Genomic DNA, 55,040 nt, shown 5'->3' on the forward strand with positions numbered 1-55,040 from the left:
CGGTGATGCCGCGCATGATGCCGGGGGTGGCGAACAGCAGCCCGACCGCAGCCAGCGCCAGGCTTTCGGGCAGCGACCAGTGCAGATAATCCTGGGCGAAGAAAAACGCGCCGACGACGACAAAGGCGTTGAACCCGCCAGCCGCTGACAGCACCAGCGCCACCAGCGCCCAGGGCCAGCCGAAGCGATCGGCCCAGCCGGTCCAGGCCACCAGCATCAGCGCCACACCGACGCTGGCCAGCGCGATCAGCAACACGAAGCCGGGCAGGCGGCGCAGCATGTTCATGACCATCAGGGTTACCACAAAGCCGGGACGGTTCAAATTCGCCGCCGTCGCGCATATTGGCATTGAAGCCTTGCATTTCGCTTTCTATGCCGAAGCGTGTTCACGCTCCCCGCTCCGCTGCAAATCCGTGATTATCGCGCCTTCTGGGTGTCGCGGTTTCTGGCGACCGTGGCCGGTATGATGCTGGTGATCGTGATCGGCTGGCAGGTATATGATCTCGCCCGCGCCACGATGAGCCGGGATGATGCGGCGTTCCTGCTCGGCATGATCGGGCTGGCGCAGTTTCTGCCCTTGTTTTGCCTGGCGCTGGTGGTCGGCGTGATCGCGGACCGGATGGACCGGCGGTACATCGCGCGCGCGGCGGTGGCGCTGGAGATCATGTGCGCCGCCGTGTTGGGCGGGCTGGCGCTGCGAGGGGACGTGCCGTTGGTGGCGCTGTTCGTGGTAGCGGCGCTGCTGGGGGTGGCGCGCGCCTTTCAGGGGCCATCGATGGCAGCGCTGGCGCCCAATCTGGTGCCGCGGCCGCTGCTGCCGCAGGCCATCGCACTGAACAGCATCAGTTGGCAGAGCGGCGCGGTGATCGGTCCGCCGTTGGGCGCGTATCTTTATGCCGTATCGCCGGCGACGCCCTATCTGGTGGCGGCGGTGCTGTTTTCCGCGACCTTTGTGTGCCTGATGATCATCCGGCCGGTGCCGCTGCCGCCGCCCTCCGTGCTGACGCCGTGGCGCAGCCTGAAGGAGGGGATTAGCTATGTGCGCCACAACCGGGTGGTGCTCGGCGCGATCAGCCTCGATCTGTTTGCGGTGCTGCTCGGCGGGGCAACGGCGATGCTGCCGGTCTATGCGCGCGATGTGCTGATGGTGGGCGTGGAGGGGCTTGGCCCCTTGCGCGCCGCGCCAGCGGTGGGGGCGGCGATCACCGCGCTGATCCTGGCCACACGGCCATTGCGGCGCCATGTCGGCCCGGTGATGTTTGCCTGCGTGGCGGTGTTCGGCGTGGCCACCGTGGTGTTTGGCCTTTCCACCAGTTTCCCGCTGTCGATCGCGGCGCTGGTGGTGCTCGGTGCCGCCGACATGATGAGCGTGTTCGTGCGCGGCAGCCTGATCCAGCTCCACACGCCCGACGACATGCGCGGGCGGGTGTCGAGCGTGTCGGGGCTGTTCATTTCGGCGAGCAACGAATTGGGCGAACTCGAATCCGGGCTGGCGGCACGCTATATCGGGGCGGTGCCGGCGGTGGTGGCCGGCGGCATCGGCGCGGTGATCGTGACCTTGCTGTGGGCATGGCGCTTTCCGGAACTGCGCAAAGCCGACCGGTTCGATGTGCCGGTGCCCAAGCCGGCCTGAACAAGCCCCAAGATTTGCAGCGTTGGCGCGGCGGGTGTCGCGGCTTAGGGTATTGCGACAACAAGCAAGAAGGTGCCCGCGATGAAGGCCAATTCGATCCTGGATACCATCGGCAACACGCCGCATGTGCGCATGGCGCGGCTGTTCCCGGATGCGGACGTGTGGATCAAATCCGAACGCAGCAACCCCGGCGGCTCCATCAAGGATCGCATCGGCCTGGCGATGATCGAGGCGGCCGAAGCCGATGGCCAGTTGCGGCCCGGCGGCATCATCGTGGAGCCGACCAGCGGCAACACCGGCATTGGCCTGGCCATGGCGGCAGCCGTGAAAGGCTATAAGCTGATCCTGGTGATGCCCGAATCGATGTCGATCGAGCGGCGGCGGCTGATGCTGGCCTATGGCGCGACCTTCGATCTGACCCCGCGCGAAAAGGGCATGAACGGCGCGATTGCCCGCGCTGCCGAGATCGTGGCGACCACGCCGGGCGCCTGGATGCCGCAACAGTTTGAAAACCCCGCCAATATCGACGTGCATGTGCGCACCACCGCCGAGGAAATCTTTGCCGATTTCGCCGACACGCCGATCGATGCGATCATCACCGGCGTCGGCACCGGCGGCCATATCAGCGGCGTGGCGCGCGTGTTGAAGCCGCGTTGGCCGGGGCTGAAGATCTTTGGCGTGGAACCGGCGGCCAGCCCGGTGATCAGCGGCGGCAGCCCGGCGCCGCACCCCATTCAAGGCATCGGCGCGGGCTTCATTCCGAAGAATCTGGATGTGCCGTTGCTCGATGGCGTTGTGCAGGTGGAAGCCGCCGCCGCCAAGGCCTGGGCGCTGCGTTCGGCGGCGGAGGAAGGCTTGCTGGTGGGGATTTCGTCCGGCGCGACGCTGGCCGCCATCGCCATCAAGCTGAAGGAATTGCCGGCGGGCAGCCGCGTGCTCGGCTTCAATTACGATACCGGCGAACGTTATTTGTCGGTGCCGGAGTTCCTGCCGGGCGGTTGAACTACACCCGCGCCTTGTTTTCGCGCTGCTCGGCCTGAAAGGCTTTCCACGGGTTGAGCTTCACGGCAGCGCCGTCTGCGGCGACGCGCCGGAGTTGCTGATAATACCAGGCCTGGGCGGCGAAGCCGTTGAGGGTGCGGATAAGCTTTATGGGTGATTTCGGGCCGAGCCAGCCCGGCCCGATGCGCAGATTTTCTTCAAAGCGCGGCAGTTCCTCGGTGGCGCCGGCCAGAAGATCGGCGACACAGGCCGGTTCGGCACAAAGCGGCCGGCCGACGCCGATCAGGCTGATGCCGCTGGCCACCGCATCCTCCATGGCGGCCAGGGTGCGGAAGCCGCCCGTCACCATCAGTGGCGGCGATTTTGCCGCCAGCAGCGCTTTTGCGAGTTGGACGAAATAGGCTTCGCGTGCCCGGGTGGAGCTTTGTTTGGGTTCCTCGCGTGGGGTGAGGCCGTCCATGTCCATCATCGCCGGCTGTTCATAGGTGCCGCCCGACAGTTCCAGGCAATCGACGCCAAGGTCTGCCAGCCAGCCGGTGACGGTCAGGCAATCGTCGAAGGCGAAACCGCCCTTCTGGAAATCGGCGCTGTTGAGTTTGACGGCGACGGTGAAATCATTGCCCACCGCGGCGCGCACGGCCTTCACGGTCTCCAGCAGGAACCGCGCACGATTTTCCAGGCTGCCGCCCCAGGCATCGGTACGCACATTGGCGAGCGGCGACAGGAACTGGCTGAGCAGATAGCCGTGCGCGGCGTGGATCTGCACGCCGCCGAAGCCGGCCTCACGCGCGACGGTGGCGGTGTGGGCGAAGCGGTCGATCAGGTCGAGGGTCTCGCGTTCCGTCAGCGGCACCGGCGTGCCGAACTGGCCACCGGGCAGCGCCAGCGCAACGGCGCTGGGGGCTTTCGGGTGCGGATTGACCTGCTTCTGCGTCTGGCGGCCGGCGTGGCTGATCTGCACCCAGGCCTGGGTGCCATTCTCGGTGGCAGCGGCGGCCCAGCGCGCCCAGGCGGCCTTTGCGTCGGGCGACAGCGGGCCATCGACGATGACATTGCCGGGCCGTTCAAGATGCTGGCGGTCGATCTGGACATTGCCGGTGAGCAGCAGACCGCAGCCGCCGTGCGACCAGCGGCGGTAGAGGGCTTCGTGGGCGGCGCATGGCAGGCCGTCCTTGCTGGCCAGCCCTTCGGTCATCGCCGCCTTGGCGATGCGGTTGGCAAGGCGCTGGCCATTTGGGAGGGTGAAGGGGGTGGCGACTGAGGGTGCGGGGGACATGGCAGCAGGGTGCCGTGGTGGGGCGGTGGGCGCAAGCGACCTTAGCTCCCCTCCCCTTTAGGGGAGGGGTTGGGGGTGGGGAATGTACATCGAAGGACTGCGCTTGGTGGCACGGGGGGGGGGCCCCCCCCCCCCCCCCCCCCCCGGGGGGGGGGGGGGGGGGGGGGGCCCCAAGAGTGGTTGCGGAAACGAGCAACGGCAATCAACAGGCGAAATTACGTCCTCGTGCCGTGGCCCCACCCCCAGCCCCTCCCCTGAAGGGGAGGGGAGCAGAAGGGTCAAACCCAACCTTCCAGCACAATATCCGGCGGTCGATGCCCATCCATCCACACGCGGATGTTGGTGATCACTTTCTCGCCCATCGCCTGGCGGCCTTCGAACGTCGCGCTGCCCATGTGCGGCAGCAGCACCACGCCGGGCAGATCCAGCAGGCGCGGATCGACCGATGGTTCATGTTCGAACACGTCCAGCCCGGCGCCGGCGATCGTGCCGCGTTCCAGCGCCTCGCACAGGGCATTTTCATCGACGATCTCGCCGCGCGCCGCGTTGATCAGATAGGCGCTTTTCTGCATCAGCGCGAAACGGCGCGCGTCGATCAGGTGATGCGTGTCGGGCGTGTGCGGGCAGTTGATGGTGATGATGTCCACCCGCGCCAGCATGGCATCGAGATCGGCCCACCAGGTCGCTTCCATCTCGGCCTCCGCACTGGCCGGCAGGCGGGTGCGGTTGTGATAATGCACGGTCAGGCCAAAGGCCCGCGCGCGGCGTGCCACCGCGCTGCCGATGCGGCCCATGCCGATGATGCCCAGCCGCTTGCCGGTGATGCGGTGGCCGAGCATGCCGGTGGGCGCCCAGCCCTGCCATTCGCCGCCGCGCACCAGCTTCTCGCCCTCGCCCAGCCGGCGCGGGACGGACAGGATCAGCGCCATCACCATGTCGGCGGTGTCGTCGGTCAGCACGCCCGGCGTGTTGGTCACCGTCACCTTGGCGCCGCGCGCCGCGTGCAGATCGAGATGATCGACGCCGACGCCGAAATTGGCGCAGAGTTTCAGGCGGCCACCCTCGCTGCCAGCCGCAAACACCGCAGCATCCAGCGTGTCGGTGACGGTCGGCACCAGCACATCGCAGCGCCGCGCGGCCTCGGCCATCTGTTCCTGGCTGAACGGCGTATCGGTGAGGTTCAGTTCGACATCGAACAATTCGGCCATGCGGGTTTCCACGGCCTGCGGCAGGCGGCGGGTGACGATGACCTTGGGGCGCGGCGTATTCGGCATGGTTCCGGTCCGAAATCTGAAGGCTCTGGATGCGTGCGAAGGCTTGCGCGGCAACGGCCGAACGGTCAAGAGGAAGCCATGCTGCGCCTCTTGCTTGTGGCCGCTTTGCTGGCCCCCATCCTGTTGATGAACGCCACCGCTCCGGCCGTTGCCACCGAATTCGCCGATGGCACCACCGATCTGCCGAAACCGCGCTTTGTGTCGATCAAGCGCGGCCAGGCAATGATGCGCACCGGCCCCGGCGAGCGTTTCCCGATCAAATGGGAATATCGCCGCGCCGGCCTGCCACTGGAAATCCTGAAGGAATATGAAATCTGGCGCCAGGTGCGCGATCCCGATGGCGAGATCGGCTGGATGAACAAGGCGCTGCTGACCGGGCAGCGCACCGGCATGATCAAGGAACAGGTGCGGCTGCTGTATGTGGCGCCGGACGTGAACAGCCGCATCGCCTGGCGCATCGCACCGGGCGCGGTGGTGACGATCACCCTGTGCGAAGACATGTGGTGCCGGATCAGCAAGGACGGCAAATCCGGCTATATATTGCGCGGCCAGATGTGGGGCACCTATGCCCGCGAGAAGATCGAAGGCTAGTTTTTCAGGTCAGCCCACCGGCAGCCGCCCGCCGCCGCGCACGAACAGCAGCAGGACCAGGCCGACGACGAACAGCCCGATCACCGGGACAAAACCGGCCGCCTGGCTGCCGCCGATGCGCGTCGCCTGCTCGACCAGCAGCGGCCCCAGCCACATGGTGGCGGAGCCGGACAGCGCGTAGAGGCCGAAATAGGTGCCAAGCTGATCGCTGGGCACCACCCGGGTGAGCAAGGTGCGCGATGAGGAATAGGCCGCGGTGATGGTGATGGCGAGGCCGCAGCCCAGGCCCAGGAACACCAGTTCCGGCAGCGTGGTGAACATCGGCCCATCCCACACCGGCGTCGCCGCCACCGTCTGATACAGGATGCGCGTCTCGCCGCTGCCCAGCACCATGGTTTCGATGCAGATCAGCAGCAGCAGCTCGGCAATCAGCGCCGGGCGCGGGCCGATGGCGGTATCAAGCTGCCCGCCCAGCAAGCCGCCAGCGACTGCTGCCACCGACAAGATGATGCCATAGGCCAGCATTTCCAGCGTTTCCCAGCCCATCACGCCGGCCGCGAAAATCCCGCCAAACAACAGGATCGCCGACAGGCCATCGGTGAAGATCATCCGCGCCAGCAGATAGAGCAACGGATTGGCATTGCCGCCCTCTCCGCCACGCACGGCGGTGAACAGGCGCACCAGATCGCTGGCGCCGCCCGCAAATGCCCGGCGCAGGCTGGCGCTGCTGCGCGGTTGATCGGGCACGCTGCGGAACAGCGGCACGCTGCCCAGCAGCAGCAATATGCCGACAATCGGCCCGGTGATGCGCGCCGGTTCGCCCAGCGCCGGATCAAGGCCCAGCAGCGGCGCCGCCGGCAGCCACGCCGCGTCCACCGTGCCCGGCAAGGCAAAGGCGAGCAGCACCAGCAGCAGCAGGCCGACGCTCATCGCGTTGCCCCCGGCCAGCCCGAGCCCGCTGGCGCGCGCTGCGCCCGCCATGCCGGCCGCCGGCACCAGGAGCGCGTTGTGCAGCATTTCATGCGCGGCAAACAGCCAGGTCATGATCGCGCCGGCCACCACCACCCACAATATGCCCAAGGCAAAATCAGTTTCGGCACGCCCCGGCGGCATCACCCACCACAGGCTGATGCAGACGGCGGCCATCGCCGCAACCACCAGCGCCAGCAGCGGCTTGCGCGGGCCGACCCGGTCCACCATGGCGCCCAGCAGCGGCATGGTGAGCATCACCGCCCAGCCGCCCCACTTGCTGCCCTGCGCCACCAGCGCCTGGCCGACAACCGGATCGCCCACCACCACGCGCACAAACCAGGGCGCGAAAATATAGATGGCAATCAGGATGATATAGGGATCGCGCACGGCCTGCGCGAGCGCCCAGGCGTTGGTGGCAGCAACGGACGGCAGTCGGGCGATGGCGCTGCCGGGCTGCGCCGCCATCAACGATCCTTGCGCGTGATTGGGCGCGTGATGGGAGGCGCCGCAGTGCTTGTTGGCGCGATGGCGGGCAAGGGCGGGGAGGTTGGCGCCGTTACCAGGGCCGCGCCTTCCAGTTCGGCCAGCGCGGCTTCGGCCGCCCGCAGCCGTTGCGCCGCCGCCAGCCAATCGCGCACGGCCGGATCGGCGCTTGTGGCGGGGCTGGCGCGCAGCACGGTTACCGCCGCATCCAGATCGCTGCGTGCCACCGCAGCCCGCGCCTGCACGACCGGGCTGCTGCCGGCGTTGTCGCCGGAGAACAGCGTCTGCACCCGGTTCATCAGGGCCTGCCACCAGTTCGGCCGATTGTCGGCCTGCGCCTGTTCGGCGAGGCCGCCGAGGTCGCTTGCCAGCCCGGCCCGGGTCACGGGCGCCGCCGACAGCGCCGCCAGCGCGGCCACGGCATCGCCATGGCGCGGCTCGAACAGGCGGCGGATCACCGGCAACAGCGCATCAAGCGGCCGGCCACCCTCCACCGCGCGGCGCAGCAGCAACACGCTCAGCATGGCCTCGGCGCGGTCGGCGGTGCCCTGGATGGCAGTGATCAGATTGGCTTCGCGCGCTTCTTCCACCGCCAGCCGCGCTGCAAGCTGGCTGACCTGGCCAGTCAGGCTGTCGATGCGCTGGGCATCGCGCTCGATCTGGCCAGAGCTGCTGTCGACGCGCGCTTCGGTGCGGGCCAGCCGTTCCGCCGCTTCGACCGGCGCCTCTGCCGATGCGGCTGGCGCGCGGGCCTCCAGCGCGTTCAGACGGGCGGCAAGCGCTGCGGTGGCTGGATCGACCACGGCATTCTGGGCCGGCACGAACGGCAGGCGGCCGCGCACGGCTTCTTCGAACCAGGGGTTGGCGATGATGCCGGCGGCAAAGGCAAACAGCGCTGCGGCCAGCGCCCACGGCAGCACACTGCGGGGTGCCGGCTGCGGCCCGACTGGCTGCGACATCAGCCGGGCGCGCAAACGCTCGGTGGCGGCCAGGCTGGCCTCGTTGATGTCACCCCGGTCGAACGGCTCGTTCATGTGCCGACCCTAGCCGGCTTTGGGCAGCGTCGCCAGCAGGGCGTCATCGTTCGGTGAAGCTGCAACGTGGCTGGCGCGCCAGCTGGTCCCGGCGGCGGCCAGTGTGGCGGCGCTGATGGCGTGCAGATTGATCTGTTCGCGCCGGCCGCCCAGCCGATCCCACTGCGCGGCGAAGTGGCGGGCCGTGCGCGGGGAATGCAGCAACACGCAATCCGCAGCGGGCAATTCCGGCAGCGCTTGCAGCACGGCACGGTACACGATGGCGATTTCGATGGTCAGGCCGGGCGGCACCTGCACCGCCGTACGATCCTCACCGGCCAGATGCAGCAATTGGCGGTGCGGCCCATCCGCAGCAGCATCCAGCAGCCCCTGCAGCGTGCCCGGCCCCGCCTGAACGTGTGCCCAGCCGGCATCATGCGCCGCTGCGGCCGTTGCAGCGCCAACACACAGGGCTGGCAGCGATTTCAGTTCGTCCGCCTTGCCGCCGGCGTAGCGCACGGCGGCCGCGCTGGTCAGGATCACCGCGTCGGGCAATATGGCGGGCAAGGCCCACTCCACCGCTTCGGTTGCCAGCAGCGGATGCACAATCACGTGATGGCCCAGCGCCGCCACCCGCGCTGCGGTCGCTGCCGCGCCGGGTTGCGGGCGAACCACCAGGATGTTCATCACATGCCGGGCGGCGTGAACAACCCGCGCATTGCCGGCCCGGCCCGGCCGAGCAATTCCGCAGCCAGCGCCTGAATCCGGGGCAGCGCGTCGGTCAATTGCGCCGATACTGCGCCGCCATGGGCTTCGCTGCCGTCTTCGGCCAGGATCTGGGCGCGGAAATTGACCGTGTCGCCTTCCAGTTGCGCCAGCGCCGCCACCGGCGAATGGCAGGTGCCGCCCAGCGCCGCCAGAAACGCGCGTTCCAGCGTCACGCAATCAAATGTCGGCGGGTGGTTGATCGGCGCCAGGATCGCCAGCGTTTCTGTGTCGCCGTCGCGCGCCGTGATGCCGACGGCACCCTGTGCGCTGGCCGGGAGCATGTCATCCAGTTCGATCAGGCTGCCCACCACCTGCCCCAACCGGTCCAGCCCGGCCGCGGCCAGCAACGTGGCATCGATGGCGCCGGATTCGACCTTGGCCAGCCGGGTCGCGACATTGCCGCGCAAAATCTCGGTGCGGATATCCGGCCGCTGCGCCTTCAACTGCGCGGCGCGGCGCGGGGACGATGTGCCCACGCGCGCGCCCGGCGGCAGTGCAGCGATGCTGGTGGCGCCGATCAGGCGTTCACGCACATCGGCGCGCGGCAGCATCGCCGCCAGCGCAATGCCGTCACGCAACTGGGTTTCGACATCCTTCATCGAATGCACGCCGATATCGATGCGGCCATCCAGCAAAGCGGCGTCAAGCTCCTTGGTCCACAGCGCCTTGCCGCCGATTTCGGCCAGCGCGCGGTCCTGCACCTTGTCGCCAGTGGTCTGGATGATGACGATTTCGATGTCGGTTTCGCCCCAGCCATGCGCGTCGCGCAATGCCGCCGCAGTCATGTGCGCTTGCGCCAGGGCCAGGGGTGAACCGCGCGTTCCGATCTTGAAGCTCATGGCTGCGTGCATGGCGCGGGCATTGCCGATTGGCAAGACCGGGCCTACCTGTGGAGGATGGCGTTTCCTCTTGTTCTCGGCCCCCTGGTTCTTGGAATCGAATCCAGTTGCGATGAAACAGCGGTCGCCCTGGTGCGTGGCGACCGGACCATCCTGGCGCAGCGCATCGCCAGCCAGGATGAGGCGCATCGCCCGTTCGGCGGCGTGGTGCCGGAACTGGCGGCGCGCGCGCATGCCGATCGGCTGGCGCCGATGATCGCGGCGGTACTGGCCGAGGCCGGGGTCACCTTGAACGACGTCGACGCCATCGCCGGCACCGCCGGGCCGGGCCTGATCGGCGGCGTGATGGTCGGGCTGGTGACGGCCAAGGCGCTGGCCTACGCCGCCGACAAGCCGTTGATCGCCGTCAATCATCTCGAAGGTCACGCGCTCAGCCCGCGCCTGGCCGATGCATCGCTGCAATTCCCCTATCTGCTGCTGCTGGTGTCGGGTGGGCATTGCCAGTTGCTGGGGGTGGAGGGCGTCGGCCGCTATCGCCGGCTGGCCACCACCATCGACGATGCAGTGGGCGAAGCCTTCGACAAATCCGCAAAGCTTTTGGGCCTGGGCTTTCCCGGCGGGCCGGCGCTGGAGCGGGCGGCACGCGATGGTGATCCGCGGCGCTTTGCCTTGCCGCGGCCGCTGGTGGGATCGAACGATCCGCATTTCTCCTTTGCCGGCCTGAAATCCGCCGTGCTGCGCGCCCGCGCCGGGATTGCGGACCCGTCCGATCAGGATATCGCCGATCTCGCCGCCAGTTTTCAGCAGGCGGCCACCGATTGCCTGGTGGACCGCACCGCGCGCGCCATTTTGGCGTTTCCGCAGGCCAGCGCGCTGGTCGTGGCGGGCGGCGTGGCGGCCAATCAGGCCATTCGTGGCGCGTTGGCGAGGCTGGCCGGCCGCTATCATTTGCCGTTCGTGGCGCCGCCGCTGTGGCTGTGCACCGACAATGCCGCGATGATCGCCTGGGCCGGGCTGGAGCGGCTGGCGCTGGGCGATACCGATGATCTGCACGCCCGCGCCCGCCCGCGCTGGCCGCTCGATCCCGATGCCGAAGTCGCGCGCGGCGCGGGAGTGAAGGCATGACCAGCTTTGGTGTGATCGGCGCGGGCGCCCCGCACGCGTCAGCGCGCAAGCAGACAATCCAGGCGCCGGAGGGCTGGCTGTGACGACATTCGGCATTATCGGCGCGGGCGCCTGGGGAACAGCCTTGGCCAGCGTGCTTGCCGGCAATGGTGCGGTCACGCTGTGGGCACGCGAGCCGGAAGTGGTCGCTTTGATCAACACGGCGCGTGAGAATGCGCTGTTCCTGCCCGGCATCATCCTGCCTGACGGCATCACCGCCACCGGCGATCTGGCCGATGTGGCGGCGTGCGACGTGGTGCTGATCGTCGTGCCCGCGCAGCATCTGCGTGCCGTGCTGGCCAATGCCGCCCTGCCGCCCGCCACGCCGCTGGTGCTGTGCGCCAAGGGCATCGAGGCTGGCAGCCACAAGTTGATGGTGGAGGTGGCGCAGGATCTGGTGGCCAATCCGATCGCGATCTTGTCCGGCCCCAGCTTTGCCGCCGAAGTGGCGCGCGGCCTGCCCTGCGCCATCACCCTGGCCTGCGGCGATCCGGATCTGGGCGAACGGCTGATCCTTGCCATGGCCCGGCCGGAATTTCGGCTTTATCAGTCCGACGATGTGATCGGCGCGGAGATCGGCGGCGCGGTGAAGAATGTGCTCGCCATCGCCTGCGGGGTGGTGGAGGGGGCCGGGCTGGGCCTCAACGCCCGCGCCGCCCTGATGGCGCGCGGCTTTGCCGAAATGACGCGGTTCGGCGTGGCGCGCGGCGGCCGCGCGGAAACCCTGGCCGGCCTGTCGGGCATGGGCGATCTGGTGCTGACCTGTTCTTCGGAAAACAGCCGCAATTTCCGGCTGGGTGTCGGCCTGGGCCAGGGCCGCGCCATCGCCGATCTGCTCGCTGGGCCGGCCGTGGCGGAAGGCGCTGCCACAGCGCCGGTGCTGATCGAGGCCGCACTGGCCGCTGATGTCGACATGCCGATTTCGCAAGCCGTCGCAGCATTGCTTGCCGGCGCGTCGGTGGACGACACGATCAACAGCCTGCTGGCAAGGCCGCTGACAACGGAGTGACGGTCAGAACGGCCCTTCCAGAAGGCGACCGGCATGAAAAATGCCGAGAACTAGAACGCTATCCGCCTCCACCCGATAGACGATGGTTGCGCGGCCTTCAAAGCTGACGGTACGCACACCCGGACCAAGGTCAGGCCTTGGGGTTCCGCGATGCGGGAAATCCGCCAGGTTCGCGCAAGCCGCCTCGATCCGATCCAAATAGGCCAGCGCTGTGACGACCCCGGCATTCTCGGCGATCCAGTCGCCGATCCGCTGCAGATCGGCTTGCGCCAATCCGCTGAGCGCAACCGGCGTCAAGCGCGGCCAGCAATCCGATTGCGCACCGCTGCCACTGCCTCCGCAAGCGGTGCGCGGTCATCCGGAGCGGCATTCACCGCTGCAACCCGTGCACGGATCAAATCGTCCAACGCGGCCTCTTCGCGATCCAGCGCCCGCAATCCGGCACGCACCACTTCGCTCATCGATGCGTAATGCCCGGATGCAACGCGCGCCAGCGCGGGTTCGGCGAGTTCACCCAGCGTAACGGTGACGGGTTTGGAAGCACGATTGGTCATGCCGGATGCTATGACAATGTCACAGTGCTGGCAAGCCTCTAGAAGTCCACCGCAATCCCGCCCTTTTCCCAGTCGCCATAACGGACCGGATCGGGGCCGTCGCGGCCCCCCACTTCCTTGTCGGTGGGGGGCGGGGGTGGGGCCTGCGGGGGTTTTTCGCGGGGATCGGGGGTGGTGTCTTTATCCATCGCCCTAGATTGCCAGCCGGCCCCGCCTGCTGGCAATGGGGTGAAGCGAAGCAGGGGGGCCGATATGTTCGACAACAAGGTGATTGCCATCACCGGCGCTGGCAGCGGCATCGGCCGGGCGCTGGCGGTCAATCTGGCGGTGCGCGGGGCGGTGCTGGTGCTGGCGGACAAGGATGCGGAGGGGTTGGCCGAAACGAAACGCATGCTCGGCAATCGCCCGGCCAGCATCACCACGCTGGATGTGACCGACACCGCCGCGCTGAACGGCTGGATATCGGCAGCGGTTGCCGATTTCGGCAAGCTGGACGGCATCATCAACAATGCCGGCCTGTCGGTGGTCGCGCCGTTCGCCGATTGCCCGGCGGAGGATTTCGACCGGGTGATGGCGGTGAATTTTACCGGCGTGGTGGCTGGCTGCCGCGCCGCACTGCCGCACGTGCGCGCTGCGGCCGCCAGGGACGGTGTGGGCTGGATCGTCAATATTTCCAGCGTGTTCGGGATGATGGGCTACCCCACGCAAAGCGCCTATAATGCCAGCAAGTTCGCGGTGCGCGGCCTGACCGAAGCGATGGCGCTGGAACTGGCCATCACCGATCCGAAGGTGGCGGTGATCCGCGTGCATCCGGGCGGCATCAAGACCAATGTGGCGCGCAACAGCAAACGCATCGCCCTGCTGCCCGGCCAGGACCCGAACGCCGATTTCGCCGCCGATTTCGAACAGGCGGCGCGCACCACGCCCGAACAGGCGGCAGAGACCATCGTGCAGGGCATGATCCGCCGCAGCCCGCGCGTGCTGATCGGCCCGGATGCGAAGCTGATCGACTGGCTGGTGCGATTGTTCCCGGTGTCGCATTTCAAGGTGATCGGCAATTTCCTGGGTGGCCGGCGATAGTCCGCAGGGGTGGGCTTTGCGGCCCATTTGGGGCATGGGGACTGGCAATGATCCAAAGTTCCTCACCCCCGGCCCCTCCCCTGAAGGGGAGGGGAGAAGCACCCAGCGGCCGCGTTGATTCCGGCGTCCCTGCCCGCCGTGCAGCGCTGCGCATGTGCCAGGCCGTGCTCGATCGCGGCCAGTCCTTTGATGCCGCCGCCAACATGGCTGACGATCTGCCGTTGCCGCAGGATCGCGCGTTGGCCCGCACGCTGGCGCTGACCGTGCTGCGCTGGTTGCCCGATCTCGATGCCTTGATCGACAGCGCGACGCCGCGGCCGCTGCCGCACGATGCCCGCGCCCGCCATGCGCTGCGGGTGGCGCTGGCTGGCTGGTTGAAGCTGCACACGCCGCCGCATGCTGTCGTGGCGACGGCGCTGCCGCTGGTGGAAGGCGGCCCGCGCCGGCTGGTGCATGGTGTATTGGGCGCGCTGATCCGCCGTCCCGCCACCCTGCCCGACCGGCCGCAACTGCCGGCGCCGTTCGATGTGCGCTGGGCGCATGACTGGGGCGCGGACATGGCCGAGGCCGCTGCGGCCGCGCTCGCCGAAGAGCCCGCCACCGATCTGACCCTGAAGGACGCGAGCCAGACCGACCATTGGGCGCAGGCGCTGGGCGGTATCAGCCTGGCCCCCGGCCATGTTCGCACGCCGTTGAAGGGCAGCGTCACCGGCTGGCCGGGCTTTGGCGACGGCGCGTGGTGGGTGCAGGATTTCGCGGCCAGCCTGCCCGCGCGTCTGCTGCCGGCGCAGGCTGGCGACCGGGTGCTCGATCTGTGTGCGGCGCCAGGCGGCAAGACGCTGCAACTGGCGGCGCGAGGCTGCCGCGTCACCGCGCTTGATATGGCCGAACAAAGGCTGGAGCGCGTGCGCGAGAATCTGGATCGCACTGGCCTCGATGCCGAACTGGTCGCTGCCGATGCGCTGCGCTGGCAGCCGGACGCGCCGTTCGATCATATCCTGATCGATGCGCCCTGTTCGGCGACCGGCATCTTCCGCCGCCATCCCGATGTGCTGCATCTGAAAGGCAGCACCGACATGGCGCCGATCACCCTGCTGCAGGCCGCATTGCTGCGCCGGGCGGTGCAGTGGCTGAAGCCCGGCGGCCGCTTGGTCTATGCCACCTGCAGCCTGGACCCGCGCGAGGGTGAACGCATTGCCGAGCGGGTGATCGCCGGTGCGCCGCGCGAAGCGATCGGCGCCGATGAACTGCCGGCCGGGCTGCTGCCAGCCGCTGATGGCTGGGTGCGCACCCTGCCGGGCCAGGTGGCTGGCGGGCTGGATGGCTTCTTCATCGCGCGGTTTCGGCGGCTGAAAGATTAAAAAATGGCAAGGGCGCCGCCGTGGTCCGGCGACGCCCGTTGTCGTAAAGTCCCGTAGACGGGGCTTATTTCAAATATTGCGCGATATACTTGTTCATTTCGAACATCGTGCACTCGTCCTTACCAAAGACCAGCTTCAGCTTGTCGTCGGCAACGATCACGCGCTTGTCGGTCGGCTTCTGCAGGTCATGCTTGCGGATGTAATCCCACATCTTGGCGACAACCTGGCCGCGCGGCAGCGGATCACTGCCAACAACGGCTGCCAACGGGCCTTGCGGCGTCAGCGGCTTCATCAGCGCGTCCATTTTCTTGCCCGCGGGCTTGGCTTCCTTGGCCATTCCTGTCCCCTTCATCGTTGCTGGCCGTGACTGCGGCCAAAATATCAGTTGACCCTGATTCCGCCTTCTAAGCGAGCTTCGCGGCATGGGCGCAAGTCCAAAATGCGCCCCACAGGTCGGTGGTGCAGCCAATACGACCGCGGCGTGACATAGTTGCAACCAAATCGACATCAAAACCGCCGCAGGAAGCGCGCTTGCCACCAGCGCGGCGCATTCAGCGTCGCCAATCCGGCCACCGCACCATCGACCAGCGTGCGATCGAGGCAGTTGCGGCATTCCAGGCTGACCAGCCAGCCGCCATCGGGAATCACCAGTTGCAGCGCCGCCGCCACCTGCCAGCCGGCCGGCGCGATGCCGCCCGGCGCGACAAGACCAACCGCGCCCGGAACATCACCGGCCGCAACTGCCATGGCGCTGCGGTAATCCAGGCTGACGCGCGGCACGAGATTGGCGCCTGTGCCCGCCAACACCTGGGTCCAGGCCGCCGACAGGCTGGCGGTGACATCCGGGGTGTAGAGCGGCCGCGCTGGCGCACCCGCCGGCACCACGCCGCGCCAGCGCGCGCGCTGCACATGCACCGTGCCCGCCACATCGAGCTGGTCGAGCGGCCGCGCCTGCACCGCCAGCGTGCCACCGGCATTGCGCATGTCGAGCCGCTGCCCGGCGGCCACCGCCAGTGCCAGCGGATCGATGCCAAGCAGCGGCGACACCAGCGCCGCAGTGCGCGCGACAAAGCCGCTGGCCTGCACTTGCAGGCGGTTGTTGTTGTTCAGCGCGAGGCCGGCCTCGTGATGCCAACCGGTTTCGGCCGGCAGCGCCACCAGCTCGGCCGTGCTGCGGGCCAGCAGATTCCACCCCGGCAGCCGCGCGGTGCGGGCACTGCGGGCAAAGATCAGCGCCGCCCCCTGTTGCCAATTGACTGCAAATTCCGGCGTCCACAGCTGCATGCGCTGGCGATCGGCACCGGCGGGTTGCAGGCACGGCGCGCAACCGGTGCGGCGATCCTGCACGGTCAGGTCCAGCCGTTCATTGGTCAGGCGCAGCCCGGCATCGAAGGTCAGCCGGTCATCAGCCAGCGCCAGCCGCGCGCCGGCCGCGACATGGCGGCTGTCACGGCTCTGCCCGATGCTGCGATCGGCGATGAGCACGCCGGCATCGCGATCGGCCTGATCACGGCCAAGATCTTCGCTGCGCAAACCAGCGCCGAGATTGAGGGTGAGCGCGCCAAGCGCAAAGCCGGCGGCAACATCGAGCTGGCGGCCATTGGTGACCCCACGGGCGTTCAGGCCATAACCGCCACTTGCCAGCCCGGCCGGCTGGCTGATGGCGCTGGCGGTGCGGCCATCGCGCAGATCGAGGCCCAGATTGTCGGTCTGCCGGGTCAGGCCGGCCGTCAGGCGCAGCGACATTTGGGGCGGTGTCCACGCCAGGTCCACCGCGGTCAGCAACAGATCGGCGCGCTGCCCCAATGGCTGGCCGGCCGGATCGGCGCTGTCGCTGCGCCGGCCGGTGCTGGAAAAGCGCCCGCCGCACCGCGCCGGATCGCGCGGATCGCAGGCAAAGGCCGGCAGATTGCCCGCCTCCGTGCGATGGTAGAGCGCGTCGAGCCCCAAGGTCAGATCAGGGGCCAGATCGGCATCCAGCACCGCCAGCAGTGCGCCGCGCTGGCCGCGATTCAACCGCTCTGCGGTAGACGTGTTCTGCAGCCAGCCCAGATCATGATGCAGCAGGCCGCCAACCCCCAGGCGCACGCCGGTCGCCAGCGGCAGATCGAGCCGGCCGAGCGCACGGCGGCTGCCGAACGCGCCTGCGGAGAACTCGCCAGCGCCAGCCAGACGGTTCGCCGGCCGGCGCAGATTGAGCGCCAGCACCCCGGCTGCGCCCGGCGGCCCCTGATCGAGGCCGGACGGCCGGGTCACCTGCAGCAAATCGAAATCCGGCAGCGCCATATTGATCGGCACCGCGCCCGGCAGCAGGATACCGCCCACTGCAACGCCGGGCCGGGCGCGGCCGTCTTGCACGGCCAGCAGCGAGGTGCCATTGCCCGGCGCCGGCACCGCGATCAGCCCCGGCGCCAGCCGCACCGCATCGGCCAGCGTGTCCGGCCCCCAGCGGTCCCGGGCCGGGCCATCGACCGACCAGAGGGTCGGCACGCCATTGCCGCCGACAATTTCGCGATCTTCTGGCGCAGCGGGGACCTGCGCCAACGCAGCGTCGGCACCCGCCAGGGCCATGCCGCCAAGCATCGCGCCAGCAATCACTGGCGCGATGCGATCAGCGCGGGCCGTCACGGCCAGTCGGTTGGCCGCCCATCTGCCCGCCACCGGCACCCACAGCGCCGATATTGCCAAACAATTCCTCGAAGAAGCTCTCATTGCGGCCCAAGGTGGGCGTGGTGTCATTCACCGGATTGATGCGCGCGATCTTCTCCATGCCGCGCCGTTCCACATTGGACACATTGCCGTCGGCATCGAAATTCACGATCAGGATCTGCTGTTCCAGCGTCTTGGGCGCCACGAAGGCATATTGGCCGGTGAGCCGGCTGACATAATACCAGCTTCCCGTGTCGAACTGCGCGGCAAACGTCGGCCGGCCCAGCGTGCGCGACACCGATTCCCGATTGTCCACGCCCGGCAGGATCGACGTGAACAGGGTTTCATCGACCAGATAGCCCTGCGACGCCTTGATGCGCGAACAGCCGCTGGTGGCCAGCGCTGCGGCAATCAACAGCACAGAGGGGATCAACGTCTTCATTCTTCGCTCCACTCCGCACGGCCCGGCGCTCCCCCGCTGCGACAAACCCGTGCCTCTCGCCCAATATGACAGGCGGGGCGATTATGCTAGGCGCTTTGCATATGTCCCTGTTTGCCAGCCTGAAACGTCTTGTTGCCGGTGCGCCGGCGCCGGTCGACCTGCTTTACGACGCCGTGGTCCGTGCCGCGCGGCGGCCGGGCTGGTATGTCGATGGCGGCGTTCCCGACAGCATGGATGGCCGTTTCGATGCGCTGGTGCTGGTGCTGGCGCTGCTGATGCTGCGGCTGGAGGATGAAACCGCCGGCAATCCGCGCCATCCGGCGGCGCAATTGTCGGCCGATCTCGCCGATCGCTTCCTGACCGACATGGAAGGCAATCTGCGCCAGGACGGCATCGGCGATCAGGCAGTGCCCAAGCATATGGGGCGGATGATGGCGGCCCTGGGCGGGCGGCTGGGCGCCTATCGCGACGGGCGCGGCGATGCGGCGGCGATGGCCGACGCGCTGCACCGCAATCTGTACCGCGGCGCCGCGGTGCCACCCGCCGCCACGGCCTGGGTGGTGGCGGAGGCGGCGCGGCTGGCCGAACGATTGGCGGCCACCGATTTCGCCAGGCTGCGCGCCGGCACCCTGAACTTCACCGATTGAGCCGAAACATGACCGACACGCCGGAATTCAGCCATATCCTGCCCGCCCACGATATCGGCGTTGCCACCAAGCGCCTGATGCTGGAGGCCGATGCCAGCGAACGCGCTGCGCTGGCGGCGCGCTTTGGGCTGCTGACGCTGGACATGCTGAACGCCGCGCTGGAGGTGAAGCGCAACGCGGCGGGCATCAGCGTGTGGGGCCAGGTGCATGGCCAGGGCAGCCAGCCCTGCGTGACCAGCGGGGAGCCGGTGCCGTTCCTGGTTACCGAGCGTATCAATCTGCGGCTGGTGTTCGACGTGCCGGCCGGCGGCGAGATCGAGCTTTCCACCGAGGATCTGGATGTCGAACCGCTGATCGGCGATTTGGTCGATCTTGGTGAAATTGCCGCCCAGGCCTTCGCGCTTGGCCTGGATCCCTACCCGCGCAGCGCCGTGGCTGTGCCGGGCGTGATCAGCGAGGAAGAGGCAATCGCGGCGCGCAGCCCGTTTGCGGTGCTGAAAAAGCCCTAGTTTCGATTCTATCTGAATTGAGCGCCCGGCGACCGCAATCAACTGCACAAGCCGTTGATTGCGGTCGCCCGGTCTGCGCCCACGACAGGCCAGATGGTTAGCGTTCGCCGCGCCCGGCGGTAGCTGACGCCGGTGCCGCGGCCATCTTCGCAGGCCCGATCACCTTGTCCAACTGCGCCACGATCCCATCGATTTCCTTGCGCAGGACGGTGTAGCGCTGCTTGGGATCATCGCTGATCTTGCCATCGAAGCCGTCGGTCTGGCTGTGCAGATAGCTGACATGGGTGTCCAGGCCCGGCGCGCTGTAGCGCACCGGCGGCGTCAGCAGCTTGTCGGCGATGGGTTGCAGGGCCGCCTGCTTGGCCGCATCGGGGCTGGTCTTCAGCGCGGCCTGCGCTGCCTTCACCCGTGCCACGGCGGCATTGGTATCGGCCACCAGCTGCAGCGTGCGCATATTGTGCTGATATTGCTCGACCAGATCAGCGTTGGTGACGCCCGATGCCAGCACGCGCGGATCGGCCACCACTTTCAGCGGCTGGCGCGCAGTGACGCTGCCGGCGGTCATCACCACGGTGTAATCGCCCGGCGGCACCACCGGCGCGGCGGCGCGCGGGCCGGCGCCGGCCAGGCTGGCGCGCCGCAGATCCCACACCACGCGGTGCTGGCCGGGCGTGGCCGCCAGCTTGGTCCTGTAGGTCGGGCGATAGCGATAACCGGCCGAGGCGCGTGGTTCGGGGCCCTCACTGGAGAAGCTGCGCACCGTCTGCCCGGCGGCATCCACGATGGTGAGCATCACCGGCGCGCCGGCACCGCCTGCCGGGATGACATAATCGATCTGCGCGCCCGGCAGTTTGTAATCGGGCCCTTCGCTCGCCGGCCCGCCCATGTCGCCTGATGCCGGGATGCGCACGGCCACCGCCGGCGTAAAGAGGCGCGGCGTAGCCAGGGCATCGGCCGGCGCCGGCAGTTCACGCACCGGACCCAGATTGTCGAGCACGTAAAATCCGCGACCCTGGGTGGAGATGATCATGTCACCATGCGCCAGCTTCATGTCGGTCACCGGCACGGCGGGCAGGTCGATCTGGAAGCTCTGCCACTTGGCACCGCGATCGAAGGACACATAGACGCCGAATTCGGTACCGGCGAACAACAGGCCGGGGCGAACCGGGTCTTCGCGCACCACGCGCGTCGGTTCATCGGCGGCGATGCCGTTCTTGCCGTCGGTCATCAACGTCCATGATTTGCCGTAATCGTCGGTGCGATACAGATAAGGCGCAAAATCGCCGAGCAGATAGCGGTGAATGGCGACATAAGCCGTGCCCGGATCGCGCACGCCCGGTTCGATATTCTGCACGCGGCCGCCCGGCGGCAGGCCCTTGGGCGTGATGTTCTGCCAGGTCTTGCCGCCATCCTGCGTGACATGCACGAGGCCATCATTCGAACCGGCCCAGATCACGCCCGGCTTCAGCACGCTTTCGCGGATGGCATAGACGGTGGAATAGACTTCTTCGCCGGTGGCATCGATGGTGATCGGATCACCCGATGCCATCTGGCGTTCCGGCGGGTTCCAGGTCAGATCCGGGCTGATCCGCTCCCAGGTCGCGCCGCCATCCTTCGACCGGTGCACATATTGCGAGCCGTAATAAATCGTCATCGGTTCGACCGGCGACACCTCCAGCGGCGCAACCCGCTGGAAGCGGTAGCGCAGATCCTTGGGATTGCTGCCGTACAGCGATTCACTGCCAATCCAATATTGCAACTCATTCATGTTGGTGCGCAGGTCAACACGGCTGAACTGGCCCTTGCAGCCGCCAAACACCACCATCGGATCATCGATCTTGGGAATCGAAGGCCCGGTTTCGCAGCCCGGCCCGACCCGGAACGTCAGCCCATCGCCCAGCGGTTGCGACGGGATGATCACCGTCGTGTTGTCCTGCTGCGCGCCATAGATGCGATAGGGGAACTGGTTGTCCACCGCGACCTGGTACATTTCGGCCGTCGGCTGGTTGGATTGGACGGACCAGGTTTCACCGCCATCCAGCGAGACATTGGCGCCGCCATCATTGGCCTGCACCATCACCTTGGAGTTGTTCGGGTTGATCCACACATCATGATTGTCGCCATGCGGTGTCTGCTTGACGGTGAAGCTCTTGCCGCCGTCCACCGATTTGAACCAGCCTTCGTTGCCGACGAACACAAGATCGGCGTTGGTCGGATCAACGCCCAGCGTGGTGTAATAAAATGGCCGCGTGGTCAGCCGGCCTTCGCCGTTCACCAGCTTCCAGGATTTGCCATAGTCTTCCGAATGATAAAGCCCGGCACCGGGCTTGGCTTCGATCAGCGCATAGAGCCGGTTCGGCGCCGCGGCGCTGACGCCGATGTTGGAACGGCCGAACAGGCCGGTGGGCAGGCCGCCGCCCAGCTTGGTCCAGGTATCGCCGCCATCGGTTGATTTGTAGAGGCCGCCATCAGTGCTGCCCGATGTGATCGTCCACGGGCGGCGGATGCCGTGCCACATGCTGGCATACAGGATATTCGGATCATCGGCCTGGAATTCCAGATCGGCCGCGCCCAGCGTTTCATTGACGAACAGGATTTTCTTCCAGGTCTTGCCGCCATCGCGGGTGCGATAGACGCCGCGATCCGCCGAATATTTGAACGGGTTGCCGGTGGCGGCAACAAACACCTCGTCGGGGTTTTTCGGGTTGATGCGGATCGTCGAGATCTGGCCGACGTCGCGCAGGCCGATGAACTGCCAGGTCTTGGCGCCATCCACCGATTTCCAGATGCCGCGCCCGATCGACACGTTGCTGCGAATCTTCGACGATCCGGTGCCGGCGTAGATGATATTCGGGTTGCTCTCCACCACCGCAACGGCGCCCATCGAACCGACCGGAATCTGGCCATCGGAGGTGTTGGTCCAGCTATGGCCGGCGTCGGTCGTCTTCCACACGCCGCCGCCGGTGGAGCCCATGTAGAACGTGGTGGGCTGCGAGGGGATGCCGGTGACGGTGGTCACCCGGCCGCCGCGCCACGGGCCGACCTGACGGTAATGCAGGCCCGACCATAATTGCGGATCATATGATTGCGCTTGTACAGAAAAAGCCGCACTTGCCAGCAGCATGCCAACAATGATCTTCGACGCTGAAATAGTCATGACCGACCCCCATCAAGTAAAGCATTCGAAATAAGCGTTCTGATCAAACTGCCTCCCTGCGCAGCGAATCAGAGACCCCAAGTTTGCTGCCAGAATGCGCCGCTGTTGTCGATACGCGGAACCGAGAGGTAACGTGCGCCCGAAGCGTCCCAAAGCATTCGTTTTTTCAGCCGGTTGGGAGGTTGCGGCTGTCTGTGTGCCCGGAAAAGTGCCGCGCCTGATACGCAGAATGCCGGGCGTGGTCCGCTCCGGTCAGGCCTGGGCAAGCTTGTTCGGCAAATGGAGCAGATGTCTTGCTATTTTGTAACCATCGGGTCCGACCCAGCGCGAATGCCGCCGGGTCGCGCCGAATACTCTGTAAATGGGGCAAATGAACACTATGCCGCCCCGCCAAAAATCTTTCCGGGTGCGGTTCGGGGTTGCAGCAATTTGATGGTCAATCAGGACGCTGCGGAGCGAAGGGGATAGCTCGTGTTTGTATCGCATGATTTTGTTGCTTTGTCGTGTGAGTCGTCGGTTGCGCGGCACCGACCGCCTTTGGTCGCCATCCTGCTGCTGGCCGGCGCCAGCAGCGCCTATGCGCAGCAGGCAACGCCGCCGGTTGCGCAAACCGTTGCGCAAACCGCGGCGGTCGCCGAAGCGGCCGACGAACAGATCACCGTTACCGGTTCGCGCATCACGCGCAGCGGTTTCGATCAACCGACACCCGTCACGGTGATCGGCGAGGCCGAAATTCAGTCTGCCGCGCAGCCCAACCTTGCTGACTTTGTCAACCAATTGCCATCGGTGATCGGCAGCCAGGCGCCTTCGAACAGCCAGCGCCTGCTCAGCGCCGGTTCGGCGGGCATCAACACGCTCAACCTTCGCAATCTGGGCACCAACCGCACCCTGATCCTGCTCGATGGCCGCCGCTCAGTCGGCTCCACCGCCATCGGCACGGTGGATATCAACACCATCCCGCAGGGGTTGGTGAAGGGCGTCGAAATCGTCACCGGCGGCGCCTCGTCAGTCTATGGGTCCGATGCCGTCGCCGGCGTCGTCAACTTCATCCTCGACAAGACGTTCACCGGCCTGAAGGGCGAAGTGGCCTATGGCGAAACCACCTTTGGCGACGACAAGAATTATCGCGTCAGCCTGACGGGTGGTACCAGCTTTGCCGGCGGTCGCGGCCATGTCCTGTTCAGCGGGGATTATCTGCGCCGCGATGGCATCATCGGCGCGCCGCGGCCCTGGGCCCGCGACAACCCGCACCTGACCTTGAACCCGCGCTTCGTGGCCGGCAATGGCGAACCGGAATATCTGGCCGCCACCCAGTCGGGCCTGAACAACCTCACGGCGGGCGGCATCATCGTGTCGGGGCCGGCCCGCGGCACCTATTTCGGCCCGGGCGGCGTCGCCCGCCAGTATAATTATGGCCCTGACCGCCTCAACAACCGCGAATGGACGATCGGCGGCGATTGGGAACAGAACCAGCATTTTGACCGCACCTCGCTGCAGCCGGAAGAAAATTTCGCCAGCGGTTTCGCGCGCACCAGCTTTGACGTGACAAACAGATTCACCATCTTTGCCGAAGCCACCTACAACTGGAGCCGGGCCTATAACGACGGCGGTTATTTCACCAGCAAGGGCAACATTGCCATCCGCAACGACAACGCCTTCATCCCGGCGTCGGTGCGGTCGCTGATCGGCACGTCCAACCTCACAATCGGTTCGTGGGATGCCGATCTGCCGTCGCGGCAGAGCAACAACACCCGCCGCCTGCAGCGCTATGTGGCCGGCTTCAACGGCAGTTTCGATCTGCTCGGCCTGGATTGGGGCGTCGACGGCTATTATCAGCACGGCGTCACCAAGGCGCGCGAGCAGCTGCTCCAGACCATCAACCGCACACGGTTGAACTTTGCCCGTGATGCCGTGCTCAACAGTACCGGCCAGATCGTCTGCCGCGTCACGCGTGATGGCAGCACCAATCCGCTGGCGGCCGGATGCTTGCCCTACAACAGCTTCGGCACCGGCGTGAACAGCCAGGCCGTTGTCGATTACATCATCGGTGATCCGTTCCGCATCCAGACCTTCAAGCAGGATGTGGCGTCGGTGAACTTCAACACCAAGATCGACAACGGTCTGATCGATCCCATCGGTCTGGCCTTCGGTGTCGAACGCCGCCGCGAATCCATCGCCGGCGAAGTGTCGCCAGGTGGCAACAGCGGCTGGGTGGTCGGCAATTATGAAGCCACTTTCGGGTCCTTCACGGTGACCGAAGCCTATCTGGAAACCCTGTTCATCTTGCCGCTGGGCTTCGAATTGTCGGGTGCGGCGCGCTACACCAGCTACAGCCAGGCCGGCGATGTCGTCACCTGGAAGGTGGGCGGCGCCTGGCAGCCCTTCGCTGATCTGCGCATCCGCGCCACGCGTTCGCGCGATATCCGCGCGCCCAACCTGTCGGAACTGTTCCAGGCCGGTTCGCGCAACACCAACAGCGTGTCCGATCCGTGGCAGAACAACTTGTCGGTGCGCTATACCCAGACCGTGACCGGCAACCTCGCCCTGCAGCCGGAAGAGGCCGACACGCTTGGTCTGGGCTTCGTCTACCGGCCGTCTTACCTGCCGGGCTTTGGGCTTTCGGTCGATTATTACGACATCAAGATCAATGATGCGATCGGCAACCTTGGCCCGCAGAACATCGTGGACCGCTGCTTCGATGGCAACACCCAGCTCTGTCAGCGCCTCACCGCCATCATCGGCAACAACAATGTGGCGTTCGGTTCACCCGGCTTTACCCAGGGTGGCGGGGCGCCCGGCGTTTCCGAATTTCTGATCGCCAACAGCCCGTTCAACTTCCTGTCGCAGCGCGCCCGCGGCATGGATTTCGAAGCCAGCTATCGCTTCACGCTGGCGTCGATCGCGTCCACCTTGCCGGGCAGCATTGCCATCCGCGCCGTCGCCACCCACTTCATCGAGAATTCGCAGTCGAACGGCGTCGATCCGCCCACCGACACGGCCGGCCAGAACACCAACAACGGCCCGCCAAGCTGGACCTATCGCGGCACGCTCGATTACAATGTCGATAGTTTCAACATGCAGTTCGTGGTGCGCGGCCTGAGCGGCGGCGTCTACAACAACGACTGGTTCGAGTGCACCTCCGGCTGCCCGGCAACCAACGCCATCAACCGCACCATTGCCAACAACCGTATTCCCGGTGCAACCTATGTCGATGCATCGTTCGCCTACACATTGCCGTTGGACAAGTTCAAGCCGCAACTGTTCTTCCGCGTCCAGAACCTGCTCAACACCGATCCGGTGAAGGTCGGCAAGGGCCCTTCGGACACGTCGAACGTCGAAGTTGGCGGCAACCAGACCCTGTATGATTATCTGGGTCGCACGTTCCGTATCGGCTTGCGGTTCAATTTCGCCGGCTGAGGCCAAGGGGCACCGGGGCAACAGCAGTAAGGGGGAGGCATAATGGCCAATCGTCGATCGGCGCTGAAGCGCGCAAGTCTGAAGCTGCTGGCAGGGACGCTGCTCTGTGCCATCATGCCGGGTGTTGGCGGGGTCGCGATGGCCCAGCCGGCGCTGGCGCCGGTGCCCACCAAACCGGTGGCCGATGGCTTCACATTGGCGGCGGTCGGCGATGTCATCTATCTGCGGCCGATGCTGGCCACCCTGGAAAAGACGGCGCCGGGGATGCTGAAGGTGCTGCGCGAGGCAGACGTGACCTTCGGCAATTTCGAAACCACCGTGCTGCATCTGGATTCGACCAAGGCAGCGCCTGCGGCCGAATCCGGTGGCACCTGGATGCTGGGTGATCCGGCCACGGTCGGCGATCTGGCCAAGATGGGTTTCGATATCGTCAGCCATGCCAATAATCACACGACCGATTGGGGCGTCGAAGGGCTTGCGGAAACACTGGAGCATCTGAAGGCCGGTGGCCTGGTGTCGGCCGGTTCCGGCCGCAACCTGTCGGTGGCCCGCGCGCCGCGCTATTTCGATGCGCCGGCCGGCCGCATTGCGCTGGTTGCTGCCAGTTCCAGCTTCACGCCGATGTCGCGCGCATCCGATCCGCTGGGCACGGTGCCGGGGCGGCCGGGCCTGAACACGCTGCGCACCGAGCGGGTGGGCGAAGTATCGGCTGCCGATCTGGCGGTGCTGGCCCGACTGGCCGGCACCAAGGATGGCGCGCCCGTGCGGTTTGGCGGCATGGTCTATGAGGCCGTGAATGAGCCCAAGACGCCGATGGCATTGAAATATGTCGCCAACACCGGCGATGTGAATGCCAATCTGCGCAGCGTGCGCCAGGCACATCAGAACGGCAATTTCGTGGCCTTTTCGCTGCACAACCATGAACCGGGCAACGGCAGCCAGGTGCCGGCACCGTTCGCGGTGGATTTCGCTCACAAGTTGATCGACGCCGGGGCCGATGTCTATATCGGCCATGGCCCGCACCAGTTGCGCGGCATTGAAATCTACAAGGGCAAGCCGATTTTCTATTCACTCGGCAATTTTGCGATGATGAACAACTCGCTCGATGATCTGCCGGCCGACATGTATGAACAATTCGGCATCGATCCGGCCGCCACGACGGCACCGGAATTGCTGCAGTCCCGCGGCGCGCGTTCGTTTTCCGATCCCAATCTGTATGAATCGGTGATCGCCGTCAGCCGCTTCGTGGGCGGCAAGGTCAGCGAGATCCGCCTCTACCCCATCGATCTGGGCGTATCGGTGCAAGGCGCCGCCAAGGGTGTGCCGACCAGCGCGGATGCAGTGGTCGGCAAGCGCATCCTGGAGCGCATGCAGCGGCTTTCCGCCCCGTTCGGCACCCGGATTACCATCGAGAACGGCATCGGCATCATCCGCCTGCCCACATCGTAACAGGCCACGCCGCCAGTTGGACTGGTCGGGAAGATAGCGGCACTGCTGCGCGTGTTGGCAGCCGTGCCTTGCCACTGTGATGATCGCCGGCAGGAACGTTCCATCCGGCGGCATGTCGCTGGTCAGAACGGCACGTCGTCGTCCAGATCATCGTCGAACGCGCCCGGCCGCTTGCCGCCGCCTGCCGGGGCACCGCCGCCGAAGCTGCCGCCCGAAGCACCTGGACCCGGCGCGCCGCCGCCATAGCCACCACCGCCGAAATCATCGCTGCCCCGGCTGCCGCCCGCCATACCGCCACTGCTGCCGCCATCACGGCCGCCGATCAGCGTCAGCTCGCCCTTGAACGGGCCGACCACGATTTCGGTGATGTAGCGATCCTGGCCGTTCTGATCCTGCCATTTGCGGCTGGTCAGCGTGCCTTCGATATAGACCTCGCTGCCCTTGCGCAGATATTGCGTGGCGACCTTGCCGATATTCTCGTTGCGAATGACGATGTTGTGCCATTCGGTTTTTTCCTTGCGCTCGCCGCTCATCTTGTCGCGCCAGGTTTCCGATGTCGCCATGGTGAAGTTCACCACGGTACCGCCATTGGCAAACGTCTTGGATTCCGGGTCCTTGCCCAACCGGCCCACCAAAATCACCTTGTTCACACCGGCCATCATCGTCTCCTTGTCTTGTGCCCAAGCCTAGCGCTGCGGCGGCAGCGAGGCAATGTGGTGGCCGCTTCCCCCCTTGCATAAGCTGTGCATATCAAGTCAGTCTGAACCCTGTAGCGAAAGGTGGGAGTCATCATGGCCGACACGATCGAAGCAGCCGGTGCGCTTGCCACCGCGGGCCTCGCCGCGCAGGCGCTTGATCAACCAACAGCCGGCCATGGTGCCCACCCGGCCAATTGCGCGAATTGCGGCGCGACCTTGAGCGGCGCGTTTTGCGCCCAATGCGGGCAGCGCGCGCATCTGCACCGTACCGTTGGCGACGTGTTCCACGAATTCCTGCACGGCATCACCCATTTCGACGGCAAGGCCTGGACCACGCTGCCGATGCTGTTGTTCCGCCCCGGCAAGCTGACCCGCAGCTACATCGAAGGCCATCGCGCCCGCTATATCGCGCCGGTGCCATTGTTCCTGCTGGTGGTGTTCACGATGTTCTTCGTGCTGTCGTTCGTGAAATTGCCAGCCGATGCCATCGAGATTGGCGGCGATGCCACCCCGGCAGAACGGGTGGCGGCAACACGCAAGGCACTGGCCGACATCGATGCCGATATCGCCAGGGCAGAGGCCGCTGGCAATGCGGATGAGGTCCGAAAATTGCAGGTGTTTCGGGCCGGGGTTGTGGCGGCGACGAAGCGGTCCGGGACGCCGGGCGTGACGGCCCGCGATGTGATGACCGACATCGGTGAGGGCTTTGCCGGGGTGACCAATTGGGACAATGTCACCGTTGTCGATGGTTTTCCCGGCCTGAATGTGAGGGCGAAGGAGGCGCTGAAGAATCCCAAGCTGCTGCTGTATAAGTTGCAGACCAAGGCCTATAAACTCAGCTTCCTGCTGGTGCCCTTGTCGCTGCCGTGGCTGTGGCTGGCGTTTTTCTGGCGGCGCGGCATCGGCATGTATGATCATGCGATTTTTGCGCTTTATTCGATCAGCTTCATCAGCCTGTTGTTCGTGGTCGGCAGCCTGGCGCTGACCGTCGGGATCACCAGTGGCAGCTTCTGGGGCCTGTTGCTGCTGGCGCCGGCGGTGCACATGCTGTTCCAGTTGCGCGGCGCCTATGCCATCGGCTGGTGGGGCGCGGCCTGGCGCACCGCCTATCTGTCGGTCGCCGCCATGCTCACCCTTTCGGCCTATCTGGTGATCCTGATCATCCTGGGGGTGGTGGACTGATCAGTCGGCCGCGGGTGGCAGCAGCAATTCCGTGGCCTGTTCGGCCCGCACCGGGGCATCGACGCTGGCCAGGGTGGGCACCGCCTTCTTGCCGGGATCGACCCCCATCTCCGCAAAGCGCCGCGCCTTGGGCAGCACGTTGCGCTCCAGCGAGCCGACGAAATCATTATAGTTGCCGACCGTTTCGCCCAGATTGCGGCGCATCTTCACCAGATGTTCGGCCATCACCGCGATCGCGCTGTAGATGTCGGCGCCCAGCTTGCCGATCTCGCGGGCTTCCTCGGCCAATTTTTCCTGCCGCCAGTTCAGCGCCACCGTCTTGGCAATGGCCAGCAGGTTGATCGGCCCGGCCAGCAGGATGCGCTGTTCGAAGGCCCAGCCGAGCAGCGCCAGATCATGTTCCAGCGCCGCCGACAGGAAATTCTCGCCGGGGATGAACATGATGACGAAATCGGCCGCCTTGCCGAATTCGTTCCAATAGGCCTTTTCGGAAAGCCCGCGGGCGTGGGCGCGCACGGCGGCCGCATGGCGCTTCATCGCAGCCATGCGTTCCAGATCGCTGCCCGCTTCCAGGCCGGAAAGATAATCGTTCAATGAGCATTTGGAATCGATGATGAGCTGGCGATCACCGGGCAGGTTGATGATCGCATCCGGGCGCTTGCCGCCGCTGTCCGTGCCGATGTGGGTTTGCAGCGTGAAATCAATGCCGGCCCGCAGACCCGCCATTTCCAGCGTGTTGGCCAATTGCTGTTCGCCCCAACTGCCCGCTGCCTTGCCGCTGCTGCGCAGCGCCGTCACCAGCCGCGCGGCTTCGTCAGACACCCGCGTCTGCCCGCTCACCACCTGTTCCAGCGCCTTCGACAATGCGCCATAATTTTCGTTGCGCGCCTTTTCGACCTCGCCCAGCCGGCTTTCATATTTCACCAGCGTTTCGGCGACCGGCGCCAGCACCGCTTTCAGGCTGGCCTGGCTCTTGGCGTCGGCTTCGGCAAAGCGCTGTTCGGCGCGGGTGAGGAACTGGCCCTGCGCCTGTTCCAGCACGCGCGCCGCCAGCGCCTCGAAACGGGTGTTCATCTCGTCCAACTGGCGGGCATGGGATTGTTCGCGTTCGGCAATCTGGGTTTGCAGCGCCTTGATCTCCACCGCGGTCTCGGCAAGCCTGGTGCGGCGCTCATCGGCTTCCTGGCGGGCCGCGTCGCGCTCCACCTTCAGCGCAGCCACCGGCCGGCTGGCCAGCAGCCACGCCGCGCCAAAGCCCAGCACCAAGGCAGCAAGAATCATCACGGCCTCAGTCACGGCACACCCCCAGATCACATGGAACGATAAGGGAACATAGCCGCGGCCTGCCGCAAGCTCAACCCCGTTGCGGCAGCCGCGCGATCAGCAAGGCCGCCACCACCAGCGCGGCGCCGGACAATTCCCACGGCCCGAGTATTTCGCCAAAGCGGATTGCACCCACCGCCGCGCTGATCGCCGGCTGCACCAGCAATGACAGGCCGATCACCAGCGGCGAGAGATGCCGCACTGCATAGACGATCAGGCCCTGGCCGATCACCTGGCTGCCGATGGCCAGGCCCAGGATCGGCGTCCAGTCCTGTGGCCAGAAGCTGCCGGTCACGGCGATGGGCGCCAGACAGAGCGCGCCGGCGAAGGTCGCCAGCGCCAGCGCCGGCAGCGCGTCCACCGCGCCGCGCACCTTTTCGATGGCCACCAGATAGACCGTGTAGAACACCGCCGCCGCCAGGCACAGCAGATCGCCAGCCAGATGCTGCGGCGACAGTTCGGCACTGCGCCCCAGCAACAGCGCCATGCCGGCTGCTGCCACGCCCAGCGCCAGCACTTGCAGCCGGCCCAGCCGCTGGCCCAACGCCACCAGGCCATAAAGCGGCAGCAGGAAGGTCGCGGCATTGGCGAGCAGTGTCGAATTGGCCAGCGTGGTGCGCAGGATGCCGAGGTGCCACATCGCCAGATCGGCCGCAAACGCCAGGCCAGCCAGCCACAAGATGCGTGCGCCCGGCAAGCGTGTACTGGCCTGGCCGCCGACCACCCGCGCCAGCAGCAGCAGCAACGGCGCCGCCAGCGCCATCCGCCAGAAGGCCGAGGCCATCGGCCCGACATCGGCCAATCGCACCAGCAACGGCCCGAACGCCAGACACGCCGACCCGGTGATCATCGCCGGGAACGCCCAGCGGCCTTCTGTATCGGGAGCAAGTTGAACGGACACGCCGGCTCGCTTAGGCGCTTTCCCGCGCTGCGCAAGCGGGTTAGGCGTGCGCCATGACGACCGAAGCGCAAGCCCTGTCCCCCCGCCACTGGATCGACCAGTTGCGCGCCGGCCTCGATCATGCCGCCATCCTGCAAGGCGTCGAAGATGATGCAATCTGGAGCGGGCGTTATCTGTTCATGACGGTGATTTCCGCCGGCATCGCCATGCTGGGATTGCTGCTGTCGTCACCGGCGGTGGTGATCGGCGCGATGCTGCTGTCACCGCTGATGGGGCCGATCGTTGGGCTGGGCTTTGGCCTGGCCGTGTTCGATCTGGCCGACATGCGGCGCGCTTTGATCTCGCTGGCGCTGGGCATCGCTGTGGCGGTGGGCTTTTCGGTGATCCTGTCGTGGCTGTCACCGCTGCAGACGGTGACGCCGGAACTGGCCGCGCGCACCCATCCCAATCTGTTCGATCTGGTGGTGGCGCTGCTGTCGGGGCTGGCCGGCACCTATGCCACGATGCGCAGCAAGCAGGGCGCCATCGTCGGCGTGGCCATTGCCACCGCGGTGATGCCGCCGCTGGCCACCGTGGGTTTCGGCATCGCCACCTGGAATGCCGAAGTGGCGGGCGGGGCAGCCTTCCTGTTCTTCACCAACCTGATGGCGATTGCGCTGGCGGTGGCGGCCATGGCGCGGCTCTATGGCTTTGGTGCCACGCTGTCGCCGCGGCAGGGCGCGGTGCAGGGCACGTTGATCATGGTCACGCTGGTGGCGCTGGCCATCCCGCTCGGGCTGGCGCTGCGCGACATTGCCTGGGAAAGCCTGGCGCAGCGGCGGGTGCGCGAAGCGCTGGCACAGGCCTTCCCGCGCCCCGATCGGCTGGGCGATGTCGATATCGCCTTTCGCGGCGACCCGATTGTCGTCAACGCCCTGGTGTTCACGGCCAAGCCCCGCCCCGGCCTGGAAGCCACGCTGGAAGAACGGCTGGCCGGCGCCCTGGGGCAGAAGGTCGTGCTGGAACTGGAGCAAGTGCCGTTGACCGGCAACGAGGCACCGGTGCCCGAAGTGCGCACTCCGGTGGTGCGGCCCGGGATGCAGCTCGCCGAGCGGCTGGCACTGGTTGCCGGCGTGCCGGTGGAATCGGTGCTGCTCGATCGCCAGGCCCGGCTGGTGCGCGTTGTTGCGGCACCCCTGCCGGGCGCCGGATTGGCCAGTTATCGCGCGCTGGAACGGCGCATCGCGGCCACCGCACCGGATTGGCGGGTGCTGCTGGTGCCGCCGCCGGTGGCGCCGGCCGTGGATGATCCGGATGCCATCGTGTGGGCCGCCAATCGCCTCGATCTGGCGGTGGTGGTCAGCGGGGCGGGCGGCGATCTTGCAGAAACATTGACGGCGCGCGGGGTGCAGGTGGAGGCCAATATCGGGCGCGGGCCGGTGGCGGTGCGCTGGGCCGTGCCGGCGCCGCAACCGCTGCCCGAAACAGCCGGTGCCGCGCCGACGACCTGAACCAAAATCTGCGGACTGTCCGAAATCTACAATATGGCGCGGCGCTGGGCGTCTATCGAATGCTGCGACCCGTGAACGGCAGGCTTGGCCGGTCGTTCGCACTCTCGGCCCGGACAGCACTTGCTGTCCGGGCCTTTTTTTGGCCGGTGCGCCCTTTTGGGCCGGCGCCGGGGGGCGGCCAAACATTGACAGTATCGGCCCCACGCCGCATAAGACGACCAGAATTGTCCACTTTGCTTGAGGCACCCTGCTCACGTGATCCGACTCACCAATCTTGCCGATTATGCCGTCGTGGTGATGGCGGCAGCGGCGCGTGAGCCGGAGGTGAAATTTTCGGCCGCGCGGGTGGCGGAATTGACCAGCATCCCGGCACCGACCGTGGCGAAATTGATGGGCACGCTGGCGCGCGGCGGTTTGTTGAGCGCCTCGCGCGGGGTGGCCGGCGGCTTCATGCTGGCGCGCGCGCCCGCCGAGATCAGCGTCGCCGAAATCGTTGAAGTCGTCGATGGCCCGATCGCGCTGACCAGTTGCGCCGGCAACCATGTGCACGATTGCGTGATGGAAGGCCATTGCGCCATCCGTGGCCATTGGCCGCCGATCAACCAGGCCGTGCGCGGCGCGCTTGCCGCTGTGACATTGGCCCAACTGGTGCAGCCCGCAGCGGCCGCCGTACCGGTGCCAGCCACCAGTCCTGCAACACAAACCATGCTGGCCGATTGATCAGCGAAGAGTGTTTTGACCATGTCTGAAGACCATATTGCCGACAGCCTGCTGTCTGTCATCGATGAACCAGCACCCGTGCAGGATGCTGCGGCGCGCGCCGCCGTCGAGGATCTGGCGGCGTACAAATGGGGCTTCACCTCGGATGTCGAATCCGAAATGGCGCCCAAGGGGCTGAATGAAGACACGGTGCGCTATATCTCCGCGAAAAAGGGCGAGCCTGAATGGCTGCTCGATTGGCGGCTGAAGGCGTTTGCGCGCTGGCAGACAATGGAAAGCCCGGAATGGGCCAAGCTGAACGTCGCGCCGATCGATTATCAGGACGCTTATTATTACGCCGCGCCCAAGGCCAAGCCGACGCTGGCGTCGCTGGATGAACTCGATCCCGAAATCCGCCGGGCGTATGAAAAGCTTGGCATCCCGATCGAGGAGCAGAAGATGCTCGCCGGGGTGGAGGGCGCCCGCCGCATCGCGGTGGATGCGGTGTTCGACAGCGTGTCGGTCGCCACCACCTTCCGCGCCGAACTGCTGAAGGCCGGAGTCATCTTCCTGTCGATTTCCGAGGCGGTGAAGGAATATCCGGATCTGGTGAAGAAGTGGCTGGGCAGCGTGGTGCCGGTGGCGGACAATTATTTTGCCTGCCTGAACAGCGCGGTCTTCTCCGATGGCACCTTCGTCTACATCCCGCCCGGCGTGCGCTGCCCGATGGAGCTTTCCACCTATTTCCGCATCAATGCTGCCAACACCGGCCAGTTCGAACGCACGCTGATCATTGCCGACAAGGGCAGCTATGTGTCCTATCTGGAAGGCTGTACAGCCCCGATGCGCGACGAGAATCAGTTGCACGCCGCGGTCGTCGAACTGGTCGCGCTGGATGATGCCGAGATCAAGTACAGCACCGTGCAGAACTGGTATCCGGGTGACGCCGACGGCAAGGGCGGCATCTATAATTTCGTGACCAAGCGCGCCAACTGCCTGGGCAAGAACAGCAAGGTGAGCTGGACGCAGGTCGAAACCGGCAGCGCCATCACCTGGAAATATCCGTCGTGCGTGCTGAGCGGGGAAAACTCGGTCGGCGAATTCTATTCGGTCGCCGTCACCAACAATTGCCAGCAGGCCGATACCGGCACCAAGATGATCCATCTCGGCAAGGGCACGCGCTCCACGATTGTCTCAAAGGGCATCACGGCGGGGCGCAGCAACGGCACCTATCGCGGGCTGGTGCGGGTGGCGGCGACGGCGGAAGGCGCGCGCAATCACACCCAGTGCGATTCGCTGCTGCTGGGCGGCAACTGCGGCGCCCACACCGTTCCCTATATCGAAGTGCGCAACCCCAGCGCCACCATCGAACATGAAGCGACCACGTCCAAGATCAGCGATGATCAGCTTTTCTATGCCCAGTCGCGCGGGCTGGATACGGAAAGCGCTGTCGGCCTGATCGTCAACGGCTTCTGCCGCGAAGTGCTGCAGCAATTGCCGATGGAATTCGCCGTGGAGGCGCAGAAACTGCTCGGGCTCAGCCTGGAAGGCAGCGTCGGGTGAACTTGGCGGCGGTTCAGGCGGTCTTCGATGCCTATGCCGATGCGTTCGCGCGTCAGGATGCCGATGCCCTGACCGCATCCTGGGCATTTCCGGCGCTGGTCAGCGGCCCGGCCGGATCGTTCAATTTCGATGCGGCCACGTTCCGGCGCAACCTCATGGCGATGTTCGGCTTTTACAACCGCCAGGCCGTGGCCAAGACCACGGCGCAGGTGACGTCGGTTCAGGCGCTTTCCGATACGGTGGTGCTGGCCCGGATCGATTATGCAATGGCCACTGCCGACGATGTGCAGATCGTGCGCTTTGATACCGCCTATCTGCTGCGCGCGTCGGGCGATGCGCTCCTGAAGTTTGCCGCGATCAGCGATGGCGAAATGGCGGCATGGGCCGCGCGCGGTACGCCGCTGGGAAGCCGGGCATGATGGGCCGGCTGCTGCCATTGCTTGTCCTGCTTGGCGTCGCTGCCTGCGATGCTGCACCGCCGCGCGTCAATCCCCGAGGGCAGGAGCTGCGCGCCGAGCTGGATCAGATGACCAAGGATTACAGTGCCTGCATCGACAAGCAGTTGGCTGCGGTCGAGGATCTGAGCGAGCCGGCCGGCAATATCGCCATTGAAGCAGTGAAGGCCTGCAAACCGATGCGCAATGCGCTGAGGGACAAGGTGGCCGCCTTCGATCGGAGCGGCCACCCGACCCGCGCCGCCAACCAGTCCGAAGCCGTCGCTGAAGCCAGCGTCGGGGTGATCGAGAAGGACCTGCGCGAGCAGGCCGTCGTCACCATCGTCAAACGCCAGAATATGGATCGTTGAACATGCTCGTTATCGACAATCTCAGCGCCGAAATCGACGGCAAGCAGATATTGAAAGGCCTGTCGCTTACCGTCGAGGCCGGCAGTGTGCACGCCATCATGGGGCCGAACGGCTCGGGCAAGTCCACCCTGTCCTACGTACTCTCGGGCCGCGACGGTTATGAAGTCACCGGCGGCAGCGTGACCTTCCGTGGTGAGGATCTGCTGGCCAAGGCCCCGCACGAGCGCGCCGCCGCTGGCCTGTTTCTGGGCCTGCAATATCCGGTGGAAATCCCCGGCGTCTCCAACCTGCTGTTCCTGCGCACGGCGCTGAACGCGCAGCGCACGTTGCGCGGCGAGCCGGAGGCATCGGGCGCCGAGTTCATGAAACTCGCCAAGGCGGCGGCCGAGAAATTGGGCCTGCCCTTCGAGATGATGAAGCGCGCGGTGAACCAGGGTTTTTCCGGCGGCGAGAAGAAGCGCAACGAAATGGTGCAGATGCATATCCTGCAGCCGTGGTTCGCGGTGCTGGATGAAACGGATTCGGGTCTCGATATCGATGCGCTGCGCGTGGTGTCGGATGGCATCAACGCCATGCGCGGGCCGGACCGCGCGACCTTGCTGATCACCCATTATCAGCGCCTGCTCGATTATGTCGTGCCCGATCATATCCATGTGTTGATGGACGGTCGCATCGTGCATTCGGGCGGCGCCGAGCTGGCACACAGGCTGGAGGCGGAAGGCTATTCCGCGATTGCGGCATGAGCGTGCTTCCCACTCGGAAAGACGAAGCCTGGCGTTACAGTGACCACGCCGCCGTTGCCCGCCATTGGCCGGTGGCGGTGGAAGCCATCGTGGTGCCGGCCGGCGAATCCCGTGCCGACATCATCCGGGCGACCGATGAGGGCATCCGCCATCTCGCCATCACCATCGGTGCCGGCGGCGCCTGGCGGCTGACCATCCTCGATGCCGGGCGCAGCTATGGCCGCATCGCGCTGGATGTGACGCTGCACGATGGCGCCGATTTCCAGTTGGGTGCCGTGCTGATCGGCAGCGGCGCGCAGAAGATCGAACTGGTGACCACGGTGCGCCATATCGGCGTGGCCGCCACCAGCCGCCAGATCGTGCGTGCGGTGGCGGGCGACACTGCCACCACATCCTATCTGGGCCAGGTCGCCGTGGCGCGCACTGGCCAGAAGACCGATGCCAGCCAGTCGTTCAAGGCGCTGCTGCTCAATCGCGGTGCGACCGCCAACGCCAAGCCGGAACTGGAAATCTTTGCCGACGATGTGAAATGCGCGCACGGCGCCACCGTTGGCGAGATTGACAGGAATGCGCTGTTTTACCTGACCAGCCGCGGCGTGCCGCCGGCGCAGGCGCGGGCGCTGCTGACACGGGCTTTCCTGTCCGATGCGCTCGAAGGCCTGGATGAGGCCACCACCGAAGCGCTGGATGCGGAAATTACGGCGTTGCTGGCATGAACATCCTCACCGCTTCCCCGCTGCTCGATCTGAAGGGCGATTTCCCCGGCATGGCCGGCGATTGGGCCTATCTCGACACCGCCGCCACCGCCCAGAAACCGCAAGCCGTGATCGATGCCATCGCGCGCTGCTATGGCCCCGAATATGCCACCGTGCATCGCGGCGTGTATGAACGCTCCGCCACCATGACCCTGCGTTATGAAGAGGCCCGCGCCACCGTCGCCCGCTTCATCGGCGCGGCGACAGACGAAGTGGTGTTCGTGCGCGGCGCCACCGAAGGCATCAATCTGGTCGCGCAAAGCTGGGGCCAGCGGCTGAAAGCCGGCGATCGCATCCTGATCAGCGCCTTGGAACATCACAGCAATATCGTGCCCTGGCACTTGCTGCGCGACCGCACTGGCATCATCCTCGATATCGCGCCGCTCACGGCCGATGGCCGCATCGATGAAGATGCACTGATCGCCATGATCCGCGCCGATACAAAGCTGGTCAGCATCGCGCATGTTTCCAACGTGCTCGGCGGCGTTGCCGATGTGCGCCGCATATCCGATGCGGCCCATGCGATGGGCGCGCTGGTGCTGGTCGATGGCTGCCAGGCGGCGCCGCGGCTCGCGCTCGACATGGCAGCGCTCGATTGCGATTTCTACGTGTTGTCCGGCCATAAGCTTTATGGCCCGACCGGCATTGGTGTGCTGTGGGCGCGGGCCGAAATTCTGGACTCCATGCCGCCCTGGCAAGGCGGCGGCGCCATGATCGAAACCGTCAGCTTCGAGGCCACCAGTTACGCCCCGCCCCCGGGCCGTTTCGAAGCCGGCACGCCCCACATCGAAGGTGTCATCGGCCTCGCTGCTGCCATCGATTATGTGGAATCCATCGGCATCGACCGCATCCATGCCCACGAAACCGCACTGGTCAGGCAGGCCCGCTCTGCCCTTTCCAGCCTGAACAGCTTGAACCTGCTTGGCCCGGAAGACAGTGCCGGAATCCTCAGCTTCACGATGGCGGGGGTGCATCCGCACGACATCGGCACCATATTGGATGAAGCCGGCGTCGCCATCCGCGCCGGCCATCATTGCGCCCAGCCGCTGATGCAGTTGCTGGGCGTGCCGGCCACCGCCCGTGCCAGTTTCGGCCTGTACAATACCGCCGACGATGTCGAGCGGCTGGTTGCCGGCCTCACCCGCGTCACCCGCATCTTTGGGATCTGATCATGACCGAACGCAGCTTTGCCGTGGAAGAAGTGACCGAAGCCGCCCCGGTGCCCAAGGCGCCGCCGCTGCGCGCGGTGGCCGAGGCGCAGGCGCAGCAGCAGGCCCCGCGTCAACCAGATTATCTGGAAGGCTTCCTGAACCCCAAGCCAGAACCAGCCGAGGCTGATGATATCGTCGCCGAAGTCGTGCTTGCACTGCGCCAGATCCACGATCCGGAAATTCCGGTGAACATCTATGATCTCGGCCTGATCTATAACGTCGAGGTCGATAACGGCCACGCTGTGGTGACGATGACGCTGACCACCCCGCACTGCCCGGTGGCCGAATCCATGCCCGGCGAAGTCGAAATCCGCGTCTGCGCCGTGCCCGGCATCCAGAGCTGCGACGTCAACCTGGTGTGGGACCCGGCCTGGGACCCAAGCAAGATGAGCGACGAAGCCCGGCTTGAAATGGGAATGCTGTGATGGAACAGACCACAACCTTGCGCCGCCCGCGTCCCGCCCCGGTGGTCGTGACCGAAGGCGCTTCGGATCGCATCGCCACCATATTGTCGGCGGCCCCCGCTGACGCCATTGGCGTGCGCCTCTCTACCCCGCGCCGCGGCTGTTCCGGCCTCGCCTATGATCTGGCCTATATCACCGCCGCCAAACCCGGTGACGAGCGCATCGACACGCCCGGCGGCACGCTGTTCATCGATGGCGGCAGCCTGATGTATCTGATCGGCAGCACCATGGACTGGCGCGAGGATGATTTTTCCGCCGGGTTCGTGTTCAACAATCCCAATGCCAAGGGCGCGTGTGGCTGCGGGGAAAGCTTCACGGTTTAAGCCCACCCCCAGCCGCTCCCGCAAGCGGGAGGGGAGCAGAAGGGGCAGGCGCTGAACGACTCCCCTCCCGCTTGCGGGAGGGGCTGGGGGTGGGCCCCGCGACAAGAGCACCACTGCCAGTCATGGGCTGACCCGCTATCCCCGCGGCCATGGACACCCGCTTCCCCCTCACCCGCGCCGAAGCGCAGGCGCGTCTCACCGAATTCATCCCCCTCTCGGGCCGCGCCTATGCGTCCCGCCGCAACCACGACTCCGGCCCCGATGGCCGCGCCACCACCTCGCTGCTCTCCCCGGCCATCCGCCGCCGGCTGATCAGCGAGCATGACGTCGCCGCCGCTGCCATCGCCGCGCACGGCTTTGGCGGCGCGGAAAAATTCGTGCAGGAAATCTGCTGGCGCACCTATTGGGTCGGCTGGTTGCAGCAGCGCCCCGCAATCTTCACGCGCTGGCAGGCCGATGTGGTGCGTATGGAGGCGATGCTGGCCGAGGATGGCAAATGGCAGCGCCGTTATGAACAGGCGCTCGCCGGCGCTACCGGCATCGATTGTTTCGACGCCTGGGTGGGCGAACTCACGGAAAGCGGCTGGCTGCACAATCATGTGCGGATGAGCTTTGCCAGCATCTGGTGCTTCACCTTGCGCTTGCCCTGGCAGTTGGGTGCGGCCTTCTTTTACAAGCATCTGCTCGATGCCTGCCCGGCCAGCAACACGCTTGGCTGGCGCTGGGTGGTGGGCCTGCAGACGCCGGGCAAGACCTATCTCGCCCGCGCCGATCTGATCCGCGATCTGTCCGGCGGGCGGTTCAGGGTCGATGCGCCGCTGGCTCGCGAAGCCCCGCCCTGGCCGGCCGACGATGTGCCGCCGCCGATCCCGGTGGCGCCGGCCATGCATGCCGATGCGACTGCACGCACCGGGCTGTTCGTCACCACCGAGGATACCAGCATCGAGCAACTGGCGCTGCCAAAGCTGGTTGCCCTTGCTGCCACGCCGGACATCGGCGGCACGCCGGCGCCGCTGAAGCATCGTGTCGCCATGACCATGCTCGCCGACGGCCTCGACCGGGCCGCCACCAAATTCGGCCTCGATCCCGAGCGGGTCGACGCCTTGGGCACCGAGGCGATGCGCGAATGGGCCGCCCGCCACCGGCTGAACCAGATCATCACCGCCGATGCGCCGATCGGCCCGGTCAAGGATCGGCTCGATGCGCTGGCGCCGGTGCTCGCTGCCGATGGCGTGCGGCTGGTGCGCCTGCGCCGCGCCTGGGATGATGTCGCCTGGCCCCATGCCCGCAAGGGATTTTTCCCGTTCAAGGCCGCCATCCCGAAACTGCTGGCGCTGCAGCCGGGGGCAATGGCATAAGTTACCGATGCGCCGCGCACTCCTGCTTCTCCCCCTCCCGCTTTTGCTGGGCGGTTGTCTCAGCGTGGCGAAAACCATCGTCACCGCGCCGATCAAGCTTGGCGAAGTCGTTTACGACACCGCCACCGAAAGCCAGGAAGAAGCCGATATCAAGCGCGGCCGCGCCGCACGCAAACAGGACGAAGCTGACAAGCGTGCAGCGAAGAAGGCGGAGAAGGAACGCAAGCGCGCTGAGCGCGATCGGCGGCGCGACGACTGAGGGCTGAATACCCCATGCGGCGCAAGCGCCTGCTTGCCCAAAGCACGGCCAGCCGCCACGGTGCCGCCATGGGGGACATCAAGATCACGCGGGACTTCGCCGGTCATCCGGCTGGCCTCGCCATTGTCACGCTGGCCGAAGGGCTGCAGGCGGCCGGCATCTATGGCATGAAGGCGCTGGTGATCCTCTATATGGCGGATTTCCTGTTCACGCCGGCCGAACTGGCAACGGTGGGCGGTTTTGCGGCCTGGCGCGCTGCGGTGGAAGGCCTGTTCGGGCCGATGAGCCTGCAGGCGCTCGCCACCCAGACGATGGGGCTGTATCTGGGGCTGTTCTTCCTCACGCCGCTGATCGGCGGCTGGCTGGGGGATCGGCACTGGGGCCCGCGGCTGACGGCGATTTTGGGCGCCTTCCTCACCACCGCCGGCCTGGTGATGGTGATTTCGCCAACGCTGTTTCTGCCCGGCCTGCTGGTGTCGGCCCTGGGCGCCGGTGCGCTGCGTTGCAACCTGACGGCGCAGACCGGGCATCTTTATGCCCGCAACGATGGCCGCCGCAATGCGGCCTTCTCGATCCTGGCGGCCGGGTTGAACACCGGCGCCTTCCTCGGCCCGCTGGTAATGGGGGCATTGGGCGAACTGGTCGATTGGCAATGGGGCTTCATCACCTGCGCGGCCTGCATGGCGCTGGCCGCGCTCACACTGCTGGTCGGCAACGGCCTGATGCCGCCCGACACTGCGCCCGAAGCCCGGCGCAGCGCGCGGCTGCAAGCGGGAGATGGCAAGACCATCGCTGCGCTGATTGGCGTGATGCTGCTCACCAGCCTGTTCTGGCTGGCGCAATCGCAGGTGTGGAATGTCTATTCCCTGTGGGGGCGCGATCATCTCGATCGCATGGTGCTGGGCCTGCAGGTGCCGGTTACCTGGCTGCAGGCCATCGACAGCCTGGCGCCGATTCTGGCGGTGCCGCCGGTATTGGCGCTGTGGCGCTGGCAGGCGCGGCGCGGGCGGGAGCCCAAGGAACTCGGCAAGATCGGCATCGGCATGGCGTTGATGGGGGTGGCTTTCCTTTGGCTGGCGCTGGGCAGCGGGCCGGGCAAGACACCGTTCCTGTGGGTGGTCGGTTTTCACCTGATGCTCAATATCGGCTGGCTTTATCTGGTGCCGACCATGAACGCGCTGTTCTCGCGCAGCGCGCCGGTGGCGGTGACGGGGCTGATGCTGGGCGCCGTACAGTTCGCGGTGTTCATCGGCAGCACCATGTCGGGCTGGCTGGGGCGGTTTTACGAGACGATGGAAGGGCCGAGTTTCTGGCTGATGCACGCGGCCTTCCCGCTGACCGGCGCCGCGGTGATGTGGGCGGTGCGCGGGCGATTGGGGCGGGTGCTGCGGCTTTAGTCGTCTGGCCCCAGGCTCGGGTCCAGATCGCGCGGGCGCACGAACTTGGCCAGTTCCGCCCGGCCGCCGTCGATCTGCGCCCAGCGATCGATGGCGATATCCAGTCGCGCCAGCGTGGCGGTGGGGTATTTCAGCTCGGCTTCGGCCCGCAACGCCCCGCCCGGCGGCACCAGTTCCAGCAGCAGATCCTCCAGCCCCGGGTTGTGGCCGACCAGCATCGCATCGGCAAATTCGTCGGAAAAACCGGCGCATAATTCGATCAGCGTGGCGGACGACGACAGATAGATGCGCTGTTCGTACACCGGCGCCAGCGGGCGGCTCATGCCGGCTTCCAGCCCTTCGATGGTCTGGCGCACCCGCACCGCTGGTGACGCAAACACCAGGCGATAATCCGGCATCTCGCCGCGTTTGATCGCCGCGTTCAGCCATTGGCCGACCTTCATCGCGGCGCGGCGGCCGCGATCGTTCAGCGGGCGATCGAAATCGCGCAGCAGGGGATCGTCGTAACCCGATTTGGCGTGGCGCAGCAGCGTGAGCGTTTTCAAGGGGCACCCGGCGAAGTTGAGCCTGTCTGGATTGGCATATCACCCGACTCTTGGCCAGACACCATGATCCCCGCCTTAACCGCCGCCACCGCCTGATCGAGCGTCACCCGATCGATCGGCACACCCGCCGGAAACGCCCCCAGCAAACGCGATGGCACCGCCGGCCCCAATAGCACGAAATGGCCACGATCATCGGCGCGGCGGATCAGGCGGCCAAAGGCCTGCGCCAGCCGGTCCATCGTCACCCGATCATCGAACATGTTGCCCCCACCGGCCAGCCGCCGTGCCGCATGCAACACGGTGCGGCGCGGCCAGGGCACGCCTTCCATGATCACCTGCCGCAACGAGGTGCCCGGCACATCCACGCCATCGCGCAGCGCATCGGTGCCGAGCAGCGACGCCCCCGGTTCGGCGCGGAAAATATCCACCAGCGTGCCGGTGTCGATCGGATCGACATGCTGGGCATAGAGCGGCAGGCCAGCGCGCGCCAGCGGATCGGCGAGCCGGGCATGCACGGCGCGCAACCGGGCAATCGCGGTGAACAGCCCCAACGTGCCGCCGCCCGCCGCCTCGATCAGCGCGCGATAGGCGTGGGCGAGCGCGGCGACATCGCGCGGCTTCACATCCGTCACGATCAGCACCCGGGCCTGAGCGGCATAATCGAACGGGCTGGTGGCGGCGAAATGCCTGGCCGGCACCGGCAATTGCGCCGCGCCGGTGCGGGCATCGGCATCGCGCCAATCGTCGGCAAGGGCATCGGGCCGCGCGCGCAGCGTGGCGGAGGTCACCACCACGCCATGCGCCGGCTGCAACACGGCCGCCGCAAACGGCCGCATCGGATCGAGCCAGCGCCGCTGCACCCCCACATCCAGCAAGCGCCCTTCGGCGCGCGCCAGTTCCAGCCAATCGATGAAATCGGCATCGGCCGGGCCACCCAGCCGCCCGAGCAATTGCTGCCACGCGCCCAGCAAGGCGCCGCGCAGTACCAGGCCCGCGCGCGCGCCCTCCACCCGCGCGCGGCCCTGGCCATCCAGCCAATCGGGCGGATCATCGAGCAGCAGCGCCAGCCGCGCTTCAAGCTGCGCCATCGGCTGCGCCATGCGCCCCAACGCAGCGCTGGCCGCGCCGGCGGCCTCCACCAACTGCGGCAGCACTTCGGCGACCTGGGTTTCCAGGCCATAGCCGCTGTCGGCATCTTCGGGCGGCGCGCGGGCCAGCACCTGCGCGCGCACGGCGGCAAACAGGGCTTCCAATGGGCCTTCGCCGGCATCGGCCGCCACCCGCTGCAGCCAGGCCTCGCTGGGCAGGGTGCGCGCCGCTTCGGTGATGCGCTCCACGGCACGCGCGGCTTCATCGTCGTAACTGATCGCATCGGCCAGCCGCGCCGACAGGCCGCGCCGCCGGCCCCGGCCCGCCGCGCGTTCGGGGCCGAGCAGCCAGTTCTTCAGCTCCACCGCCTCGCGCCCCGTCAACGCCACCGCAAAGGTCGCATCGGCGGCATCAAACAGGTGATGGCCTTCATCGAACACGATGCGCGACAGCCCGGCGCCTTCCGCCCGGCCGCGCGCGGCGTTGATCATCACCAGCGCGTGATTGGCAATCACCAGATCGGCCTGGGCGCTCGCACGCGCCGCCCGCTCGATGAAGCAGGTGCGATAGTGGGGGCAGGCCGCATAGATGCACTCGCCGCGCCGGTCGGTCAGCCCGGCAAAGCTCATCCGACCGAACAAAGGCGGCAGCCAGCCGGGCAGATCGCCGCCGACCATGTCGCCATCGCGGGTATATTCGGCCCAACGCTCCGCCAGCCGCGCGAACACCGCCGCGCGCCCGCCGAAACCGCCCTGCACGGCGTCCTCCAGGTTGAGCAGGCACAGATAATTTTCCCGCCCCTTGCGCACCACCACCTTGGCGCGGCGTGTCGCAGCATCGGGCCACACGCGGGCGGTTTCGGCATCCAGTTGGCGCTGCAGCGCCTTGGTGTAGGTCGCCACCCACACCGCACCGCCGGCCGCTTCCGCCCACAGGCTGGCCGGCGCCAGATAGCCCAGCGTCTTGCCGATGCCGGTGCCAGCTTCGGCCAGCACCATGTGGGGGCCATCGCCACGTTCTCTCGGCGCAAAGGCGGTGCTCACGGCGGCAGCATAGGCGCGCTGACCATCCCGCTGTTCCGCGCCAACCCCCACCAGCCGCGCCAGCCGCGCCGCCACGTCATCGGCGGGCATCGTGATCACCCGCGGCGCGGGGCGCGGCGGCGCCTCCTCCCACTGCGGCAGCGCTTGGAACACGTGGCGCTCGGGCTTGTCCGGCTTGGGGATCACCCGCAGCAGATGCGGCGCCCAGGCCCATCGTTGCCGCGCCAGGCTTTGCAGGATCGTCCAGGCCCCGTGCCGTTCCGGCCAATCCTTGCGCTCAGGCAGCGCCAGCAGTGCCTCGGCGGCGCGTTGCAGGAAGGCGGCATCGGCATCGCCATCCGGCTCCGCCAGGCCCAGCGCCGCCGCCAGCCCGCGCGGCGTCGGCACGCAAAACCGCGCCGGACACAGAAACGCGAACAACTCCAGCAGATCGAGGCCCGACAATTCCCCCAGCCCCAGCCGGCTGGCGGTCACCGGCGCATTCAGCAGCAGATGCGGACTGTCCCCGGCGCGCGAAATCGCCTCGCCGCGCCCCACCCCGCGCACCCGGCCGTCGGGCGCGGCAATCCACACGCCCGCATGGCTGGCGACAAGCGCCGGAATGGCCAATTCAGTTGCAACCATCGGCCGCTCCCGCCAGATGGGCGCCAGACACCAGCGAAGAAAAAGCCATGACCATCTCAGTTGAAACCATGCAGGCCGCAGCGCTCGCAAACAAGGCCTGGCCCTACGAAGAAGCCCGCAAGCTGCTCGCGCGCTATCCCGATGGCGTGCCGGCGGGTCGCAGCATCATCTTCGAAACCGGTTACGGCCCATCGGGCCTGCCGCACATCGGTACCTTTGGCGAAGTGGTGCGCACCACCATGGTGCGCCGCGCGTTCGAGGCGATGGCGCCGGGCGTGAAGACCCGCCTGATCGCCTTTTCCGATGATATGGACGGCCTGCGCAAGGTGCCGGACGGCATCCCCAACCCCGAAATGCTGCGCGCCGCGCTGAACAAGCCGCTGACGCAGGTGCCCGACCCGTTCGGCACCCACGCCAGTTTCGGCGCGCACAACAATGCAAGGCTGCGCGCGTTTCTCGATGGCTTCGGCTTCGATTATGAATTCCTGTCCTCCACCGATTGCTACGCCAGCGGCATGTTCGATGCGACGCTGCTGCGGATTTTGGCGCATTATGATGATGTGATGGCCATCATCCTGCCGACGCTCGGCCCCGAACGCCGCGCCACTTACTCGCCGTTCCTGCCCATCGATCCTGTTTCGGGCCATGTGCTGCAGGTGCCGATCGTGGCGCGCGATACCGAAGCCGGCACCGTCACCTATATCCGCCCCGGCACCACCGACAGCGTCACCGTCCCGGTCACCGGCGGGGCGTGCAAGCTGCAGTGGAAGGTCGATTGGGCGATGCGCTGGCTGGCGCTCGGCGTCGATTATGAAATGGCCGGCAAGGATCTGATCGACAGCGTAACCCTGTCCGGCAAGATCGTTCGCGCGCTCGGCGGCACCCCGCCGGCCGGCTTCAATTACGAGCTGTTCCTCGATGGCGAAGGCGCCAAGATTTCCAAGTCCAAGGGCAATGGCCTGACCATCGAGCAATGGCTGGATTACGGCCCGCCTACCAGCCTCGCGCTCTACATGTTCCAGAGCCCACGCAAGGCCAAGCGCCTGCATTACGATGTGATCCCGCGCGCCATCGAGGATTATGCCGATTTTCTCGGTCGCTACCCCGAACAGCCGCTGGAACAGCAGCTCGGCAACCCGGTGCACCATATCCACGAAGGCGCGCCGCCCAGCGTCGATCTGCCGGTGAGCTTTTCCCTGCTGCTGAACCTGGCATCCGTGGCGGCCACCGATGATCCCGCCCGGCTATGGGGTTTCGTGCAGCGCTATGCCCCCGGCACGTCACCGGCCACGCATCCGCAATTGGATCGCCTGGTCCATCACGCCGCCGCCTACGCGCGCGATTTCGTGGTGCCCACGCTCCACCGCCGCGCGCCTACGCCCGCCGAAGCCGCGGCACTGAATGATCTCAGCAGCCGCCTCGCCGCAGTGGGCGAAAACGCCGAGGCCGAAGCCTATCAGACGGTCGTCTACGAAGCCGGCAAGGCGGCGGGTTACGAAAATCTGCGCGATTGGTTCAAATCGCTCTATGAAATCCTGATCGGCACCGCGAACGGGCCGCGCATGGGCAGCTTCATCGCGCTTTATGGCCTTGCCGCCAGCCGCGCATTGATCGCCGATGCGCTGGACAGCCGCTCCATAGCAAGCTGAGCTACGCAGCCGGCGCTCTGCCGCGCCGCCTCCACATCTCGTCCTGTTGCGCTGCAATATCGGCTTGGCAGCCGGGAAACGGTCAGACAGGTGGGGCGATATGCGTATTTTACCCAGGTTTCTCTGCGCAAGCGGATTGGTCATGCTTGCGCTCACATCGCCTGTGCACGCCCGGGATGTGCAGAGCTGGAACATGCTGCTGCTTGCCGGTCCGGTGAAGGGCCGCATGGTCACCTGGACCGAAGCGCAACCGCGCCTGCTGCTCGATGATCGGGCCCGTCTGGGCCAATTTCTGGTGCGCCAGGCCGTCGGCATCCGCCTGCACGACAATGTCGATCTGATGCTGGGCCTGCATTGGCAGCAGAACACCGTCAGGCCCGACGACACGCTGCGCGAAACCCGCCTCTATCAGCATATCAGCGGCCATCTGCTCAACACGCGCAGGGGTCTTGATTTGCAGGCCCAGACGCGGCTCGAACAACGCAGATTCGCTGGCTTGCCCGACACCATCTGGCGTACCCGCACACAATTTCGCCTGCACATACCGCTGCACGGCCCCGGCAGCATCGGGCCGGTGGTCGCCAGCGAAACCATGTTCAACCTGAACAGCGGCAATGGCCGAACGCGCCCCGGCTTCGAACAACAGCGCACCTCGGTGGGCCTCTACGCCCCGCTGGGAAATGGCTTCAGTGTGGAGGCGACCTATCTCAACCAACGTCTGGCGCGCATCGGGCCAGACCGGGTTGTCCATGTCGCCAGCCTCAAACTGGCCTATAAACTGGGCAAGGCCGGCCATTCCAGCCATGATCTCCCCGACCCGGCCGACCTCCACCTGCCCGATCCGGCGACGGAACCGGCGCTGTAAAGCGGATGCCGGGCGGCGGCTGACCTGATAGGCTCCGCTGGATCAGCAGGGGCAGAGGGGGGCATCACATGGATCGATTGGCAGGCAAGACAGCGTTCGTCACCGCGGCGGGCGCCGGCATCGGCCGCGCGACGGCGCTGGCCTTCGCGCGGGAGGGCGCCGCCGTTACCGCCACCGATATCGACGAAGCCGCGCTGGCCAGCCTGGGGGGCGAACATCCCGGCATCCGCATCGCCCGGCTGGATGTGCGCGATGGTACCGCCGTGATCGCCGCCCTGGCCGACGCCGCGCCCGACATCCTGTTCAACTGCGCCGGCTTCGTCCACAGCGGCACCATCCTGACGCTCAGCGATGAGGATTGGGCCTTCACCTGGGATGTGAACGTTACCTCGATGGTGCGCACCTGCCGCGCTGCGTTGCCGGGCATGGTGGCACGCGGCAGCGGCTCCATCATCAACATCGCGTCGGTGGCGTCCACCATCAAGGCCCTGCCCAACCGCTTTGCCTATTGCACCACCAAGGCCGCCGTGATCGGCCTGACCAAGGCCCTGGCCGCCGATTTCGTGGCGCACGGCATCCGCGCCAACGCCATCTGCCCCGGCACCATCGACACGCCGTCGCTGGCCGCCCGCCATGCCGCCCTGCCCGATCCGGTGGCCGCCCGCGCCGCCTTCATCGCCAATCAGCCGACGAGACGGATGGGCCGGCCGGACGAGGTGGCGGCGCTGGCGGTCTATCTCGCGTCGGACGAAGCCAGTTACACCACCGGCGGGGCGTATGTCGTCGATGGTGGCTGGACCAATTGATGGAGTTGCGATGAAGACCCGCTGACCCCGTCGCGACAATCTTGCCACCGCGTTCGGCCTGCAACATGGTAATCAGCGCACGGGCGTCGAGGACAGCCCCGCCATGACCTACTCGCCACTATCGGCGCGGCGGTTCGCCAGAAATTCATCGGTACCGCCCTTGTCGCCGGTGTAGCGGCGGGCCAGCGCCTGCGCGGGCGCCACAGCTTGCGCTGGGGTGCGCAACACCACGCAGTCTTCGGTTTCCTCCGGAGACACGGTGCTGCTGGCCGAAGGCCTCGAGCGCTCGCGCGGGGTCAAATCCCCAACCCGCCATCGATGGTCTGCGTCGTACCGGTAATCATCGCGGCGGCCGGGCTGGCCAGGAACAGCACCAGCGCGGTGACTTCATCAGCATGGGCGTGGCGGGGGATGGCCATGGCGGCGTGCATGCGTTTGGCCATCGGGCCGTCGGCGGGGTTCATGTCCGTATCCACCGGGCCGGGCTGCACCACGTTCACGGTGATGCCGCGCGGGCCGAAATCGCGGGCCAGGCCGCGGCCAATGCCCTGCACGGCGGATTTGGACAGCGCATAGGCCGTAAAGCCCGGCCCCGGCACCCGATCGCCATTCACCGAACCGATGATGATGATGCGGCCATTGTCGTGCATCTGCCGCCCGGCCTCCACGCCGGCATGATAGGGCGCGCGCACGTTGATATCGATCAGGCGGTCCACCGCATTGGCATCCAACGTCAGCGGATCGCCCATCATCGCGACGCCGGCGTTGATCACCATGACATCAAGCGCGCCAGCCGCAGCCACCGCAGCCACCAGTTCATCACGATCCGCGCTGTCAGCCTTCACCGCCGTGGCGCCGGTCTCTGCGGCAACCGCTGCCGCCGCATCGGCAGAACCGGCATAGGTGAAACACACGGACGCACCAGCCGCAGCGAAGCTGCGCACGATGGCCGCGCCGATGCCACGGCTGCCGCCCAGCACCATCACCGATTTGCCCGAAAAATCGCCCATCACCACCTCCATCGACGTTGCCTGGCATGATGACCGGGCATGTCAGGCTGTGCAACCCACCGCCGCGGCGAAATGGAACCGGCAACCGTCATTGCCGGTTCATCGAATCTGGGGGACAAGCCCATTCTTCCGCCCTGCGAAAGCCTGCCCATGAAAACTGCCCTTTCCGTCCTGATGTTGCTGATCGCCGTGCCGGCCAATGCAGCGGCGATCGATGCGTTTCGCAGTGGCGATTGGGCGGCAGCGGTGCGCGAAGGCCGCGCCGAGAACAGCGCGGCGTCGCTGGTGCTGGCCGGGCGGGCGCAGCTTTCGATTGCCGGTTATCAGACCAGCGGCAAGGATCAGGCGCTCGATCTGGTGGCGGCGGCCGAGCGGGATTTCGATGCCGCGCTGGCCCGGAGCCCAAGCAATGTCGAGGCGCAACTGCAAAAAGCCGTCGCCATCGCCTATCGCGCACAACTGACCAAAGGCATCGGCCTGGCCAAGGAGGTGCGTCGCCGGTTCGAAACCATCATCGCCGCCCATCCCGACAACAGCCTGGCCTGGGGCGCGCTGGGCGGCTGGCACGGCGGCGCGGTTGCCACCGTGGGCAGTTTCCTGGCCGGCACAGCGCTGGGCGCGAAAAAATCGGAGATGGAGCGCTGCTATGCGCAGGCGCTGCGGCTGACGCCGAACCTGCCCTCCACCCGCGTGTTTTTCGCGATCACCTTGATGGATCTGGACGAGAAGAACGCGCCGCGAGCGGCCAATTTGCTGAAGAATATCGAGTCATTGCCGGCGGGTGATGGTTTCGAGGCGATGGTGAAGCGTCAGGGCGTCGAACTGGCCGCGGCACTGGCCCGCGGCGATGCCAAGACGGCGCAAGCCACCGCGCGGCGCTTGCAGGCGTTCAGCCGGATTGTGTGAGGGCAGGCATCCCATGTCACTTCGGCCAGCGCCGGGGTGATGCGTGAAAACCGGCGCGCGCCTACGTCCCTCGCTTCGCCTTCTCGTCGATGCCCGACACGCCTTCGCGGCGGGCGAGTTCGGCGCGGATGTCGTCAAAGCTGAGGCCCATGTCGGCCAGCAGCACGGCGAGGTGGAACATCAGGTCGGCGCCTTCGGAAACCATCTCGCCGCGATCATCCGACACCGCAGCGATCACCACTTCCACGGCTTCCTCACCCAGTTTCTGCGCCATCTTTGCGCGGCCCTTGGCGGTGAGCTTGGCGACATAGGATGTAGCCGGGTCAGCCGAACGCCGCGCGATCACGGTGGCCAGCAATTGATCGAACGGCTCCATCATGCCCCCACAAACGGCTGGCGAACGGCCAAGCCGGCGGCGGCCATCGCGCTGCGCGCCTGCGCCACGGTGATTTCACCGAAATGGAAGATGGAGGCAGCCAACACCGCCGAAGCATGGCCCTGCACCACCCCGCTGACAAGATCATCGACCCCGCCGACGCCGCCCGATGCCACCACCGGCACCGGCACGGCATCGGCAATCGTGCGGGTGAGCGCGAGATCATAGCCGGCCTTGGTGCCATCGCGGTCCATGGAGGTGAGCAGGATTTCCCCGGCGCCCAGCTTTGCAGCCTCAACGGCATAAGCCACCGCATCGATGCCGGTGGGGGTGCGGCCGCCGTGGGTGAAGATTTCCCACCGGGGCGTTCCATCAGGATTGGGCACGGTCTGCTTGGCGTCCACTGCCACCACCACGCATTGCTCGCCAAAGCGCATGGCGAGTTCACCGATCAGCGCGGGCCGCGCGACGGCGGCGCTGTTCACCGCCACCTTGTCAGCACCCGCCAGCAGCAGCGCGCGGGCATCGGCGACGCTGCGCACGCCGCCGCCCACGGTGAGCGGCATGAAACACACATCGGCCGTGCGCTCGACCATGGCGATCAGCGTGCCACGATTTTCGTGGGAGGCGGTGATGTCGAGGAAACACAGCTCGTCGGCGCCGGCGGCATCATAGGCAGCTGCGGCCTGCACCGGATCGCCGGCATCGCGCAAGGCGACGAAGTTCACGCCCTTCACGACGCGGCCATTGGCGACATCAAGGCAGGGGATTATGCGGACGGCCAGCGTCACGACGCCGCCCTGATGGCCTCGGCCAGATCGAGCCGACCATCATAGAGCGCGCGGCCGGTTATGACGCCTTCGATGCCGGGCTTGCCAACCAGCGCGTTAATATCGGCAATCGACGCCACCCCGCCGGACGCGATCACCGGCAGCGATGTGGTGGCGGCGAGCGCGGTGGTGGCTTCGATATTGACACCCTTCAGCATGCCATCACGCCCGACATCGGTGAACAGCACGGCGGCCACCCCGGCATCCTCGAACTGCCGCGCGAGATCGGCGACCGGCAACGTCGAGACATCGGCCCAGCCCCGCGTCGCCACCATGCCGTCGCGGGCATCGACGGCCACCACGATGCGGCCCGGATGCGCGGCGGCGAGGCTGCGCACCAGATCCGGGTTGTCCAGTGCGGCGGTGCCCATCACCACGCGCCACACGCCGGCGGCCAGCCAGCCTTCCACATGCGCGGCGGTGCGGATGCCACCGCCCACCTGCACCTGCCCGCCGGCAAAGCCGCTGAGCGCCGCCTTCACGCCATCGGCGTTGCGGCTGTCGCCAGCGAACGCACCATCCAGATCGACGACATGCAGATGCGTGGCGCCGGCGCTGCGGAACACGGCAGCCTGTGCAGCGGGATCATCGGCATAGACGGTGGCCCGCGCCATATCGCCTTCGGCCAGGCGCACGCATTGGCCGCCCTTCAGATCGATGGCGGGGAAGATGATCATGGATTCAACCAGTTCTGCAGGAAGGCGAGGCCATAGGCTTGCGATTTTTCCGGGTGGAACTGCACGCCGGTGATGTGCCCGCGCTTCACGATGGCGGCGAATTGCCCGCCGTGGTCGCTGACCGCCTGAATATCCGCCACGTCATGCGGCGCAAAGGCATAGCTGTGCACGAAATAGGCGTCCCCCGCCGGCACCGGCGCGTCGTTGACCGGTGTGACGTGGTTCCAGCCCATGTGCGGAATTTTCAGCGTGGGATCAGAAGGCGCCAGGCGGCTGACAATGCCCGGCAACCAGCCGAGGCCAGCGTGCACGCCATGTTCATGGCCTTCGCTGGCCAGCAACTGCATGCCCACGCAAATGCCCAGAAACGGCACACCGCGCTGGTTGACCGCCTCGTTCAGCGCCGCCTCGATGCCGGTGCGCTCCCGCAGCTGGTTGATGCACTGGGCAAAGGCACCGACGCCGGGCAGCACGATGCGCGCGGCCGCCGCAATCACCGCCGGATCATCGGTCAACACCACCTTGGCGCCGGCCCGCTCCAGCGCGCGGGCGGCAGACCGCAGATTGCCAGCGCCATAATCGATCAGCGCAACCGTGTCAGGCACCGCCCAACGTGCCCTTCGTGGAAGGGATCGCATCGGCCTTGCGCGGATCGATGGCCACCGCCGCCCGCAGCGCGCGTGCCACGCCCTTGAAGCAGCTTTCGGCGATATGGTGATTGTTCACGCCATAGAGCGTCTCGATGTGCAGCGTGATGCCGGCACTGCCGGCAAAGGCCGCGAAGAATTCCTTGAACATCTCGGTATCCAGCGTGCCCAGCTTCGGCTGGCTGAACGACGTGCGCCACACCAGATACGGCCGCCCGGAAATATCCAGCGCCACGCGCGTCAGCGTTTCGTCCATCGGGATCAGCGCATCGCCATAGCGGGTGATGCCGCGCCGGTCGCCCAGCGCCTTGGCCACGGCTTCGCCCAGCGCAATGCCGGTGTCTTCGGTGGTGTGGTGGCCATCGATGTGCAGATCGCCGCTGGTCTTCACCGTCAGATCGATCAGGCTGTGCCGCGACAATTGTTCCAGCATGTGATCGAGAAAGCCGATCCCGGTGGACACGTCATAATGGCCGCTGCCGTCCAGATTGACGGTCACGGCGACATCGGTTTCCTTGGTGGCCCGATGGATGCTGGCAATGCGCTGTTCCATGTCGCGGCGGGTAGAGGATTGCCGCCCTGACGGCAAGCCTAGCGCCCGGTCATCACGAAATCCGCCGGGTTCTTGCCTTGCGCATCCGCATAGAAGCTCTGGATGATGGCGAGATCGGCGGCATAATCACCGCTTGGCCACAAGGTTGCCGGCATGCGCACGGTTTTGGTGGCATAATCCATCACGGCAAAGCTGATCGGCACCCCGGCGCCCACGGCGATGTGATAAAATCCCGATTTCCACTTCTCCACCGCAGTGCGCGTGCCTTCGGGCGGCACCACCAGAAACAGGCTGTCGGTCGCGGCAAAGGCCTGTTTCATCGCGGACACCACATCGTTGGACTGGCTGCGATCGATGGGGATGCACCCCGTCCAGCGCACCAGCCAGCCGAACGGGCCGGTTGTGAGGCTTTTCTTGCCCATGTAGCGCAGCCGCACCCGCCAGGCGCCGGCCGCCGCCAGCATCCAGATGCCATCCCAATTCGAGGTGTGCGGCGCCGCCGTCACCACCATCTTGGCATCGGCGGGCCAACTGCCGGCCACTTTCCAGCCGCCCAGCCACAGCCCGAACCGCCCGACCAGATGCCACAGCGCCAGCCCCAGACCGCCCGGCGGCGCCGGAACAGCGCGGCTGAGATCATGAGTGATGAGCGTGCCCGGTGGTGCCATGCACCTTCCTATCAGCCGCCGCGACACCGCGCCAAGCCTGCGACAATGGACCGGCCTCTTTCAACCCGCCCACCGCACCCTACATACAGGCACTAGCAAACAACGGACGACCAGATGAGCGAACTTCCCCAGTTTCACGGCACCACCATCGTATCGGTGCGAAAGAACGGCCAGGTGGTGATCGCCGGCGATGGCCAGGTGACCATGGGCCAGACGGTGATGAAGCCCAACGCCAAGAAGGTGCGCCGGCTGGGCGCCAAGGCTGAAGTGATCGGCGGGTTTGCCGGCGCCA

57 protein-coding genes (2 of these 57 only partly in view) are annotated in these 55,040 nt (G+C 66.5%); 30 read left to right on the forward strand and 27 right to left on the reverse strand.

Annotated elements, in window-relative coordinates; genetic code table 11:
• Window positions 1-286, reverse strand: partial view of a hypothetical protein gene (locus ACTIEZ_RS10650; RefSeq protein WP_439546654.1) — the 5' portion only. It extends 38 nt beyond the left edge of the window; 286 of the gene's 324 nt are visible here — the first part of the coding sequence; its start codon is at window positions 284-286; the stop codon falls past the left edge of the window.
• 96 nt (window positions 287-382) lie between these two features.
• Here ACTIEZ_RS10650 and ACTIEZ_RS10655 point away from each other — a divergent pair, with 96 nt between their 5' ends.
• Both ACTIEZ_RS10655 and cysK read left to right on the forward strand, forming a co-directional pair.
• On the forward strand, window positions 383-1,633 hold the full coding sequence (locus ACTIEZ_RS10655) for an MFS transporter (protein WP_439546655.1): 1,251 nt from the start codon (window positions 383-385) through the stop codon (window positions 1,631-1,633).
• Window positions 1,634-1,714: 81 nt separating this feature from the next.
• Window positions 1,715-2,635, forward strand: coding sequence for a cysteine synthase A (cysK, locus tag ACTIEZ_RS10660; RefSeq protein ID WP_439546656.1), 921 nt, complete (start codon window positions 1,715-1,717; stop codon window positions 2,633-2,635).
• A 1-nt stretch (window position 2,636) separates the two neighbouring features.
• Here the strand turns inward: cysK and ACTIEZ_RS10665 are convergent, their stop codons facing one another.
• Complete coding sequence (locus tag ACTIEZ_RS10665) at window positions 2,637-3,911, reverse strand: NADH:flavin oxidoreductase/NADH oxidase family protein (RefSeq protein ID WP_439546657.1); 1,275 nt, start codon at window positions 3,909-3,911, stop codon at window positions 2,637-2,639.
• 278 nt (window positions 3,912-4,189) lie between these two features.
• Window positions 4,190-5,185 carry a 2-hydroxyacid dehydrogenase gene (locus tag ACTIEZ_RS10670; protein WP_439546658.1) on the reverse strand — a complete coding sequence of 332 codons (996 nt, stop codon included), beginning with the start codon at window positions 5,183-5,185 and terminating at the stop codon, window positions 4,190-4,192.
• 78 nt (window positions 5,186-5,263) lie between these two features.
• Between ACTIEZ_RS10670 and ACTIEZ_RS10675 the strand changes: the two genes are divergently transcribed.
• A complete protein-coding gene (locus ACTIEZ_RS10675; RefSeq protein ID WP_439546659.1) occupies window positions 5,264-5,776 on the forward strand; it encodes an SH3 domain-containing protein in 513 nt (170 codons plus the stop codon).
• 9 nt (window positions 5,777-5,785) lie between these two features.
• Here the strand turns inward: ACTIEZ_RS10675 and ACTIEZ_RS10680 are convergent, their stop codons facing one another.
• From ACTIEZ_RS10680 to hemC, 4 genes are read right to left on the reverse strand one after another with little or no spacing between them, the layout of a single operon-like run.
• Window positions 5,786-7,213, reverse strand: a complete 1,428-nt coding sequence (locus ACTIEZ_RS10680) for an MFS transporter (protein WP_439546660.1) — start codon at window positions 7,211-7,213, stop codon at window positions 5,786-5,788.
• Window positions 7,213-8,265: a hypothetical protein gene (locus ACTIEZ_RS10685; protein WP_439546661.1), complete on the reverse strand. Its 1,053-nt coding sequence runs from the start codon at window positions 8,263-8,265 to the stop codon at window positions 7,213-7,215. The genes ACTIEZ_RS10680 and ACTIEZ_RS10685 overlap by 1 nt, the downstream gene beginning before the upstream one ends.
• A gap of 9 nt (window positions 8,266-8,274) precedes the next feature.
• Window positions 8,275-8,931, reverse strand: coding sequence for a uroporphyrinogen-III synthase (locus tag ACTIEZ_RS10690; protein ID WP_439546662.1), 657 nt, complete (start codon window positions 8,929-8,931; stop codon window positions 8,275-8,277).
• Window positions 8,931-9,851, reverse strand: a complete 921-nt coding sequence (gene hemC / locus ACTIEZ_RS10695; RefSeq protein WP_439546663.1) for a hydroxymethylbilane synthase — start codon at window positions 9,849-9,851, stop codon at window positions 8,931-8,933. The genes ACTIEZ_RS10690 and hemC overlap by 1 nt, the downstream gene beginning before the upstream one ends.
• Window positions 9,852-9,908: 57 nt before the next feature.
• Here hemC and tsaD point away from each other — a divergent pair, with 57 nt between their 5' ends.
• Together tsaD and ACTIEZ_RS10705 are read left to right on the forward strand one after the other, a co-directional pair.
• Complete coding sequence (gene tsaD, locus ACTIEZ_RS10700) at window positions 9,909-10,976, forward strand: tRNA (adenosine(37)-N6)-threonylcarbamoyltransferase complex transferase subunit TsaD (RefSeq protein ID WP_439546664.1); 1,068 nt, start codon at window positions 9,909-9,911, stop codon at window positions 10,974-10,976.
• 79 nt (window positions 10,977-11,055) lie between these two features.
• Entirely contained in the window at window positions 11,056-12,024 is a 969-nt protein-coding gene (locus tag ACTIEZ_RS10705) for an NAD(P)H-dependent glycerol-3-phosphate dehydrogenase (protein ID WP_439546665.1), read from the forward strand.
• A gap of 3 nt (window positions 12,025-12,027) precedes the next feature.
• Here ACTIEZ_RS10705 and ACTIEZ_RS10710 read toward each other — a convergent pair whose 3' ends face one another.
• From ACTIEZ_RS10710 to ACTIEZ_RS10720, 3 genes are read right to left on the reverse strand one after another with little or no spacing between them, the layout of a single operon-like run.
• The gene (locus tag ACTIEZ_RS10710) at window positions 12,028-12,321 is read right to left on the reverse strand and encodes a type II toxin-antitoxin system RelE/ParE family toxin (RefSeq protein WP_439546666.1); all 294 of its coding nucleotides are present in this window, start codon (window positions 12,319-12,321) and stop codon (window positions 12,028-12,030) included.
• A complete protein-coding gene (locus ACTIEZ_RS10715; RefSeq protein ID WP_439546667.1) occupies window positions 12,318-12,578 on the reverse strand; it encodes a ribbon-helix-helix domain-containing protein in 261 nt (86 codons plus the stop codon). The genes ACTIEZ_RS10710 and ACTIEZ_RS10715 overlap by 4 nt, the downstream gene beginning before the upstream one ends.
• Window positions 12,579-12,616: 38 nt before the next feature.
• Window positions 12,617-12,766: a DUF1674 domain-containing protein gene (locus ACTIEZ_RS10720; protein ID WP_439546668.1), complete on the reverse strand. Its 150-nt coding sequence runs from the start codon at window positions 12,764-12,766 to the stop codon at window positions 12,617-12,619.
• 64 nt (window positions 12,767-12,830) lie between these two features.
• Between ACTIEZ_RS10720 and ACTIEZ_RS10725 the strand changes: the two genes are divergently transcribed.
• Window positions 12,831-13,658, forward strand: a complete 828-nt coding sequence (locus ACTIEZ_RS10725) for an SDR family NAD(P)-dependent oxidoreductase (RefSeq protein WP_439546669.1) — start codon at window positions 12,831-12,833, stop codon at window positions 13,656-13,658.
• A gap of 47 nt (window positions 13,659-13,705) precedes the next feature.
• Window positions 13,706-15,019 (forward strand): RsmB/NOP family class I SAM-dependent RNA methyltransferase, encoded by a 1,314-nt coding sequence (locus tag ACTIEZ_RS10730; protein ID WP_439546670.1) that lies wholly within the window; start codon window positions 13,706-13,708, stop codon window positions 15,017-15,019.
• A 64-nt stretch (window positions 15,020-15,083) separates the two neighbouring features.
• Here the strand turns inward: ACTIEZ_RS10730 and ACTIEZ_RS10735 are convergent, their stop codons facing one another.
• The 3 genes from ACTIEZ_RS10735 to ACTIEZ_RS10745 are packed head-to-tail and all read right to left on the reverse strand — an operon-like array spanning window position 15,084 to window position 18,110.
• Entirely contained in the window at window positions 15,084-15,527 is a 444-nt protein-coding gene (locus ACTIEZ_RS10735) for an SWIB/MDM2 domain-containing protein (protein ID WP_439546671.1), read from the reverse strand.
• Window positions 15,527-17,647, reverse strand: a complete 2,121-nt coding sequence (locus ACTIEZ_RS10740; protein WP_439546672.1) for a TonB-dependent receptor domain-containing protein — start codon at window positions 17,645-17,647, stop codon at window positions 15,527-15,529. Before ACTIEZ_RS10740 ends, ACTIEZ_RS10735 begins: the two co-directional genes overlap by 1 nt.
• The gene (locus ACTIEZ_RS10745) at window positions 17,631-18,110 is read right to left on the reverse strand and encodes an outer membrane protein assembly factor BamE (RefSeq protein WP_439546673.1); all 480 of its coding nucleotides are present in this window, start codon (window positions 18,108-18,110) and stop codon (window positions 17,631-17,633) included. The genes ACTIEZ_RS10740 and ACTIEZ_RS10745 overlap by 17 nt, the downstream gene beginning before the upstream one ends.
• A gap of 101 nt (window positions 18,111-18,211) precedes the next feature.
• On the opposite strand from ACTIEZ_RS10745, the gene ACTIEZ_RS10750 reads away from it, so the two are divergent.
• On the forward strand, window positions 18,212-18,757 hold the full coding sequence (locus tag ACTIEZ_RS10750; protein WP_439546674.1) for a ubiquinol-cytochrome C chaperone family protein: 546 nt from the start codon (window positions 18,212-18,214) through the stop codon (window positions 18,755-18,757).
• Between the two features lie 8 nt (window positions 18,758-18,765).
• Window positions 18,766-19,266: a YceD family protein gene (locus tag ACTIEZ_RS10755; RefSeq protein WP_439546675.1), complete on the forward strand. Its 501-nt coding sequence runs from the start codon at window positions 18,766-18,768 to the stop codon at window positions 19,264-19,266.
• A gap of 97 nt (window positions 19,267-19,363) precedes the next feature.
• Here the strand turns inward: ACTIEZ_RS10755 and ACTIEZ_RS10760 are convergent, their stop codons facing one another.
• Window positions 19,364-22,423, reverse strand: a complete 3,060-nt coding sequence (locus tag ACTIEZ_RS10760; protein WP_439546676.1) for a VPS10 domain-containing protein — start codon at window positions 22,421-22,423, stop codon at window positions 19,364-19,366.
• 537 nt (window positions 22,424-22,960) lie between these two features.
• On the opposite strand from ACTIEZ_RS10760, the gene ACTIEZ_RS10765 reads away from it, so the two are divergent.
• Window positions 22,961-25,840 (forward strand): TonB-dependent receptor domain-containing protein, encoded by a 2,880-nt coding sequence (locus ACTIEZ_RS10765; RefSeq protein WP_439546677.1) that lies wholly within the window; start codon window positions 22,961-22,963, stop codon window positions 25,838-25,840.
• Window positions 25,841-25,882: 42 nt separating this feature from the next.
• Window positions 25,883-27,289, forward strand: a complete 1,407-nt coding sequence (locus tag ACTIEZ_RS10770; protein ID WP_439546678.1) for a CapA family protein — start codon at window positions 25,883-25,885, stop codon at window positions 27,287-27,289.
• Between the two features lie 122 nt (window positions 27,290-27,411).
• Here ACTIEZ_RS10770 and ssb read toward each other — a convergent pair whose 3' ends face one another.
• Window positions 27,412-27,951 (reverse strand): single-stranded DNA-binding protein, encoded by a 540-nt coding sequence (ssb, locus tag ACTIEZ_RS10775; RefSeq protein ID WP_439546679.1) that lies wholly within the window; start codon window positions 27,949-27,951, stop codon window positions 27,412-27,414.
• Window positions 27,952-28,080: 129 nt separating this feature from the next.
• Between ssb and ACTIEZ_RS10780 the strand changes: the two genes are divergently transcribed.
• A complete protein-coding gene (locus tag ACTIEZ_RS10780) occupies window positions 28,081-29,169 on the forward strand; it encodes a DUF3667 domain-containing protein (RefSeq protein WP_439546680.1) in 1,089 nt (362 codons plus the stop codon).
• On the opposite strand, the gene rmuC is transcribed toward ACTIEZ_RS10780, so the two are convergent.
• Window positions 29,170-30,465 carry a DNA recombination protein RmuC gene (gene rmuC / locus ACTIEZ_RS10785; RefSeq protein ID WP_439546681.1) on the reverse strand — a complete coding sequence of 432 codons (1,296 nt, stop codon included), beginning with the start codon at window positions 30,463-30,465 and terminating at the stop codon, window positions 29,170-29,172. It lies immediately after the preceding gene.
• Between the two features lie 58 nt (window positions 30,466-30,523).
• On the reverse strand, window positions 30,524-31,393 hold the full coding sequence (locus ACTIEZ_RS10790; protein WP_439546682.1) for a DMT family transporter: 870 nt from the start codon (window positions 31,391-31,393) through the stop codon (window positions 30,524-30,526).
• A gap of 53 nt (window positions 31,394-31,446) precedes the next feature.
• Here ACTIEZ_RS10790 and ACTIEZ_RS10795 point away from each other — a divergent pair, with 53 nt between their 5' ends.
• The 13 genes from ACTIEZ_RS10795 (at window position 31,447) to ACTIEZ_RS10855 (ending at window position 42,460) form a co-directional block, all read left to right on the forward strand.
• Window positions 31,447-32,883, forward strand: coding sequence for a DUF389 domain-containing protein (locus tag ACTIEZ_RS10795; RefSeq protein ID WP_439546683.1), 1,437 nt, complete (start codon window positions 31,447-31,449; stop codon window positions 32,881-32,883).
• A gap of 255 nt (window positions 32,884-33,138) precedes the next feature.
• Window positions 33,139-33,603 carry an SUF system Fe-S cluster assembly regulator gene (locus ACTIEZ_RS10800; protein WP_439546684.1) on the forward strand — a complete coding sequence of 155 codons (465 nt, stop codon included), beginning with the start codon at window positions 33,139-33,141 and terminating at the stop codon, window positions 33,601-33,603.
• 21 nt (window positions 33,604-33,624) lie between these two features.
• Entirely contained in the window at window positions 33,625-35,145 is a 1,521-nt protein-coding gene (gene sufB / locus ACTIEZ_RS10805) for a Fe-S cluster assembly protein SufB (RefSeq protein WP_439546685.1), read from the forward strand.
• Entirely contained in the window at window positions 35,142-35,564 is a 423-nt protein-coding gene (locus tag ACTIEZ_RS10810; protein WP_439546686.1) for a nuclear transport factor 2 family protein, read from the forward strand. Before sufB ends, ACTIEZ_RS10810 begins: the two co-directional genes overlap by 4 nt.
• The gene (locus tag ACTIEZ_RS10815; protein WP_439546687.1) at window positions 35,561-35,950 is read left to right on the forward strand and encodes a hypothetical protein; all 390 of its coding nucleotides are present in this window, start codon (window positions 35,561-35,563) and stop codon (window positions 35,948-35,950) included. Before ACTIEZ_RS10810 ends, ACTIEZ_RS10815 begins: the two co-directional genes overlap by 4 nt.
• A gap of 2 nt (window positions 35,951-35,952) precedes the next feature.
• Entirely contained in the window at window positions 35,953-36,693 is a 741-nt protein-coding gene (gene sufC / locus ACTIEZ_RS10820; RefSeq protein ID WP_439546688.1) for a Fe-S cluster assembly ATPase SufC, read from the forward strand.
• Window positions 36,690-37,409: a SufD family Fe-S cluster assembly protein gene (locus tag ACTIEZ_RS10825; RefSeq protein ID WP_439546689.1), complete on the forward strand. Its 720-nt coding sequence runs from the start codon at window positions 36,690-36,692 to the stop codon at window positions 37,407-37,409. Before sufC ends, ACTIEZ_RS10825 begins: the two co-directional genes overlap by 4 nt.
• On the forward strand, window positions 37,406-38,617 hold the full coding sequence (locus ACTIEZ_RS10830; RefSeq protein WP_439546690.1) for a cysteine desulfurase: 1,212 nt from the start codon (window positions 37,406-37,408) through the stop codon (window positions 38,615-38,617). The genes ACTIEZ_RS10825 and ACTIEZ_RS10830 overlap by 4 nt, the downstream gene beginning before the upstream one ends.
• A 2-nt stretch (window positions 38,618-38,619) precedes the next feature.
• Window positions 38,620-39,084, forward strand: coding sequence for an iron-sulfur cluster assembly protein (locus ACTIEZ_RS10835; RefSeq protein WP_439546691.1), 465 nt, complete (start codon window positions 38,620-38,622; stop codon window positions 39,082-39,084).
• Window positions 39,084-39,446, forward strand: a complete 363-nt coding sequence (locus ACTIEZ_RS10840) for a HesB/IscA family protein (RefSeq protein ID WP_439546692.1) — start codon at window positions 39,084-39,086, stop codon at window positions 39,444-39,446. The genes ACTIEZ_RS10835 and ACTIEZ_RS10840 overlap by 1 nt, the downstream gene beginning before the upstream one ends.
• A gap of 149 nt (window positions 39,447-39,595) precedes the next feature.
• Window positions 39,596-40,804, forward strand: coding sequence for an FAD-binding domain-containing protein (locus tag ACTIEZ_RS10845; protein WP_439546693.1), 1,209 nt, complete (start codon window positions 39,596-39,598; stop codon window positions 40,802-40,804).
• 7 nt (window positions 40,805-40,811) lie between these two features.
• Entirely contained in the window at window positions 40,812-41,063 is a 252-nt protein-coding gene (locus ACTIEZ_RS10850; protein WP_439546694.1) for a hypothetical protein, read from the forward strand.
• Window positions 41,064-41,077: 14 nt separating this feature from the next.
• Window positions 41,078-42,460, forward strand: coding sequence for a peptide MFS transporter (locus tag ACTIEZ_RS10855; RefSeq protein ID WP_439546695.1), 1,383 nt, complete (start codon window positions 41,078-41,080; stop codon window positions 42,458-42,460).
• Here ACTIEZ_RS10855 and ACTIEZ_RS10860 read toward each other — a convergent pair.
• Together ACTIEZ_RS10860 and ACTIEZ_RS10865 are read right to left on the reverse strand one after the other, a co-directional pair.
• Window positions 42,457-43,005, reverse strand: a complete 549-nt coding sequence (locus ACTIEZ_RS10860) for a SixA phosphatase family protein (RefSeq protein WP_439546696.1) — start codon at window positions 43,003-43,005, stop codon at window positions 42,457-42,459. The two genes, ACTIEZ_RS10855 and ACTIEZ_RS10860, sit on opposite strands and share 4 nt — an antisense overlap.
• Window positions 43,002-45,761, reverse strand: coding sequence for an ATP-dependent DNA helicase (locus ACTIEZ_RS10865; protein ID WP_439546697.1), 2,760 nt, complete (start codon window positions 45,759-45,761; stop codon window positions 43,002-43,004). The genes ACTIEZ_RS10860 and ACTIEZ_RS10865 overlap by 4 nt, the downstream gene beginning before the upstream one ends.
• 47 nt (window positions 45,762-45,808) lie before the next feature.
• Here ACTIEZ_RS10865 and ACTIEZ_RS10870 point away from each other — a divergent pair, with 47 nt between their 5' ends.
• The 3 genes from ACTIEZ_RS10870 to ACTIEZ_RS10880 all read left to right on the forward strand — a co-directional run bounded on the left by ACTIEZ_RS10870 (window position 45,809) and on the right by ACTIEZ_RS10880 (window position 49,081).
• Entirely contained in the window at window positions 45,809-47,410 is a 1,602-nt protein-coding gene (locus ACTIEZ_RS10870) for a lysine--tRNA ligase (RefSeq protein WP_439546698.1), read from the forward strand.
• A 142-nt stretch (window positions 47,411-47,552) separates the two neighbouring features.
• Window positions 47,553-48,275, forward strand: coding sequence for a DUF2490 domain-containing protein (locus ACTIEZ_RS10875; RefSeq protein ID WP_439546699.1), 723 nt, complete (start codon window positions 47,553-47,555; stop codon window positions 48,273-48,275).
• Window positions 48,276-48,343: 68 nt separating this feature from the next.
• Window positions 48,344-49,081 carry an SDR family oxidoreductase gene (locus tag ACTIEZ_RS10880; protein ID WP_439546700.1) on the forward strand — a complete coding sequence of 246 codons (738 nt, stop codon included), beginning with the start codon at window positions 48,344-48,346 and terminating at the stop codon, window positions 49,079-49,081.
• A 108-nt stretch (window positions 49,082-49,189) separates the two neighbouring features.
• On the opposite strand, the gene ACTIEZ_RS10885 is transcribed toward ACTIEZ_RS10880, so the two are convergent.
• Both ACTIEZ_RS10885 and bdcA read right to left on the reverse strand, forming a co-directional pair.
• Window positions 49,190-49,312 (reverse strand): hypothetical protein, encoded by a 123-nt coding sequence (locus ACTIEZ_RS10885; RefSeq protein WP_439546701.1) that lies wholly within the window; start codon window positions 49,310-49,312, stop codon window positions 49,190-49,192.
• Between the two features lie 65 nt (window positions 49,313-49,377).
• Window positions 49,378-50,091 (reverse strand): SDR family oxidoreductase, encoded by a 714-nt coding sequence (gene bdcA / locus ACTIEZ_RS10890; protein ID WP_439546702.1) that lies wholly within the window; start codon window positions 50,089-50,091, stop codon window positions 49,378-49,380.
• Window positions 50,092-50,265: 174 nt separating this feature from the next.
• Between bdcA and ACTIEZ_RS10895 the strand changes: the two genes are divergently transcribed.
• On the forward strand, window positions 50,266-50,997 hold the full coding sequence (locus ACTIEZ_RS10895; protein WP_439546703.1) for a hypothetical protein: 732 nt from the start codon (window positions 50,266-50,268) through the stop codon (window positions 50,995-50,997).
• Window positions 50,998-51,058: 61 nt separating this feature from the next.
• Here the strand turns inward: ACTIEZ_RS10895 and ACTIEZ_RS10900 are convergent, their stop codons facing one another.
• Genes ACTIEZ_RS10900 through ACTIEZ_RS10925 form a run of 6 tightly spaced genes read right to left on the reverse strand, consistent with a single transcriptional unit; the run spans window position 51,059 to window position 54,748 of the window.
• Window positions 51,059-51,373: a phosphoribosyl-ATP diphosphatase gene (locus tag ACTIEZ_RS10900; protein ID WP_439546725.1), complete on the reverse strand. Its 315-nt coding sequence runs from the start codon at window positions 51,371-51,373 to the stop codon at window positions 51,059-51,061.
• Window positions 51,373-52,164 carry an imidazole glycerol phosphate synthase subunit HisF gene (gene hisF / locus ACTIEZ_RS10905; RefSeq protein WP_439546704.1) on the reverse strand — a complete coding sequence of 264 codons (792 nt, stop codon included), beginning with the start codon at window positions 52,162-52,164 and terminating at the stop codon, window positions 51,373-51,375. The genes ACTIEZ_RS10900 and hisF overlap by 1 nt, the downstream gene beginning before the upstream one ends.
• Window positions 52,161-52,880 carry a 1-(5-phosphoribosyl)-5-[(5-phosphoribosylamino)methylideneamino]imidazole-4-carboxamide isomerase gene (gene hisA / locus ACTIEZ_RS10910; protein ID WP_439546705.1) on the reverse strand — a complete coding sequence of 240 codons (720 nt, stop codon included), beginning with the start codon at window positions 52,878-52,880 and terminating at the stop codon, window positions 52,161-52,163. Before hisA ends, hisF begins: the two co-directional genes overlap by 4 nt.
• Window positions 52,877-53,485, reverse strand: coding sequence for an imidazole glycerol phosphate synthase subunit HisH (gene hisH / locus ACTIEZ_RS10915; protein ID WP_439546706.1), 609 nt, complete (start codon window positions 53,483-53,485; stop codon window positions 52,877-52,879). The genes hisA and hisH overlap by 4 nt, the downstream gene beginning before the upstream one ends.
• Window positions 53,478-54,080, reverse strand: coding sequence for an imidazoleglycerol-phosphate dehydratase HisB (gene hisB, locus ACTIEZ_RS10920; protein WP_439546707.1), 603 nt, complete (start codon window positions 54,078-54,080; stop codon window positions 53,478-53,480). The genes hisH and hisB overlap by 8 nt, the downstream gene beginning before the upstream one ends.
• A 38-nt stretch (window positions 54,081-54,118) precedes the next feature.
• Complete coding sequence (locus ACTIEZ_RS10925; RefSeq protein WP_439546708.1) at window positions 54,119-54,748, reverse strand: 1-acyl-sn-glycerol-3-phosphate acyltransferase; 630 nt, start codon at window positions 54,746-54,748, stop codon at window positions 54,119-54,121.
• Between the two features lie 114 nt (window positions 54,749-54,862).
• Here ACTIEZ_RS10925 and hslV point away from each other — a divergent pair, with 114 nt between their 5' ends.
• Window positions 54,863-55,040, forward strand: partial view of an ATP-dependent protease subunit HslV gene (hslV, locus tag ACTIEZ_RS10930; RefSeq protein WP_439546709.1) — the start only. The gene runs 383 nt beyond the window's last position; 178 of the gene's 561 nt are visible here — the first part of the coding sequence; it begins with the start codon at window positions 54,863-54,865; its stop codon lies beyond the right edge, outside the window.

Source organism: Sandarakinorhabdus sp. (assembly GCF_051860625.1).
Classification (GTDB): Bacteria; Pseudomonadota; Alphaproteobacteria; order Sphingomonadales; family Sphingomonadaceae; genus Sandarakinorhabdus.

What these genes read in the sequence shown, in the direction of transcription:
- ACTIEZ_RS10895 (WP_439546703.1), top strand. Translation starts at nt 50,266, where the DNA reads ATGTTGCTGATCGCCGTGCCGGCCAATGCAGCGGCGATCGATGCGTTT.
- ACTIEZ_RS10845 (WP_439546693.1), top strand. Translation starts at nt 39,596, where the DNA reads ATGGACACCCGCTTCCCCCTCACCCGCGCCGAAGCGCAGGCGCGTCTC.
- ACTIEZ_RS10680 (WP_439546660.1), bottom strand. Translation starts at nt 7,213, where the DNA reads ATGGCGGCGCAGCCCGGCAGCGCCATCGCCCGACTGCCGTCCGTTGCT.
- ACTIEZ_RS10825 (WP_439546689.1), top strand. Translation starts at nt 36,690, where the DNA reads ATGAGCGTGCTTCCCACTCGGAAAGACGAAGCCTGGCGTTACAGTGAC.
- hisB (WP_439546707.1), bottom strand. Translation starts at nt 54,080, where the DNA reads ATGGAACAGCGCATTGCCAGCATCCATCGGGCCACCAAGGAAACCGAT.
- ACTIEZ_RS10830 (WP_439546690.1), top strand. Translation starts at nt 37,406, where the DNA reads ATGAACATCCTCACCGCTTCCCCGCTGCTCGATCTGAAGGGCGATTTC.
- sufC (WP_439546688.1), top strand. Translation starts at nt 35,953, where the DNA reads ATGCTCGTTATCGACAATCTCAGCGCCGAAATCGACGGCAAGCAGATA.
- ACTIEZ_RS10840 (WP_439546692.1), top strand. Translation starts at nt 39,084, where the DNA reads ATGGAACAGACCACAACCTTGCGCCGCCCGCGTCCCGCCCCGGTGGTC.
- ACTIEZ_RS10670 (WP_439546658.1), bottom strand. Translation starts at nt 5,185, where the DNA reads ATGCCGAATACGCCGCGCCCCAAGGTCATCGTCACCCGCCGCCTGCCG.
- ACTIEZ_RS10685 (WP_439546661.1), bottom strand. Translation starts at nt 8,265, where the DNA reads ATGAACGAGCCGTTCGACCGGGGTGACATCAACGAGGCCAGCCTGGCC.
- ACTIEZ_RS10745 (WP_439546673.1), bottom strand. Translation starts at nt 18,110, where the DNA reads ATGAAGACGTTGATCCCCTCTGTGCTGTTGATTGCCGCAGCGCTGGCC.
- bdcA (WP_439546702.1), bottom strand. Translation starts at nt 50,091, where the DNA reads ATGGGCGATTTTTCGGGCAAATCGGTGATGGTGCTGGGCGGCAGCCGT.
- ACTIEZ_RS10865 (WP_439546697.1), bottom strand. Translation starts at nt 45,761, where the DNA reads ATGGTTGCAACTGAATTGGCCATTCCGGCGCTTGTCGCCAGCCATGCG.
- ACTIEZ_RS10715 (WP_439546667.1), bottom strand. Translation starts at nt 12,578, where the DNA reads ATGACCAATCGTGCTTCCAAACCCGTCACCGTTACGCTGGGTGAACTC.
- hemC (WP_439546663.1), bottom strand. Translation starts at nt 9,851, where the DNA reads ATGAGCTTCAAGATCGGAACGCGCGGTTCACCCCTGGCCCTGGCGCAA.
- ssb (WP_439546679.1), bottom strand. Translation starts at nt 27,951, where the DNA reads ATGATGGCCGGTGTGAACAAGGTGATTTTGGTGGGCCGGTTGGGCAAG.
- ACTIEZ_RS10835 (WP_439546691.1), top strand. Translation starts at nt 38,620, where the DNA reads ATGACCGAACGCAGCTTTGCCGTGGAAGAAGTGACCGAAGCCGCCCCG.
- ACTIEZ_RS10780 (WP_439546680.1), top strand. Translation starts at nt 28,081, where the DNA reads ATGGCCGACACGATCGAAGCAGCCGGTGCGCTTGCCACCGCGGGCCTC.
- ACTIEZ_RS10755 (WP_439546675.1), top strand. Translation starts at nt 18,766, where the DNA reads ATGACCGACACGCCGGAATTCAGCCATATCCTGCCCGCCCACGATATC.
- ACTIEZ_RS10795 (WP_439546683.1), top strand. Translation starts at nt 31,447, where the DNA reads ATGACGACCGAAGCGCAAGCCCTGTCCCCCCGCCACTGGATCGACCAG.
- ACTIEZ_RS10875 (WP_439546699.1), top strand. Translation starts at nt 47,553, where the DNA reads ATGCTTGCGCTCACATCGCCTGTGCACGCCCGGGATGTGCAGAGCTGG.
- ACTIEZ_RS10725 (WP_439546669.1), top strand. Translation starts at nt 12,831, where the DNA reads ATGTTCGACAACAAGGTGATTGCCATCACCGGCGCTGGCAGCGGCATC.
- ACTIEZ_RS10770 (WP_439546678.1), top strand. Translation starts at nt 25,883, where the DNA reads ATGGCCAATCGTCGATCGGCGCTGAAGCGCGCAAGTCTGAAGCTGCTG.
- ACTIEZ_RS10750 (WP_439546674.1), top strand. Translation starts at nt 18,212, where the DNA reads ATGTCCCTGTTTGCCAGCCTGAAACGTCTTGTTGCCGGTGCGCCGGCG.
- sufB (WP_439546685.1), top strand. Translation starts at nt 33,625, where the DNA reads ATGTCTGAAGACCATATTGCCGACAGCCTGCTGTCTGTCATCGATGAA.
- ACTIEZ_RS10880 (WP_439546700.1), top strand. Translation starts at nt 48,344, where the DNA reads ATGGATCGATTGGCAGGCAAGACAGCGTTCGTCACCGCGGCGGGCGCC.
- ACTIEZ_RS10730 (WP_439546670.1), top strand. Translation starts at nt 13,706, where the DNA reads ATGATCCAAAGTTCCTCACCCCCGGCCCCTCCCCTGAAGGGGAGGGGA.
- cysK (WP_439546656.1), top strand. Translation starts at nt 1,715, where the DNA reads ATGAAGGCCAATTCGATCCTGGATACCATCGGCAACACGCCGCATGTG.
- ACTIEZ_RS10900 (WP_439546725.1), bottom strand. Translation starts at nt 51,373, where the DNA reads ATGGAGCCGTTCGATCAATTGCTGGCCACCGTGATCGCGCGGCGTTCG.
- ACTIEZ_RS10870 (WP_439546698.1), top strand. Translation starts at nt 45,809, where the DNA reads ATGACCATCTCAGTTGAAACCATGCAGGCCGCAGCGCTCGCAAACAAG.
- ACTIEZ_RS10665 (WP_439546657.1), bottom strand. Translation starts at nt 3,911, where the DNA reads ATGTCCCCCGCACCCTCAGTCGCCACCCCCTTCACCCTCCCAAATGGC.
- ACTIEZ_RS10735 (WP_439546671.1), bottom strand. Translation starts at nt 15,527, where the DNA reads ATGTCGATTTGGTTGCAACTATGTCACGCCGCGGTCGTATTGGCTGCA.
- tsaD (WP_439546664.1), top strand. Translation starts at nt 9,909, where the DNA reads ATGGCGTTTCCTCTTGTTCTCGGCCCCCTGGTTCTTGGAATCGAATCC.
- hisA (WP_439546705.1), bottom strand. Translation starts at nt 52,880, where the DNA reads ATGATCATCTTCCCCGCCATCGATCTGAAGGGCGGCCAATGCGTGCGC.
- ACTIEZ_RS10850 (WP_439546694.1), top strand. Translation starts at nt 40,812, where the DNA reads ATGCGCCGCGCACTCCTGCTTCTCCCCCTCCCGCTTTTGCTGGGCGGT.
- ACTIEZ_RS10925 (WP_439546708.1), bottom strand. Translation starts at nt 54,748, where the DNA reads ATGGCACCACCGGGCACGCTCATCACTCATGATCTCAGCCGCGCTGTT.
- ACTIEZ_RS10815 (WP_439546687.1), top strand. Translation starts at nt 35,561, where the DNA reads ATGATGGGCCGGCTGCTGCCATTGCTTGTCCTGCTTGGCGTCGCTGCC.
- ACTIEZ_RS10690 (WP_439546662.1), bottom strand. Translation starts at nt 8,931, where the DNA reads ATGAACATCCTGGTGGTTCGCCCGCAACCCGGCGCGGCAGCGACCGCA.
- ACTIEZ_RS10760 (WP_439546676.1), bottom strand. Translation starts at nt 22,423, where the DNA reads ATGACTATTTCAGCGTCGAAGATCATTGTTGGCATGCTGCTGGCAAGT.
- ACTIEZ_RS10720 (WP_439546668.1), bottom strand. Translation starts at nt 12,766, where the DNA reads ATGGATAAAGACACCACCCCCGATCCCCGCGAAAAACCCCCGCAGGCC.
- ACTIEZ_RS10675 (WP_439546659.1), top strand. Translation starts at nt 5,264, where the DNA reads ATGCTGCGCCTCTTGCTTGTGGCCGCTTTGCTGGCCCCCATCCTGTTG.
- ACTIEZ_RS10855 (WP_439546695.1), top strand. Translation starts at nt 41,078, where the DNA reads ATGCGGCGCAAGCGCCTGCTTGCCCAAAGCACGGCCAGCCGCCACGGT.